42 protein-coding genes are annotated in these 57,671 nt (G+C 64.1%); 25 read left to right on the top strand and 17 right to left on the bottom strand.

Annotation, left to right across the window (positions count from 1 at the left end):
* Positions 1 to 97 precede the first annotated feature (97 nt).
* On the top strand, positions 98 to 1,066 hold the full coding sequence (trpS, locus tag AXK11_RS01345) for a tryptophan--tRNA ligase (protein ID WP_068628562.1): 969 nt from the start codon (positions 98 to 100) through the stop codon (positions 1,064 to 1,066).
* A gap of 371 nt (positions 1,067 to 1,437) precedes the next feature.
* On the opposite strand, the gene AXK11_RS01340 is transcribed toward trpS, so the two are convergent.
* From AXK11_RS01340 to AXK11_RS01320, 5 genes are all read right to left on the bottom strand, one after another.
* Positions 1,438 to 2,097 carry a lysophospholipid acyltransferase family protein gene (locus AXK11_RS01340; protein WP_231865713.1) on the bottom strand — a complete coding sequence of 220 codons (660 nt, stop codon included), beginning with the start codon at positions 2,095 to 2,097 and terminating at the stop codon, positions 1,438 to 1,440.
* A complete protein-coding gene (cmk, locus tag AXK11_RS01335) occupies positions 2,094 to 2,891 on the bottom strand; it encodes a (d)CMP kinase (RefSeq protein WP_068628561.1) in 798 nt (265 codons plus the stop codon). The genes AXK11_RS01340 and cmk overlap by 4 nt, the downstream gene beginning before the upstream one ends.
* 15 nt (positions 2,892 to 2,906) lie before the next feature.
* On the bottom strand, positions 2,907 to 4,268 hold the full coding sequence (aroA, locus tag AXK11_RS01330; protein WP_197456740.1) for a 3-phosphoshikimate 1-carboxyvinyltransferase: 1,362 nt from the start codon (positions 4,266 to 4,268) through the stop codon (positions 2,907 to 2,909).
* 148 nt (positions 4,269 to 4,416) lie between these two features.
* Positions 4,417 to 5,379 carry a prephenate dehydrogenase gene (locus tag AXK11_RS01325; RefSeq protein WP_068628557.1) on the bottom strand — a complete coding sequence of 321 codons (963 nt, stop codon included), beginning with the start codon at positions 5,377 to 5,379 and terminating at the stop codon, positions 4,417 to 4,419.
* A gap of 129 nt (positions 5,380 to 5,508) precedes the next feature.
* Positions 5,509 to 5,940 (bottom strand): EVE domain-containing protein, encoded by a 432-nt coding sequence (locus tag AXK11_RS01320; protein WP_068628684.1) that lies wholly within the window; start codon positions 5,938 to 5,940, stop codon positions 5,509 to 5,511.
* A 37-nt stretch (positions 5,941 to 5,977) separates the two neighbouring features.
* Here AXK11_RS01320 and AXK11_RS01315 point away from each other — a divergent pair, with 37 nt between their 5' ends.
* From AXK11_RS01315 to AXK11_RS01295, 5 genes are all read left to right on the top strand, one after another.
* Positions 5,978 to 6,199 carry a hypothetical protein gene (locus AXK11_RS01315; RefSeq protein WP_068628555.1) on the top strand — a complete coding sequence of 74 codons (222 nt, stop codon included), beginning with the start codon at positions 5,978 to 5,980 and terminating at the stop codon, positions 6,197 to 6,199.
* A gap of 102 nt (positions 6,200 to 6,301) precedes the next feature.
* Positions 6,302 to 6,595, top strand: coding sequence for a type II toxin-antitoxin system VapB family antitoxin (locus AXK11_RS01310; protein ID WP_068628553.1), 294 nt, complete (start codon positions 6,302 to 6,304; stop codon positions 6,593 to 6,595).
* 156 nt (positions 6,596 to 6,751) lie between these two features.
* Complete coding sequence (locus tag AXK11_RS01305; RefSeq protein WP_068628551.1) at positions 6,752 to 6,952, top strand: type II toxin-antitoxin system VapC family toxin; 201 nt, start codon at positions 6,752 to 6,754, stop codon at positions 6,950 to 6,952.
* Between the two features lie 83 nt (positions 6,953 to 7,035).
* Complete coding sequence (locus AXK11_RS01300) at positions 7,036 to 7,308, top strand: type II toxin-antitoxin system VapB family antitoxin (RefSeq protein WP_068628550.1); 273 nt, start codon at positions 7,036 to 7,038, stop codon at positions 7,306 to 7,308.
* Between the two features lie 493 nt (positions 7,309 to 7,801).
* On the top strand, positions 7,802 to 12,346 hold the full coding sequence (locus AXK11_RS01295) for an autotransporter domain-containing protein (RefSeq protein WP_156469128.1): 4,545 nt from the start codon (positions 7,802 to 7,804) through the stop codon (positions 12,344 to 12,346).
* 376 nt (positions 12,347 to 12,722) lie between these two features.
* On the opposite strand, the gene AXK11_RS01290 is transcribed toward AXK11_RS01295, so the two are convergent.
* The 4 genes from AXK11_RS01290 to AXK11_RS01275 form a co-directional block, all read right to left on the bottom strand.
* Complete coding sequence (locus AXK11_RS01290) at positions 12,723 to 12,950, bottom strand: hypothetical protein (protein ID WP_068628545.1); 228 nt, start codon at positions 12,948 to 12,950, stop codon at positions 12,723 to 12,725.
* 16 nt (positions 12,951 to 12,966) lie between these two features.
* On the bottom strand, positions 12,967 to 13,314 hold the full coding sequence (locus tag AXK11_RS09175; protein WP_197456739.1) for a PIN domain-containing protein: 348 nt from the start codon (positions 13,312 to 13,314) through the stop codon (positions 12,967 to 12,969).
* A gap of 16 nt (positions 13,315 to 13,330) precedes the next feature.
* Positions 13,331 to 13,615 carry a hypothetical protein gene (locus AXK11_RS09600; RefSeq protein ID WP_068628541.1) on the bottom strand — a complete coding sequence of 95 codons (285 nt, stop codon included), beginning with the start codon at positions 13,613 to 13,615 and terminating at the stop codon, positions 13,331 to 13,333.
* 72 nt (positions 13,616 to 13,687) lie between these two features.
* The gene (locus AXK11_RS01275; protein WP_068628539.1) at positions 13,688 to 14,713 is read right to left on the bottom strand and encodes a hydroxyacid dehydrogenase; all 1,026 of its coding nucleotides are present in this window, start codon (positions 14,711 to 14,713) and stop codon (positions 13,688 to 13,690) included.
* A 196-nt stretch (positions 14,714 to 14,909) separates the two neighbouring features.
* On the opposite strand from AXK11_RS01275, the gene AXK11_RS01270 reads away from it, so the two are divergent.
* The 3 genes from AXK11_RS01270 to AXK11_RS09170 are packed head-to-tail and all read left to right on the top strand — an operon-like array spanning position 14,910 to position 17,007.
* Positions 14,910 to 16,073: an MFS transporter gene (locus AXK11_RS01270; protein WP_068628682.1), complete on the top strand. Its 1,164-nt coding sequence runs from the start codon at positions 14,910 to 14,912 to the stop codon at positions 16,071 to 16,073.
* 48 nt (positions 16,074 to 16,121) lie between these two features.
* The gene (locus tag AXK11_RS01265) at positions 16,122 to 16,478 is read left to right on the top strand and encodes a hypothetical protein (RefSeq protein ID WP_197456738.1); all 357 of its coding nucleotides are present in this window, start codon (positions 16,122 to 16,124) and stop codon (positions 16,476 to 16,478) included.
* A complete protein-coding gene (locus tag AXK11_RS09170) occupies positions 16,450 to 17,007 on the top strand; it encodes a hypothetical protein (protein ID WP_156469127.1) in 558 nt (185 codons plus the stop codon). Before AXK11_RS01265 ends, AXK11_RS09170 begins: the two co-directional genes overlap by 29 nt.
* Before the next feature lie 179 nt (positions 17,008 to 17,186).
* Here AXK11_RS09170 and AXK11_RS01255 read toward each other — a convergent pair whose 3' ends face one another.
* Positions 17,187 to 18,884, bottom strand: coding sequence for a Na/Pi cotransporter family protein (locus AXK11_RS01255; protein WP_068628537.1), 1,698 nt, complete (start codon positions 18,882 to 18,884; stop codon positions 17,187 to 17,189).
* 146 nt (positions 18,885 to 19,030) lie between these two features.
* Here AXK11_RS01255 and AXK11_RS01250 point away from each other — a divergent pair, with 146 nt between their 5' ends.
* Complete coding sequence (locus AXK11_RS01250) at positions 19,031 to 20,053, top strand: DUF1684 domain-containing protein (RefSeq protein WP_082780736.1); 1,023 nt, start codon at positions 19,031 to 19,033, stop codon at positions 20,051 to 20,053.
* A gap of 665 nt (positions 20,054 to 20,718) precedes the next feature.
* Here the strand turns inward: AXK11_RS01250 and AXK11_RS10260 are convergent.
* Both AXK11_RS10260 and AXK11_RS01245 read right to left on the bottom strand, forming a co-directional pair.
* The gene (locus AXK11_RS10260; protein ID WP_269446587.1) at positions 20,719 to 20,853 is read right to left on the bottom strand and encodes a hypothetical protein; all 135 of its coding nucleotides are present in this window, start codon (positions 20,851 to 20,853) and stop codon (positions 20,719 to 20,721) included.
* 255 nt (positions 20,854 to 21,108) lie between these two features.
* Positions 21,109 to 21,852, bottom strand: coding sequence for a hypothetical protein (locus AXK11_RS01245; RefSeq protein ID WP_156469126.1), 744 nt, complete (start codon positions 21,850 to 21,852; stop codon positions 21,109 to 21,111).
* A 155-nt stretch (positions 21,853 to 22,007) separates the two neighbouring features.
* Here AXK11_RS01245 and AXK11_RS01240 point away from each other — a divergent pair, with 155 nt between their 5' ends.
* The 3 genes from AXK11_RS01240 (at position 22,008) to AXK11_RS01230 (ending at position 27,448) form a co-directional block, all read left to right on the top strand.
* A complete protein-coding gene (locus AXK11_RS01240; RefSeq protein ID WP_068628533.1) occupies positions 22,008 to 23,858 on the top strand; it encodes a DNA topoisomerase IV subunit B in 1,851 nt (616 codons plus the stop codon).
* 60 nt (positions 23,859 to 23,918) lie between these two features.
* Positions 23,919 to 26,096 carry a DNA gyrase/topoisomerase IV subunit A gene (locus tag AXK11_RS01235; protein ID WP_068628531.1) on the top strand — a complete coding sequence of 726 codons (2,178 nt, stop codon included), beginning with the start codon at positions 23,919 to 23,921 and terminating at the stop codon, positions 26,094 to 26,096.
* 455 nt (positions 26,097 to 26,551) lie between these two features.
* Positions 26,552 to 27,448 carry a phytanoyl-CoA dioxygenase family protein gene (locus tag AXK11_RS01230; RefSeq protein ID WP_082780735.1) on the top strand — a complete coding sequence of 299 codons (897 nt, stop codon included), beginning with the start codon at positions 26,552 to 26,554 and terminating at the stop codon, positions 27,446 to 27,448.
* 630 nt (positions 27,449 to 28,078) lie between these two features.
* On the opposite strand, the gene AXK11_RS01225 is transcribed toward AXK11_RS01230, so the two are convergent.
* Positions 28,079 to 28,273, bottom strand: a complete 195-nt coding sequence (locus tag AXK11_RS01225) for a hypothetical protein (RefSeq protein ID WP_068628529.1) — start codon at positions 28,271 to 28,273, stop codon at positions 28,079 to 28,081.
* A gap of 401 nt (positions 28,274 to 28,674) precedes the next feature.
* On the opposite strand from AXK11_RS01225, the gene kduI reads away from it, so the two are divergent.
* The 5 genes from kduI (at position 28,675) to AXK11_RS01200 (ending at position 38,573) form a co-directional block, all read left to right on the top strand.
* Positions 28,675 to 29,520 (top strand): 5-dehydro-4-deoxy-D-glucuronate isomerase, encoded by an 846-nt coding sequence (kduI, locus tag AXK11_RS01220; RefSeq protein WP_068628527.1) that lies wholly within the window; start codon positions 28,675 to 28,677, stop codon positions 29,518 to 29,520.
* A gap of 2 nt (positions 29,521 to 29,522) precedes the next feature.
* Positions 29,523 to 30,713 carry a DUF4861 family protein gene (locus AXK11_RS01215; protein ID WP_068628525.1) on the top strand — a complete coding sequence of 397 codons (1,191 nt, stop codon included), beginning with the start codon at positions 29,523 to 29,525 and terminating at the stop codon, positions 30,711 to 30,713.
* 79 nt (positions 30,714 to 30,792) lie between these two features.
* Positions 30,793 to 31,563 (top strand): SDR family oxidoreductase, encoded by a 771-nt coding sequence (locus AXK11_RS01210; RefSeq protein WP_068628523.1) that lies wholly within the window; start codon positions 30,793 to 30,795, stop codon positions 31,561 to 31,563.
* Positions 31,564 to 31,913: 350 nt separating this feature from the next.
* Positions 31,914 to 35,129 carry an alpha-mannosidase gene (locus tag AXK11_RS01205; RefSeq protein ID WP_197456737.1) on the top strand — a complete coding sequence of 1,072 codons (3,216 nt, stop codon included), beginning with the start codon at positions 31,914 to 31,916 and terminating at the stop codon, positions 35,127 to 35,129.
* Positions 35,130 to 35,390: 261 nt separating this feature from the next.
* Positions 35,391 to 38,573: an alpha-mannosidase gene (locus AXK11_RS01200; protein WP_068628518.1), complete on the top strand. Its 3,183-nt coding sequence runs from the start codon at positions 35,391 to 35,393 to the stop codon at positions 38,571 to 38,573.
* Positions 38,574 to 39,152: 579 nt separating this feature from the next.
* Here the strand turns inward: AXK11_RS01200 and AXK11_RS01195 are convergent.
* The gene (locus AXK11_RS01195; protein ID WP_082780733.1) at positions 39,153 to 40,199 is read right to left on the bottom strand and encodes a deoxyhypusine synthase family protein; all 1,047 of its coding nucleotides are present in this window, start codon (positions 40,197 to 40,199) and stop codon (positions 39,153 to 39,155) included.
* A gap of 100 nt (positions 40,200 to 40,299) precedes the next feature.
* On the opposite strand from AXK11_RS01195, the gene AXK11_RS01190 reads away from it, so the two are divergent.
* The 5 genes from AXK11_RS01190 to AXK11_RS01170 all read left to right on the top strand — a co-directional run bounded on the left by AXK11_RS01190 (position 40,300) and on the right by AXK11_RS01170 (position 47,519).
* Positions 40,300 to 42,198: an ABC-F family ATP-binding cassette domain-containing protein gene (locus AXK11_RS01190; protein ID WP_068628517.1), complete on the top strand. Its 1,899-nt coding sequence runs from the start codon at positions 40,300 to 40,302 to the stop codon at positions 42,196 to 42,198.
* 475 nt (positions 42,199 to 42,673) lie between these two features.
* Positions 42,674 to 43,561 (top strand): prepilin peptidase, encoded by an 888-nt coding sequence (locus tag AXK11_RS01185; protein ID WP_068628670.1) that lies wholly within the window; start codon positions 42,674 to 42,676, stop codon positions 43,559 to 43,561.
* 89 nt (positions 43,562 to 43,650) lie between these two features.
* On the top strand, positions 43,651 to 45,018 hold the full coding sequence (locus AXK11_RS01180; RefSeq protein ID WP_068628515.1) for an NAD-dependent succinate-semialdehyde dehydrogenase: 1,368 nt from the start codon (positions 43,651 to 43,653) through the stop codon (positions 45,016 to 45,018).
* Between the two features lie 219 nt (positions 45,019 to 45,237).
* Positions 45,238 to 46,230 carry a Gfo/Idh/MocA family protein gene (locus AXK11_RS01175; RefSeq protein ID WP_068628513.1) on the top strand — a complete coding sequence of 331 codons (993 nt, stop codon included), beginning with the start codon at positions 45,238 to 45,240 and terminating at the stop codon, positions 46,228 to 46,230.
* A 5-nt stretch (positions 46,231 to 46,235) separates the two neighbouring features.
* Entirely contained in the window at positions 46,236 to 47,519 is a 1,284-nt protein-coding gene (locus AXK11_RS01170; RefSeq protein WP_082780749.1) for a lipid-A-disaccharide synthase, read from the top strand.
* A 20-nt stretch (positions 47,520 to 47,539) separates the two neighbouring features.
* Here AXK11_RS01170 and hemA read toward each other — a convergent pair whose 3' ends face one another.
* Both hemA and AXK11_RS01160 read right to left on the bottom strand, forming a co-directional pair.
* Positions 47,540 to 48,829, bottom strand: coding sequence for a glutamyl-tRNA reductase (hemA, locus tag AXK11_RS01165; protein WP_082780732.1), 1,290 nt, complete (start codon positions 48,827 to 48,829; stop codon positions 47,540 to 47,542).
* Positions 48,826 to 49,752 (bottom strand): cytochrome C assembly family protein, encoded by a 927-nt coding sequence (locus tag AXK11_RS01160; protein ID WP_231865711.1) that lies wholly within the window; start codon positions 49,750 to 49,752, stop codon positions 48,826 to 48,828. The genes hemA and AXK11_RS01160 overlap by 4 nt, the downstream gene beginning before the upstream one ends.
* Positions 49,753 to 50,356: 604 nt before the next feature.
* Between AXK11_RS01160 and AXK11_RS01155 the strand changes: the two genes are divergently transcribed.
* Both AXK11_RS01155 and AXK11_RS01150 read left to right on the top strand, forming a co-directional pair.
* A complete protein-coding gene (locus AXK11_RS01155; RefSeq protein WP_082780731.1) occupies positions 50,357 to 53,197 on the top strand; it encodes a TonB-dependent receptor domain-containing protein in 2,841 nt (946 codons plus the stop codon).
* A 526-nt stretch (positions 53,198 to 53,723) separates the two neighbouring features.
* Entirely contained in the window at positions 53,724 to 56,132 is a 2,409-nt protein-coding gene (locus tag AXK11_RS01150; protein WP_156469125.1) for a hypothetical protein, read from the top strand.
* Between the two features lie 199 nt (positions 56,133 to 56,331).
* Here the strand turns inward: AXK11_RS01150 and AXK11_RS01145 are convergent, their stop codons facing one another.
* Entirely contained in the window at positions 56,332 to 57,480 is a 1,149-nt protein-coding gene (locus tag AXK11_RS01145; protein ID WP_068628502.1) for a Fic family protein, read from the bottom strand.
* Between the last annotated feature and the right edge of the window lie 191 nt (positions 57,481 to 57,671).

The raw sequence follows: 57,671 nt of genomic DNA, 5'->3' as shown, positions 1-57,671 counted from the left end.
CCCCAAGCCTCCCGACCATCCGCCGCCTCCCCTCGCCAAACCAACTGGGGAAAACGACACTACCCTCACACCGCCTTCCTTACACATTCTCCCCAACATGCGCACACTCACCGGCATCCAGCCCTCTGGCTCGCTCCACATCGGCAACTACTTCGGCGCGATCAAGCCCGCCCTCACCGCGCAGGCCGATGGCGACTGCTTCTTCTTCATCGCCGATTACCACTCGATGACCTCGCTCAGTGACGGCCCGCGCCGCCGAGCCAACACGCGCGAAGCCGCGCTCGACTGGCTCGCCTGCGGGATCGATCCCGCCAGGAGCGTGTTCTGGAAACAGAGCGACGTGCCCGAAGTCTGCGAGCTCATGTGGATCCTCGGCACGCTCGCTCCGATGGGCCTGCTGGAGCGCGCCCACAGTTATAAGGACAAGGTCGCGCGCGGCCTCTCCGCCTCCTTCGGCCTCTTCGCCTACCCCGTCCTCATGGCCGCGGACATCCTGCTCTTCGACGCCGAGCGCGTGCCCGTCGGCAAAGACCAGAAGCAGCACGTCGAGATGACCCGCGACCTCGCCATCAAGTTTAATCAAGCCTACGGCCAGACTTTCACCATCCCCGAGCACGAGGAGCGCTACGGCGTGGCGACCGTGCCCGGGCTTGACGGCCAAAAGATGAGCAAGAGCTACGGCAACACGCTCGAAATCTTCGGCGAAGAAAAAGCCCTGCGCCAAAAAATCATGTCCATCGTCATGGACAGCCGCAGCCGCGAAGAGCCCAAGTCCGACGCCGAGAAAAACACCGCAATCCAGCTGCTGCGGCTGGTCGCACCCGAGGATGTCGCCACCGACTGCGAAGCGCGGCTGCGCGCGGGCGGCCTCGGCTACGGCGACCTGAAGAAGGTGCTCTTCGAGCACTACTGGGAATTCTTCGCGCCCTTCCGCCAAAAGCGCGCCGAGCTCGCAGCAGATCCCGCCTATGTGGACGGCGTCCTCGCCGACGGTGCGGCCCGCGCCCGCGAAGTCGCCTCGGGCGTCCTCCAGCGCGTCCGCCAGGCCGCGGGCCTGAGCCGCTAAGACGGTCACTGACCCCTGCGCGGGGGGCGCGGTCTTCGACCGTTTTATTGTGCGGTGCACTCGTTGGTGCACCGTCTGGTGACCACTTCCATTTAATTTTCGATTTTGCGCGTGCGCTTTGCGCCCGGACAAAATCGAAAATTTACATGAAAATCCCCCGACCTCTGGTCGGGCAGGAGTTTAACCCGTAAACCAACGAGGGTCGCCCCAATGGGTTTACGCTCCATTCGGATTTTGGGCTTCATCCTCTGTCGCAACGCGACAGGGGATGGCTCGTTAAATTTGGGAATCGTGCTTCGTCGCGTAGCGACGGGGCCGATTCCCAAATTCAATGGCAAGTGGCGCCCCGCCACCGCCCCACGCGTAGTGGATCAAATGACTGGCCGCTGCGGCTCTTGCAGTGCGGCGATGCGTTCAAAGATCCGCTCGCTGGCGAGTGGGTAGCGGGCTTTGCCTGCGCGCGCGTCGTCGTATTCGCTCGGGAAAATCGGCGGCCCGAAGACGATGTTGACCGGCGTTCCCAGGCGCAGCGGCTGCCCCTTTCCCATCGCTTCGAAGGAGCCGAAGATCCGCGCGGGCACGACCGGTACTTGCGCGCGGCACGCGATGAGGCCCACGCCTGCCTTGGGCTCGCGCAACTGGCCGTCGGGCGAGCGTGTCCCCTCGGGGAACAGGATCAGGCCGCGCCCGCGCTTGAGTGCGCCGAGCACGCGCTTGATCGCGTTCACATCCTGGCCGCCGTCGCGGTCGACGGGGATCGTCCCCACCGTGTCGAGCCACCACGAGGCGAAGCCGCCGCGCCACAGCGTCTTGCGCGCGAAAAACGCGAGCTGGCGCGACACCTGCGCGCCGATCATCGGCGGGTCCAGAAAGCTCGCGTGGTTGGCCGCGATCAGGAAGCCGCCCTCCTGCGGGAGCTGTGCCTGCCCCTCGACCTCGCCGCGAAAAAACATCCCGTACGCACTGGTAAACAGGTAGTGGAACAAGCCGTACACCGGCTCCATCTCGACTTGGCGCAGCGGCAGGCTCATGTCGCGGAAGTGTCGCCTCGCGGCGCGTGCGTGGCGCGGTCGGGTTGCGTTGTGGTGGCTTCAAGCTCGGGGCGTTTTCGGGCGATGATCGCGGCTATCCGTTCAATGACCTCGGCGAGGCTGAGCTGCGTGGTATCGATGTCGATGGCGCCAGCGGGGCAGACCAGCGGCGCTTCCTTGCGCGAAGTGTCCAGCCGGTCGCGCTCGGCAATCGAGTCCTCGCGGCCCTCGGCGGCGCGGCGCGCGGCGCGTGCGCTCGCATCGGCATGCAGGAAGAAGCGAAACTCCGCCTCGGGGAAAATCACCGAGCCGATGTCGCGCCCCTCCATCACGACGCCGCGAAAGCCGTGCTCGTGCGCGACCTGGGCCTGCGCGCGCTGGTAGGCGAGCAGCGCGCGGCGCACTGCGGGCACGGCGGCGTAGTGCGAGACGCGCGCATTTACCGTGGCGCCGCGGATCTCGTCTCCGGCGGCGCGCCCCTCGATCAACATCTGTGCCGAGTAGCCTGCGACGCGCGTCGAGAAGCGCAGCGTGCGCAGCACCGCGTCGAGCGCGGGCTGCTCGTCCGCCGCCGCCCCGCGCGCGAGCAGCTCGGCGGTCAGGTGCCGATAAAACGAGCCCGTGTCCACATGCAGTAGCCCGAAGCGCGCAGCGAGCGAGCGCGCCGTGGAAGATTTTCCGGAGGCGGCCCCGCCATCGATGGCGACGATGATCGGCGCGTCGCGCTCGGCTGCGGCTGCGGATGCCGCAGCAGCAGCGGTGGCGGTTTGGGGACTGTGGGGCGAGGGCGGCATCGGTAAGAGTCCGTGTTAAGAGACAGCGGCAGTTTGGGCAGCGCTTTGGCGCAGGGAGTCGAGGACGTCGAAAAACTCGGGAAAGGTCTTCCCGCAGCAAGACGGGTCTTTGATCGAGAGCCAAGGCTGCCCGTCGCCGCGCAGATCGTGGCAGCCGAGGACGCCGAAGCTCATCGCGAAGCGGTGGTCGTGGTAAGTCTCGATCACCTGATCGGGCACGAGCGGGCGCGGGTGGATTTCGAGCGCGTCCTCCGTCTCGATCACGTGCTGGCCGAGCTTGCGCAGCTCGCGCGCCATGCCCGCGACCCGATCCGTTTCCTGATGCCGTGTGTGGGCGATGCCGGTGATGCGCGTGGGCCCCTTGAGCAGCGGCGCGATTGCGGCGAGCGTGAGAAACGTATCGGAGAAGGCGTTAAAATCGGCGTCGATGCCGTGGGGCGGCGCGTCCGCTGCGCTGCGCGAGATGCTGCGGCCCTCGTGGCGGATCAGCCCGCGCTCGGCGAGCAGCGCGATAAACGCCGTGTCGCCTTGCAGCGCGTCGGGCCCGAGCTTGAGCCCGCCGAGCGAGAGCTGGCCGCCGCCCGTCACGACCGGCAGCGCGGCGAAGTAGCTGGCGGCAGTCGCGTCGCCCTCGATTTCGTAGTCGAGTACCGCCGCGTCGGCGCCGCCGGCGGAGGCAGCCTCGGCTTCGGCTGTGCGCGCTGTGGCCGCCTGCGGGTTGGGCTTGTCGGCTGCTCGCGTGTGGGGCGCGAACCGCGCGGGGAAGTCGCTCACCATCCGCTCCGTCATCGTGACAAAGGGTTTTGAGACCGTGTCGCCGATCAGCTCGACCCGCAGCGGGGTGGCGGCCCTTGGTGCGACGAGCAGCAGCGCCGAGATCAGTTGCGAGCTGGCCGAGGCGTCGAGCCTTACGCGCCCGCCGGCCAGCCCCGCCGTGCGCAGCGTAAAGGGAAACTGCCGCGCGCTGGCCTCGGCGCCTTGCTGCGTGAGCGCATCCAGCAGCCCCGCAATCGGGCGGGCGCGCATGGCCGCGTCGCCATCGAAGTGGTACACGCCACCGCGCCGCAGGCAGACCAGCGCGGTGAGGAAACGCGCCGCCGTGCCCGCATTGCCCACATCGATTGTGGCCTCGCGGGCGGGGATTTCGCCGCCGCACCCGTGCACGGTGATCGTCAGCGCGGCCTCATCGGTCTCGACGCGAAAGCCCAGCTCGCGCAGTGCGGCGACCATGATCCGCGTGTCGCGGCTAAACAGTGCGCCGCGCAGCGTCACGGGCCGCTCGGCGAGCGCGGCGAGGACGAGCGCGCGGTTGGTGATGCTCTTCGAGCCCGGCAAGGTGAGCGCCCCGCGTACAGGCGCACCAGGGAAAATGGGCAAAGGATCAGCGAGCGGCTTTGGCATGGGAAACGAGAGCACAGCGTACCAACGGGCATGCCGCCAAACGAAAAGACCGGCGACCCTGCGCCAGCCTTGGCTCTGCCGGAGCTTATCGCCTGATAAGCACTGCCTTCTCCCCACTCGGTGGTTAAGCCAGCAGGTGGCGGCGGGTGTCTTGCCCCTTGGCGAGGGTGGCAGCCACGGCGGCGTAGTCGCGGCGGGCCAGCGCGTCGCGAAACTCGCGCAGCTCGGCGGCGTAGGTGTCGAGTGCGCGGAGGACGGCCTCGCGGTTTTGCTCGAAAATCGTGCGCCACAGTTGCGGGTCGCTCCCCGCGATCCGCGTCGTGTCGCGCAGCCCGGCTCCGGCGTATTGCGGCCAGTCCGGGTGCTGGCGCCCGAGCGCGGCGCACAGCGTCGAGGCGAGCGCCTGGGGCAGGTGGCTGATGTGCGCGACGATTTCGTCGTGCTCCTCGGGCGCGACGCGCACCACGCGGCTACCGAGCGCGCGCCAAAATTGCGCGACGGCCTCGTTCGCGTTTGCCACCGCCTCGCTCGTCGCCTCCGGGCCAGCCTCGGCCAGCGGGGTCACGAAGCAGGTGCGGCCTTCAAAGAGATCGGCCTGCCCGTGTTCCCAGCCGGTTTTCTCGGAGCCCGCCATCGGGTGTGCACCCACGAAATGTGCCCTCCCTTCCCTCTGGCCCCGCCCTCCTGCCGCTCCCGCTTCACCGCTCCCGCCGCCGGAGCTCGCCACCGCGAGTGCTTCGTGCGCGCCGCGGCAGATCTCCGCCTTTACGCTGCCGACGTCGGTCACGAGTGCGCCGGAGGGGAAGGGCGAGAGGGCGGGGCGGGGAGGGAGTGAGGGGGCGATTTCGCGCACGAGCGGCACGATTTGCGTGACCGGCGCGGCGATCACCACGAGAGCTGCCCCGCTCACGGCTTCGGCGCGGCTTGCGGGAGCAGCGTCGCACCACGCCTGGGCGGCGATCTGCTCGCGCACCTCGGCGCGGCGCGCCCAGATTACGATGCGCCGGGCGAGCCCGCGGGCGCGGGCGGCTTGGGCGACTGAGCTGCCGAGTAGCCCCGGGGCGATAACCGTGATCTGCGCAAACATGGGTGCTCCTTTTTCTCTCTCTATATATAAGTGTAGTGATTTCGGCTGCGGGCAGGCGGGATGGGCGGGGGAGAGGGGGGAGTCTGCGGCGGCGCTTCGCGCAGTTGTGCCCTTGTCCCTGGCGGCAAACTAGACCTTCGCTCCGCCGAGCTGTTCGATTTTCGCAAAATCGGCGGCCCCCAGCGGCATGACCGAGAGCCGGCTCTGCCGGATCAGCGCGATTTCGGCGAGGCTGGGCTCCGCCTTGATCTGCGCCAGCGTCACGAGCTGCGGCAGCGCGCGCAGTGCCCGCAGCTCGACGGCGATCCAGCCGCGCTGCGCGTCCGCACCGCTCGCGGTCGCATCGGGGAAGGCCGTGCGCGTGACCTCTGCCAGCCCGAGCACCGCCTTGGTGCTGACGCTCTCGTAGAAGAATACGAGGTCGCCCGCACGCATCGCGGCCAGGTGCGCGCGCGCCTGGTAGTTGCGCACGCCCGTCCAGTCAGTGCGTCCATCGCGGACGAGGTCGGCCCACGCGTAGGCACCCGGTTCGGATTTCACTAGCCAGTATTGTTTTGTCATGGCGCAGCCCGTGGGGCCTCGGCCAGTAAAGGCCGCCATGAACGCGCATGAAAAGCCCGAAACGCAGGCCGCCACGCAGCCCCCTCCCGCCCCTCCCGCTCCTCCGGCACACGACGAGCCGCCAGGCGGGAGGGGCGGGAGGGCGAGCGGCCCGCAAGGTAAACCGGCAGCCCGCGCCCGCCGCGCCATCCTGCTGCTCTACGGGCTGATGGCTCTGTTCATCGCCGTCCCTGTCGTGATCTTCCTCGCCCGCCGCTGAGCGGCGGGCGCCTGCGAGTGCCCGTCGGCGCCACCGCTCGGCGGGGCGGGAGGGGCGATACGGTTGCCATCCGAGCCCGCTGCGTTATCAGTCCCCACCGTCATGAAAATCACTGTCGAAGTCGATGATGCTCTCCTCGCCGAGGTGAAGGAGTTTACCGGCTGCAAAACCAATGAGGACACCATCCGCTACGCCCTCAAGGATACGACCGAGCACCCGTGGATGAAGGAGTACTACAGTAGCCCTTATCGTATTGATCCCGAGGATCTCGTCGATGCCCTCTATCCCGACTACGACCCCAAGGCCATCTGGGGGCGCCCGGCTCCACTTCCTCCCGCTGCTGCCAACCCCGAAGCTCCCTCTCCCCATGAAAACGCTGCTTCTGCCGGACAGTAGTTTCTACATCAGGGAGCTGCGGAAAAAGGAGAATCCTTTTACGACTCTGTCCAGGCGCTATGCTGGTTACGACTTGGCAACCTGCGGTGCTGTACGCGTCGAGGTGCTTCGAGGGATCCGCGCACCCAGGCTGGCGCACATGCAAATTTCGCTCGGATGCAGACGTTTCACACTCCCGAGTCCACTTGGGACCTCGTCCTCAAGATCGCCACAGAGCTGGAGCGTGCGGGCACCCGCGTCCTCCTTCCCGATCTGATCATTGCCGCCTGTGCCTTGGAAGCAGGAGCTACCGTCCTCACTCTCGACAGCGACTTCTCGCGCATCCCCGATCTCAAGGTCATCCACACACTGGAGTAAGGGCCACCCCTGAGAGGTACCTCTCCTCCTGCCTCGCCACACTTTGAGTTGCTCCACTCGCCACTTGTTATCCTCTCCATGCCATGAAAATCACTGTTGAAGTCGATGATGCGATCCTCGCCAGGGCGATGGACATCACCTGTGCCAAGAGCGAGGAAGAGGCCGTCCGCACTTCTCTGCATAGCCTCTCCAGCGACAAGTCCTTGCAAGAAGAGCAATACTATCTGGTCAGCGTCGAAGGGTTGAGGAAATACCTCGGCCCCGAGTCGCCAGAAGACCTCTCCCCCCGTGCCGCGCCCGAGCCTACATCCGCCGCAACTTCGCCTGCGGCTGAGCCCGCGTCAGCCAGCGCTTGAGCGGCGCGCCGCATTTCCGCCGCCCTCCGCGCTCCCACGATGAGCCGCCAAGCGGGAGGAGCGGGAGGGCGATCGGCTCGCAAAATAAACCAGTCGAAGACCGCGCCTGCCCCTGAGTCTTCGCCGGTGCTTGAGCCGCGCGCAGTTTTCTGGCTTCCGCGCCCCTCGTCGTTTCTGCTCCGCCGCGCGGCAAAGAAAACGGGCTGCGCTTCCCCTGCTGATCAGCCACCGCCCCCCTTGCTGATCAGCCGCCGCGCCCCTCCCGCACACGACGAGCCGCTCGGCTTTTTTTGCGCTCCAGAACTTTTTCTTCCCGCGCTGCAAGCTATAATCGCTACGCAATTCGTCTGAAAAAATATCGGAACTTACGCATGAATTGGTTTGACGGGCTGGAGCAGGCACCGCAAACCGACGCCCCAATAGGCGGCTTGTGGTCGCCGATTTTATTAACCCTCTCCCAAAAACGCACAACGAAATCATCCCCCCATCGGACATGACTAATAAATCCAAGGGCCGCTCCAACGCGACCATCAATAATCAGGGGGCCCAGTCGCTGGGCCTCTTCCGCAAGTCGGCCTTCGCGCTGGCTATCGCTGGTGCCCTCTCGGGCACGGCCTTTGCCGCTCCCCAAGACGCGGCAACCGAAGCCGACTACAACGCGCACGTCGCAGACGTGGCGGTTGAGACGGTCACTGTCACTGCGCCGATTACCTTTACGGGTGATGCGGCAGCGACGGCCCTGACCACGGGCGACTTCACCCTCCAGGGTGCTGCTTCGCTCAACCAGCCTGCCCTGATCGGCGCCCTCTCGACCAATCCCGCACTCGCGGTTGCTTCGGGGACCGATGTCGCCCTCATCAAGAACCTGCACTTCACCCAGTTCACCGCTGCTACGGGTAACGGGGCTGCGGTCAACGTAGCGGACAACGTGGCCGACATCGACGGCGTCCGCTTCTCCAATAACGAAGCGACCGCCGGCAGCGGTGGTGCCGTCTTCATCGGTGGCGACCTCACTGGCAGCCTCGCCAACGGCACCTTTACCCAAAACAAAGCCGGTGCCGCAGGCGGTGCAGTCCGTATCGACGGCGACGTCAAGGGCAACATCAGCGGCTCCACCTTCCAGGGGAACGACGCTGGGACTAACGGCGGCGCGCTCTCCATCGGGGGTGACGTCGAGGCCGACATCACTGGCTCCAGCTTTGTCGCCAACGTTTCGGGCGCCCAAGGTGGTGCGATCGACGTGAACGGCACCTTTGGTAACGCCACGACTGCCGCCAACATCAGCGGCTCGACCTTCCAGGGGAACACCGCCGCCACCGGCGCGGGCGCAGTCCGCTTTGGCGGCCTCGTGACCGGTGACATCACTGGCTCTACCTTCCAGGGGAACATCGCCACCACGGGTGACGCCGGTGCCGTCCTTGCCGCCGCTGGCTTCAAGGGCAACATCGACAGCACCACCTTTGATGGTAACCGCGCTATCGCGGGCGACGCCGGTGCGGTCAGCGTCGTCGGTGACTTCGAGGGTAACATCGCCAACGGCTCGACCTTCAAGAGCAACACCGCCGCTCTCAATGCGGGTGCCGTTCTCGTGAGCCAAGACTTCAAGGGTGATATTGCCGGCTCCTCCTTCGAGTCCAACAACGCCGCCGTCCACGCTGGTGCGGTTCTCGTTGGCCGTGACTTCGAGGGCAAGATCAGCTCCGACTTCTCCAACAACATCGCTGGAGTAAACGCGGGTGCCGTCCTCGTGGGCCGCGACTTCAAGGGCAACATCGAAGGCTCCAACTTCGACACTAACCGCGCTACCAATGGTGCAGGTGGTGCCGTCTCGGTTGGTAATGACTTCGGTGTCAACTCCGCTACGGGCCGGTCGAACATCAAGGACTCCTCCTTCACGGGTAACCGCGCGGGCACCGACGCTGGTGCAGTCGGCGTTACCCAAGACTTCTTCGGTGACATCGATAACGCTACCTTCGAGAACAACCGCGCCCTCCTCGGCGACGGTGGTGCGGTAGCCATCGGTCGCGACTTTGGTGCCGCAGGCACCACCGGCCAAAAGTCGAACATCCGCAACAAGTCCTCCTTCACCAAGAACCAGGCTGGTGGTAACGGTGGTGCGGTTGCCGTCGCTCGTGACTTCTTCGGCGATATCAACGACGTGGATTTCGCCGAAAACGTTGCTAACGGCTCCGGCGGTGCGGTCGTTGTTTTCGGTGACTACACCGGTAACATCATCGACTCCCGCTTTGTGGAGAACAAGGCCACGACTGGCCAAGGGGGTGCTGTTGGTGTCGGTGGTGATTTCACCGGTAATGTTCGCGGCTCGACCTTTTCGGGTAACGAGGCCGGTACAGATGCCGGTGCACTTGGTGTAGCGGGTAACTTCACCGGTGACATCGATGGCTCCACCTTCGAGAAGAACAAGGCCAACGGTACCGGTGGTGCAGTCGCCGTTAACGGTAACTTCGATGGAAACATCAAAGGCAGCACCTTCGATGGCAATGAGGCCGTCAATGGCTCCGGTGGTGCGGTTCGCGTTACCGGTACTTTCGGTACTGCCACCAACAAGGTGAGCATCGACGACTCGACCTTCAGCAACAACAAGGCCGGGACCAACGCCGGTGCCGTCTTCTTCAATGGTGCTATCTTCGCCGATATCAAAAACTCCACCTTCGAGAACAATAGTGCCACCAACGGCGGTGCGATTCAGCACCAGCAAAACTTCAATGGGGCGATTCAGGGCAGCGCCTTCATTGGTAACAAGGCTGCGAACCACGGTGGTGCTTTGAATGGTGCCCAACTCGTCGCCTCGCCTGATATCTCGGGCTCGACCTTCATCGGTAACCAGGTCGGTGGGGCTGCCGGTAACTTTGGTCGCGGTGGTGCAGTCGTTCTCAATGCCAACACGAATAAGAGTGCGCTCAAGCTGACCGACAATACCTTCCTCAACAACAAGGCGATTACGGATACAGCGGACGTGCGTAACGGCGTGGGTGGTGCGATCTATCACAACAGCCGTGCGGACGGTACGCTGACGATTGAGAGCTCGGGGGACAGCCGCACCCTCTTCTACGGCAACACCAACAATCCTGCCAACGGTGGGGTCGTCGAAAACGCCATCCACTTCGCCAACCGCGATGCTGCTGGCAACGACTACACGGTGACGGTTGACGTGACTGGCGCGGGTGACCTGCTCCTCCTTGATGGCGTTTCCAGCCAGGCGGCGGGCACCGCGGCTTGGGGTGATGTGACGGTCAACGTCAACAAGGCCGCTGCCAGCGACGGAGACTTCTACCTCGGTGGTCGCAGCAACCTCAACGACGACAGCACCTGGACCATTGATGGCGGTTCGCTCCTCCTCACCGATGTGGACTACGGCTCCGGCGTTGTCGGCGCGCAGCTCAACCTCAATGGTGCTACTGCCGCTCTGAATGTTGGCAAAGATGCGACCCTCGGCGGTAACGGCTCGATCAAGGCAGTCGCCAACGGCTTCGCCCTCGACGGTACGCTCGCTCCCGCCATCTACGAGAACACGGGCACCAAGGCCGATGCCATCACCAACGACATCTCCGCTGCGGACATCGCCGCCATCGGCGTGGCCAAGACCAGCGAGTACGGCAAGCTGACCCTCGAAGGCGACACCGCCCTTGGCGCGAACACCGTCTACGAAGTCAACGCCAGCCTGAACGGCACCGACGCGGATAACGTAACCATCACCGGCGCGGGCACCATCGCCAGCGGCGCAGAAGTCGCCATCACCATCGACCCGCGCGGCTGGACTGGCCCGATCGACTACACCATCCTCAGCGCCAGCGCTGGCTTGGGCGGTGGTCAGTTCACCACCCTCACGGGTACCGGTGAATACCTCTTCCTGAACGAGGAGTTGGTCTACGATTCGGAGGCTGCTCCTTCGACGACGCACAACGTGAAGCTGCGTCTCACCCGCAATGGCAACATGGGTACTGTCGGCAGCACCTTTAACCAGACCAGCACGGGCGTGGCGCTCCAAAACCACGCTGATGCCAATCCGGTGATCGGTGGGCTGATGGGGATCAAGACCGCTGCCGAAGCGCAAGCCGCCTTCGACAACCTCAGCGGCGAGATCTACAGCTCCACGGGTACCGCCCTCGTCCAGAACGCCAGCCACATCCGCAACGTCGTCAACGCCCGCCTCTTCGAGTCCGAAGACAGCGACCGCCAACGCGGCGTTTGGGGTAACGTTTACGGCTACAACGGTGAACTCAAGGGCGGCTCCAACACGGCCAAAGTCGACAACGAGAGCTTCGGCTTCGCGGTCGGTGCGGACATCCCGGTCGGCTCCAGCGCAAACATCGGCCTCTTGCTCGGCTACGAAACTGCTGATGTGGAAATCGGTGGCGGTCGCAACTCCAAGAGCGACGTCGACACCTTCAACATCGGTGTGTACTCCGGCGCCAGCTTCGGTGGCTTCCAGGTTCGTGCGGGTCTGACCCACAGCATCCACGACATCGACACCGCGCGCGACATCAATGCCGGCTTCATTTCGGGGCGTAACAACTCCAGCTACGATGCGACGTTGACGCAGCTCTTCGCCGAGCTCGCGTACCCCGTCAAAATCGGCGAGTCGTTTGAGCTCATCCCTTACGGTGGCCTCCAGCAGCACTGGCTCGATGTAGACGGCGCGCTTGAGAACGGCACGGTGGCAACCCTCCGCACGCAAGACTCCAGCATCGACGTCCTCGCCTCCGACCTCGGCCTCCGCTTCAAGACCGCCAGCCTCTCCCAGAGCAGCAAGGTGTTCCTCCACGGTGGCTTGGGCTGGAAGCACTACTTCGACAAGGAAGACGGCATCAGCAGCCGCCGCTTTGAGAACAGCGTTGGCTCCTCGGCTGACTTCCGGGTTCGCGGTGGTCGCCTCACCGAAGACCTGCTTGTGATCGACCTCGGCATCAGCGCCGCGATCACCGACAGCCAGGTGCTCGGTCTCGACTACAAAGGCGAGGTCAGCAGCCGTCAGAAGCAGCACGGTGGCCAGCTCCACTGGAGCCTGCGCTTCTAAGGCCTGACCTGTACAGCGCCTCGCCTCCTTCGGGGAGCGCGAGGCCTCACTCACGCCCGCCAAGGCTCCCCTTGGCGAGCGTTCCCACAAGACGGCGCACTGCCCCCCAGTGCGCCGTCTTTGTGTTTACACACGAGGCATTGCGCCGCGCCCGCGCCCCTGGTCGCCTGCTCGAACGGGGTTACCGGCGAGACTACTCCAATTTTGCAGAGCGAATGCAGACTTGGCTTTAGGTAGCCTCGCTTGGCAGTAAGCGGGGTTGGGGAAAGAAGTGGAGGCTATCTCCGCGCACAAAAAAACAGCCACTTGAGGTGGCTGCTTGTGACCGCGTCATGCTGGCGTGTTTCGTGCTCCTCGGCGGGCGTGCTGATTTCTCCTACCGCACTGCTGCTTCCGCCGCATGTGCCTCGCCTCCCTCGGTCGCGGCGGCATCCGCTGGCCTGACGAACTTGAAAAAGTAACCCTCGCGAAGGGCGTTCTCCCCAATTTTTTTAGACGAGAGATTCCGCAATGAAGTGCGAATGGCGTCTGCCTCGTTTCCCGCGCAGGTGATGTGGGTCACCTTATCCATGAGGCTGCGATCAATTTCCATTGTGAGTTTCATGGCGGTGGGGGGCTTTTCAGGCGAAGGAGTGAATGACTTTTAGGTCGGGTATCTGGTCAAAGTCTGAATCGTAGGTAAAGACCGTGGCATCGGCTGCTATGGCACAGCCCGCAATGATGAGGTCGGGCATGGCGGTGGGGAGTCCTGCACGCAGCAGCCCCGGCGAAGTTTTCTGGATGAGCTGCCACGTGGACTTGTCTGTCGGGAGGTAGATCATCTGCTCGAACTTTGACTCCAGATCCGTCAGGGCTTGGGGACTTCGTATGCCTTGGAGTACCTCCACCATGACGGCTCCACAGGTGGCGAAGTTGTAGCGATCTTGGTGTTGCGACAGGAAGTTAAAAGGATCTCCCCGAGCACGCAAAATCCGGATAAAGAAGCTACTGTCGAACAGGAGTAGTTCTTTCATGGGTGCGTGGAGGGGGCTGGTACGTGGGATCGGGCGGCGGCGGGTTGTCGAGGTAAGTATCCGGATCGTAACCGGGGATGAGGGCATCGGCCAGCTCGTCGGGGGTGCAGAGCGATCTGCTGTAGAAGTCCCTCATCCAGGGCATCGCCGCCATGTGGTTGAGAGCGTAGAGAATCGTCTCCTCATTTGTTTTGGAGCCGGTGTACTCCTTCATACTCGCGAGGAGCTCGTCATCGATCTCGAAGGTGACTCTCATAAGCCGAGAGGGATAGCGGAGATTGGCGCGGGAGCAAATCAAAGGCAGTGCGAGTGCGCGCTTTCAGCGCACTCAGGCCATTTGGGCGGCCCGGGCGGGCGTGAGCTCCCAGCGCAGAGGCTGGCCGTCGCGGTAGCGCTCAAACTCGTCGAGCATGGCCTGGCCCATGCGCTGGCACTCGGGGCCGATGGAGCCGGCGAGGTGCGGGGTGAGGATGACGTTGGGGAGCGTGTGGAGCGGGGAGTCGGGCGCGGGTGGCTCGGGGTGAGTGACGTCGAGGACGGCGCTGAGGTCGGGGCGGCGTTGCAGGACGTCGATCAGGGCGGCTTCGTCGACGATCTGGCCGCGCGCGGTGTTGAGGAAGAAGGCTCCGGGGCGCATTGCCTCTAAATGAGGCTTACGGATCAGGCCTTCGGTCTCGGGGAGGTGCGGAGTGTGGAGCGAGATGGCGTCGGCAGTGGCGAAGAGTTCGTCGAGGCTGTCGGCCTTGCGCATGTCGTCCTGGGCGGCGTCGGCGGCGCTGAGGAAGGGATCGTAGACGAGGACTTGCAGGTCGTAGCTGCGGAGGCGCTCGCGGACGAGGCGCGCAATCGCGCCGTAGGAGATGAGGCCGATGGTCGAGCGATAGGCTGTGGCAGGCGCGGGGAGCTGGGCTCGGGTGCTGTGCATGGCGCGGCCTGCGCGCGAGTAGTGCCAGACGTGCTTCAGGCCGAGGATGAGGGCGGCGGTGGCGTATTCGGCGACGGGGATGGCGTTCATCGCGGCGGCATTGGCGAGGCGTATGCCGCGCCGCCAAAATTCTTCGGTGACGAAGCTGCGCACGGAGCCTGCGGCGTAAAAAACGGCGCGCAGGTTTGGGGTAGCATCGAGAAACTCGGCGTCCATGAGTGGGGCTTCCCAGCCGGAGAAGATGACTTCGGCGCAGGCCAGCGCGTCGCGGTGTTCGCGCCAGGTCTCTGCGGGGGTGATGGTCGCCGTGAGCTTGGTCAGCGCGCGGAGCCGCTCAAGGCCATCAGGGCCGTAGGCGGCGTCGAGTGCGTGGGCGGAGAGGGCGAGTACGGCTTGGGTGGGTGAGGAGTTTTTGAGGGACGGGTTCATGACAGGGTTTGGGAGGCGTGTTTTTTACGATTTGGCGGGGCGGGTTTGGGCGTAGTGGCTTTGTTAATCCCGCCGTTTATCGGTGGTGGGCTGGTGCAGTGCGAGTGCGCGCGCGGCGGTGTTTTCTGCGGGGGGGATGGCCGGGTTTTCGGGAGTTGCTTTTGTGAGGGGTGGGGCTTCGCTGCGCGCCTTTTTTATGAAAGTCGCTCCCCGCCTGCTTACCGGCCTCTGCTATGGGGCAATGATGTGCCTGTCGATCGGGCTGAACTTGCTGCCGGTGTTCTTGACGTCGCTGGGCGCGGCGTATGGGGGCGAGAGCGGCTCGCTGACGCAGGAGCAGTTGGGGCGGTTGACGGCGAGTCCGTTTGGCGGCGTGGTGCTGGGGATCTTGCTGGCGGGGCCGCTGGTGGATCGCTGGGGGCCGAAGCTGTTTGCGCAGTTGGGGAATGGGTTGATGGCGGGCGGCTTGTTGTGGGCGGCGTTTGCGCCGAGCTATCTGTCGCTGGCGGTGGCGTTGTTCTGGATGGGGCTGGGCGCGGGGATTCTGGACATGGTGCTCAGCCCGGTGGTGGCGGCGCTGAATCCGGAGCGGCGCGCGGTGGCGATGAATTGGCTGCACTCGTTTTACTGTGTCGGGGCGGTGGTCACGATCTTGATCGGGACGGTCGCACTGGAGTCGGGCCTGGGCTGGCGCGGCGGTTGCCTGGTGCTGCTGGTGCTGCCGCTGGCGCTGACCTTGAGCTTCGCGCCGATGCGGTTTCCGGCCTTGGTGCCGGAGGGGGCCGGGGTGCTACCGGTGCGGCGTTTGTTGCGCCAGTGGTGGTTCTGGGGGGCGATGCTGGCGATCGCATTTGGCGGGGCGACGGAGCTGGGGATCGCCCAATGGTTGCCTGCGTACACGGAGCGTTCGCTGGGCTACTCGCCGTGGATTGGCGGGGTGGCGCTGCTGCTGTTTTCGGTGGCGATGGTGCTGGGCCGCATGGTGGTGGGCGTGGCCGGGGCGAAGTGGGATATGTTTCGCGTGATGGCGTGGGGCTGCGGCGCCTCGGTCGTGTTTTTCGTCGCGGGTTCGTTTTTGCCGATCCCGTGGATGGCGCTGACGGCGTGCATCGTGGTCGGGTTTACGGGGAGCTGCCTGTGGCCGACGATGCTGGGGGTGACGGCCAATCGCTATCCGACGGGCGGGGCGAGCATGTACGGGCTGCTGGCTGCTGCGGGAAATGTGGGCGGGGTCTTCATGCCGTGGGCGGTGGGCGTGGTGGCCGACCACAGTAACATGCACTGGGGCTTGGTGATCTCTGCGCTGGCTCCGGCCTTGATGCTGCCGCTGGTGCTGGCGCTCGGTCGGCGTGCGGGTTGACTCCGCCGCGCATCAGGTGCAGTTGTTCGTCGAACCCCTCTTTGACTTATGGAAACGATGGCAACTCTCGATGCACCCACAGTGGCAGAGCCTGCGATGACTGGAGCTCCGACTCCGAAGAGCTATTTATCCGAAGCGGAAAGGGCGGAGATCCTGGCGGAGGGAGAAGTGGAGGATCTCTATCTTGAAGAGTCTAGCGCGGCCAGAGATGCGGGAGACATGGATGCATGTTGGGCGTGGCTGGCTCGTGCGGAGCATCCGGCGCATAGCTTGGTGCGACTTAAGCGTCGCCATGGAGCGTCGTTCATCCGGAAGTGGGGTTTTAACGACACGCTCGCGCGGGCGAAGTATGGAGACGATTGGCTGGAGAAAGAGTATGACCTCTACGGGCAAATTACTGGCTGATCTCGATAACCTTTTGATCGCCGAGGAGGGCTCCGTACTTCGGGCGAGACAGACTCGTGCCTTTCGGAAGATCGTTGGCGAGCGGAAGAAGATTCTCGTGCTGCTGCGCGAGGCGCGGGATAGCCGGAACATCGATCTGATCATCGCGGCGGAGAAGATGCTGATCGAGGGAGACCTGCTGCGCTACACCAACAGTCGGGAGATGCGGGCGAGCCTGACTTCGGCCTTCCACGAAATGGTCGCCATAGAGCTGCACCTGGAGTTGCTCAAGGAGCCCGAGAAATACCGCTTCGTGGATCGCCTGCACGGCACGCCGAAAACCCGCGAGGGCGACTACCCGCTGGATACGGCGCGGCTCGCCCTCAACAGCCACGTGGCGCGGCTCAAGAATCTGGATCGCTCGCGGCTGGATGAAACGGAGAAGGAGCTGATCGAGCTTAGAAAGGAGTACATGATCTTCGCTCGCGATCTCTACATCGCGCGCCAGGCCGAGACGCTGGTGGGCGCGGAGAAACCCGCAGGCATGTGAAGGGGAGGGAGGGCCTGGCGGCGCGACTGCGCGCGGGGTTTGGCGCACCGCTTAAACCTGGCGTGTGGCGCAGAAGTGAGGGGGCTGTGGGTTGCTGCGTGCTGCCGATTTTTTACGGGGCGGTGCATCGTGTCTGTGCTCGCAGGGTACTTGCGAGCTGGAGAGGGAATAGGGCTCCGCTAGTCCTTCGCCGCAGTGCGGGCGGTGGCCTCGGCCTTGCCCGGGTGGCCTTTGCTCGCGGTCGTGCCTTCCTTGACGGGATCGGCTGCGAGGCCGAGGTGGTAGGCCGTGCGCCAGAGGTGGTAGGCGGAGGTGTCCATCCAGCGCACGGCGTCGAGCAGCTCATCGGCCTTGGCAGGGGAGAGGGCAGCCTCGGCGGTTTCGCGCAGCAGCGCGTGGCGGCCCGAGCGGCGAAGCTGGGCCAGCGCGTGCGAGAGCTGCTCGACCTCAGCCAGCGCAGCGTCAGCGGCTGCCGACTTGCTGCCGACTTCTTCGCTAGCCCCTTCTCTGGCCGGCTGCTCTCCAGTGCCGATGAGGCTCCGCTCCAGAGCCGCAAAGAGCGCGGCGAGTTTCTGACTGGCCTGCTCAAGCCGCCCCGATGGATCCCCATCGGGAAAGGAGTGCACGCCGCTGAGCACGCCGACGATTTGGTCGAGGTGATCCAGCGCGTGGATGAGCGAGAGGCGCGGGTTGGCCGCCTCGTCTTTGGTGACGATGGTGGCGGGGATCTTTGTGAGAAAGGCATAGCACTGCGCGAGGCTCTCCTTCACGCCTTCGAGCGGCAGCGCGGGCTCGGGGAAGCGTGCGTCGCTGCGGTGCTTGATCCACGCGGTGAGCGTCAGCGTGCACTCCACAAGTGCGCGCCGCAGAGCCTCGACCGCGACCTCGGGCACTTGGGCGAGGCTGTCGTCGAGGTGGCTTGTGGGGGCGGGTTTGCGCTCGGGGATCAAGCGCGTGATGACCTTGGAAAACGCATTTCCGCCGGGCAGCACGATCCCTGCGCCGATGACGTGGAAGAGCGTATGAAAGACTGCAATCGACCACGCGCCGGGCGGGCTGCCATCGGCCATCACATGCGTGAGCAACCACACATAGAGCGGCAGCAGCCCAAAGCCGATTGTCGCCGAGAAACTGTTGAACAGCACGTGCACCAGCGCCGTGCGCCGGGCGGATACGCTGGCACCGATGGCGGCCAGCCCCGCGGTGAGCGTCGTGCCGATGCTCGCGCCGATGACGATTGAGAGCGCCTGCGTAATATCGAGCGTGCCGGAGTGGTAGGCCGTGATCGCTGTCGCGACCGCCGCACTCGACGCCTGCATGATCACCGTGAGCACGATCCCGATTGCCACGAGTATGAGCCGCCCCGAAAAGCTGGGCTCGGGAAACGACTCGGGCTGCACGTGAGCGGCCAGCCCGTTCATGCCGTGTTGCAGCGTATCGATGCCGATAAAAATCAGCCCGAAGCCCGCGATGGCGAAGCCCACCGAGGCGATCCGCCCCTTGAGCATCAGCCGCATCAGCGCGCCGATGCCGACCAGCGGCATGGCGATTGTAAACAGGCTCAGCTTCAGCCCCAGCAGCGAGACGATCCAGCCCGTCGTCGTCGTGCCCACACTGCTGCCGATGATTACCCCGATTGACTGCGAAAACGTGATCAAGCCCGCGCTCACGAAACCGATCGTCGCCAGCGTCGTCGCGCTCGAAGACTGGACCATCGCCGTGATCGTCAGCCCCGAGAGAAACGCCGAGGAGCTACGCTCCGTAAACTGAGAGAGGATGCGCTTGAGCGCCTGCCCTGCCGCCGTGCGCAACCCATCGGTCAACAGCAAGATGCCGAGCAGGAAGAGGCCGATACCACCTAGGAGTTGAGCGATCATTACGTGCAGTGCATTTGTCGGGAAGGGCGGAGCGGGTTTGCGCGAGGAAGGCCGCTGTGCTGAGCGACTTCAAGGCCCAAGGGGTAGGTGATCTCTCCCTGTAAAAAGGGTCGATGACGCAGACCGGGGAGCTGTAGTGAAGACGGATGGGATATACGAAAGCGTTCGCGATCGGCTTGCTGGCGGGGTTGTGGAGCTCGCCGCTCATCGGAGCGGGGAGTGCAGCGGAGCCTGTGGCCGAGAGCGCAGCGACTGCCACGCCGCCCGCCGCCTCCCCCGGTAAACAGGAGGCACTCCCCGCGCACCTGCCGCAGGCTGCGGCTTTGCCCGCTTCGCCGGAGTATGCGGCGGAGCTGGCCGAGTGGCGGGCGCAGCGGCTGGCGCGGCTGACTGCGCCGGATGGGTGGTTGTCGCTCATCGGGCTGCATTTCCTGCGTGCCGGAGAACAGCGGGTCGGGTCGGCTCCCGATAACGATATTGTGCTCGCTGCCGGGCCGCCGAGCCTTGGCGTGATTGAGCAGCAGCCGAGTGGGCGCGTGATGCTGCGGGTGACGCCCGGGGCCGCGGTGCAGGTCGACGGGCGCGAGGTGCTTTCGGCAGAGTTGGTTCCGCAGGGCCGCGGCCCGCGCGGCCAGATGTCTACGGTGTCGAGCGGCACGATGCGTTTTTACGTGATCGTGCGCGGGGAGCAGATGGCCCTGCGCGTGCAGGACAGTGCTGCGCCGCGCCGTACCGAGTTTGCGGGGATCAAGACTTTCCCGATTGATGAGAGCTGGCGGGTCGAGGCGCAGTGGCTGACTTTTGCGAGGCCGCGCGAGGTCGTGATCACCAACACGCTGGGCCAGGAGTCGGTGGCGTTGGTACTGGGGAAGGCGGTCTTCGAGCGCGCGGGGCAGCGGTTTGAGCTGCTGCCGCTGCAAGAGACTTTTGGCGAGCCGCTCTTTTTCATCATCGCTGATGAGACGAGCGGCTGCGAGACCTACGGGGCGGCGCGCTTTGTGTACGCGGACCCGCCAGCGGAGGAGCGGGCGGGGGCGGGCGGCCGCATCGTGATCGACTTCAACAAGGCGATCAATCCGCCGTGCGCCTTTACGCCGTTTGCGACTTGCCCGCTGCCGCCTGCCGAGAACGTGCTCCCTGTCGCCATCCGCGCGGGCGAGCGGATCTGAGGCCCCTACGTGGGCGGCCTTCAGCAGGTTAGACCGCGTCCGAACTGCGTTTAACTGTTAACCAACGGAAATCGCCCAAATGGTTTTTTGCTCTATTCGCATGCCTCGTGTCCTGTCGTAACGCGACAGGGGGAGGCTCCTTAAGTTTGCGATTTTGTCTGGGTGCGGAGCACACGGGCAAAATCGCAAACTAAATGGAAGTGGCGACCCGCCACCGCCCTCACGCGCAGTGAGGAGAGAGGAGGTCGGGGCGCGGGTTGGTGATCAGAAAATCGTGGGAGCCTGAGCAGGGCATTGCGGGGAGTTGCCGCTTCGCCGAGTTGCCTGCTCTACGTGCGGCATTTCGCGCGTTCGCGGATGGTGATTCACGGGCTGCGCGCCGAGATGCGCCCGTTCGCGACTTCGGTTGCGCGCTGGAGCGGGCCGCGGCCAAGGCGGGCCTGCTATCCATTTCAGGCGCGTCTGCGCGCGCGGGGCGCACTGGTGGTGTGTCGCGCGGCTGCGGCGCTTGCGACCAGAGCTGGGTGAAGGGCGTGGTGGCGGTGGCGGGATGCATGGGTGGTTGGTTTTTGTGCCACTCCTGTCGCCAGCCGGTTTGGGGAAACGAAAAACCCTCCGGCTTTTGACCGGAGGGGCGGATTGTTTTTCGGAACTCGTGAATTCGATCAAACCCCTCGCGGCGCGTAGCTAGCGACGACGACGACAGCGGCGGAGGCGACGAGTACCACGGCGGCGTTTTGGGCCGGGGTGCTGCGGCGGCTGCGCAGGGCGTTCGGTTTGCTGCTGGTGGAGAGGTTCATCGTGCGGGTGCTGGGTGGCAAAACAGGGGCGGCTCGTGCGCGCTGTCAATACTGCGCTGTATCAGCAGCGAGGTTCTTTGTGTGGCGTACGCTCCGTACAGCACAGTCACTCGCACATCTGAAAATGCCCGCTCTCCGGCTGGTCAGTCGGAGAGAGGGTTAACCCGCTTGGGCAATTTCTGGGGTTAACGAGTAGCGGCGGCTCGGGACGCGGCCCAGCGAGGCCGCGCAAAATGAACCGGTCGAAGACCGCGCCTATTTTTTACTGCTGCCGCCGAAGAGTTTTTTAAGGCCGCCGCCGATTGCTTCGCCCGTGCCTCTGCCCGCAGCCGCGCCTGCGTTGATCGGTGCGGTGCCCGCCGCGCGCACGATTGAGGCGAGCACTTGGGCGAGGACTTCGCCGGAGAGCTCCGCGGGCGTGGCCCCGCCTTTATCGAGTCCCAGGTTGTTGAGCTCCAGCGCGGGGAGTGGCACGGGGAGCGCGGCCGGGCCGACGCCGAGCGTGGCCTTGGCCTCGCTGAGGCGGAACTTCCGCACGATGAATTTTCGCGGCTTGGACGGGGGGGCGTTGGCGGGTGGCGTGCCGCTGCCGCTGGGGCCGGTGAAGCTCTCGATGTTTTTGAGCAGGGCTTTGAGGTTACTGTTTACGAGGCGGGTTTCGTAGATGAACTCGGGCTGCTCGATCACGATTTCCTCGATCTCGATCACATCGCCGCGCAGCGAGCGCAGGTTTACCTTGATGTCGATTTTCCCGAGGGTGAAGGCGTGGTCGGCGCTCCACCCGGGCGGGTTGCCCACGACGAGGCCGGTGAGCGTGCCGCGTCCGCTGAAGGGCGACAGGCGCGCGGCGGCGAGCTCGACGTGGGTTTGCGTGACCTGGGGGCCGAGGTTGTTGACGCCGATCATGACGCCCGAGCTGAGCGCGGGGCCGAGGCCGAAGTAGAGGCCCGCCGCGCCGAGGGCGAGGAGGGCGGCGAGGATGAGGGTGAGCTTTTTCATGAGTGCGGGAAAAGTGGCGTGCTGCGGGGCGAGCGTGGAATGGGGGAAGTTTAGTAGGGCGTGGGCGAAAGTCGGCAGGCTGGGCGAGCGGCGCAGGCGGGGCAATTTCGCTTGTCATGCCGCGAAGGCTACCCGTGCCTTAACCCTTTTTTCACATGGCCCAAGCCTACACCGAAGCGAGCATCAAGACCCTGTCCTCCACCGAGCATATCCGGCTGCGCCCCGGGATGTATATCGGGCGCTTGGGCAACGGGGCGCACGCCGAGGACGGCATCTACGTGCTGCTCAAGGAGACGATCGATAACTCGGTGGACGAGTTTGCGATGGGTAACGGCAAGCGCATCGAGATCGAAATCGCCGAGCGCGAAGTGCGCGTGCGCGACTACGGCCGCGGGATCCCGCTGGGCAAGCTCGTCGACTGCGTGTCGGTGATCAACACGGGCGCGAAGTACGACAGCCAGACTTTTCAGAAATCGGTCGGCCTCAACGGCGTCGGCCAAAAGGCGGTAAACGCGCTCTCGCTGCACTACACCGCGCAATCGTTTCGCGACGGGCAGACAAAGATCGTGGAGTTTGCGCAGGGCCGCCTCGTCAAGGAGCACCGCGTCGCGCACAGCGCGGAGCGCAGCGGCACGCTGATCCGCTTCGTGCCCGATGAGGTGCTCTTCGGCGCCGACTGGCGCTTCCGCCCCGAGTTCATCGAGGACATGTTGTGGAACTACGCCTTCCTCAACCGCGGCCTCACCCTCACGCTAAATGGCCGCGCCTTTCGCTCCGCGGGCGGCCTCAAGGACCTGCTCGAGAAGAAACTCACCGGCGAGACGCTCTACCCGATCATCCACCTGGAGGGCGAAGACATCGAGATCGCGATGTCCCACGGCGCGCACTACGGCGAGGAGTACTTCTCCTTCGTCAACGGCCAGCACACCACGATGGGCGGCACGCACCAGCTCGCCTTTCGCGAGGCCGTGGTGAACACCGTGCGCAACTTTTATAAAAAGGACTTCGACGCGGCGGACATCCGCCAGTCCATCGTCGCCGCCGTCTCCGTGCGCGTGCAGGAGCCCGTCTTTGAGTCGCAGACGAAGACCAAGCTCGGCTCCACCGAGGTCGGCCCCTCCGGCCCGACGATCAAGGAGTTTATCGGTAAATTCGTGCAGCAGACGCTCGACGTCTACCTGCACAAAAACAAAACCGCTGCGGACGCGATCCTCGCAAAAATCCAGGAGAGCGAGCGCGAGCGCAAAGACCTCGCCGGCATCCGCAACCTCGCCCGCCAGCGCGCGAAAAAAGCCTCCCTGCACAACCGCAAGCTGCGCGACTGCCGCCAGCACCTCGGCGAGCGAGGCACGCGCACCGAGGAGAGCACGCTCTTCATCGTCGAGGGCGACTCTGCCGCCGGCTCGCTCACCTCCTGTCGCGACGTGCAGACGCAGGCCGTCTTCGCCCTCAAGGGGAAGCCGCTCAACACCTACGGCCTCTCCAAAAAAGTGATCTACGAGAACGAGGAGTTCCACCTCCTCCAGTCCGCGCTCAACATCGAGGACGGCCTCGACGGCTTGCGCTACAACCGCGTCGTCATCGCCACCGATGCCGATGTCGATGGCATGCACATCCGGCTGCTGCTGATCTCGTTTTTCCTGCAATTTTTCCCCGACCTGATCACCAGCGGCCACCTCTACATCCTGGAGACGCCGCTGTTCCGCGTGCGCAACAAACGCCGCACCCTCTACTGCTACAGCGAAGCCGAGAAGCAGGCTGCGATCACCACGCTCGGCGCGGGCCACGAGATCACCCGCTTCAAGGGCCTCGGCGAGATCTCCGCCAGCGAGTTCAAGGACTTCATCGGCGAAGACATCCGCCTGGAGCCCGTGACGCTCGCCCACCTGCACGACAGCGCCGAGCTCCTCGGCTTCTACATGGGGAAAAACACACCCAGCCGCCAGGAGTTCATCATCGAAAACCTGCGCGTCGAAAAAGACCTCGTCGAAACCACCCGCGCGTAGCTCCGCCCGGCCCTCCCGCCGCCTTTTGCCCGCTCGCCCTCCTCCCGCCTGCCCACGATAATGGCCAAGAAGAATTCCAGGAAAACCGATCAAGCCGAACTCAGCTTTAACCAGGCCCTCCCGCCGCCGTCCGCCGCTCCCAAGCCCGCGCGCGCTGCTGCGGACGCCGTGCCCCCAGCCGCGCCGAAGGGCGGGCCTTCCGTTCCGGCGAGTGATTCGGTTGACGACTTTGGCGACGAGTCGCGCACCGCGCAGCTCCCGTCCGCGGAAAGCGACGGCCCGGGCGGTGCGGATGCGCCGCTGCGCCAGCACTACCGCGAGTGGTTTCTCGAATACGCCAGCTACGTGATCCTCGACCGCGCGGTGCCGCATCTGGACGACGGGCTGAAGCCCGTGCAACGCCGCGTCCTGCACACGCTGTGGGATATGGATGACGGCCGCTTCCACAAAGTCGCCAACGTCGTCGGAGCGACCATGCGGCTGCACCCTCATGGCGATGCCTCGATCGGTGCCGCGCTCGTGAGCATCGCGCAGCGCGGCTGGCTCATCGAGCCGCAGGGCAACTTCGGCAACACGCTCACGGGCGACGATGCCGCTGCCCCGCGCTACATCGAAGCGCGGCTGACGCCCTTTGCGCGCGAAGTGCTCTTTAACCCGAAAACGACGACCTGGCAGCTCAGCTACGATGGCCGCGCCAAAGAGCCCGTTTCGCTGCCTGCCAAGTTTCCGATCACGCTGCTCGAAGGCGCCGAGGGCATCGCCGTCGGCCTCTCGACGAAGATCCTGCCGCACAACTTTAACGACCTGTGCCGTGCGGCGATCAACCACTTGCAGGGAAAGTCGTTTCGCATCTATCCCGATTTCCCGACCGGCGGCATCGCCGATTTTGCGGATTACAACGACGGAGAGCGCGGCGGCAAAGTCCGCGTCCGCGCCAAGATCGAGCCGCGCAGCAAGTACCTGCTCGCGATCACCGAGCTGCCCTACGGCACGACCACCGTTTCGCTCATCGAGTCGATCGTCACCGCCAACACCAAGGGCAAAATCAAGATCAAGCACGTAGACGACAACACGGCCGACCGCGTCGAAATCCTCGTGCACCTGCCGCCCGGCAGCGACCCCGAGCAAGTCACCCAGCAGCTCTACGTCTTTACCCAGGCGCAGGTCAGCCTCTCGCCCTCGGCCTGCGTGATCGTGCGCGATCCCGAGACGGGCGAAGACAAGCCACAGTTTATCGGCGTGCGCGAGATCTTGCGCCGCAGCGTCGATCACACCGTCGCGCTGCTGCGCAGCGAGCTGGAGATCCGGCTCGGCGAGCTCGATCAACAATGGCACTGGGACTCGTTGGAGCGGATTTTCATCGAAGAGCGCATCTACCGGCGCATCGAAAAATCGCAGACTTGGGACGACGTGCTCGCCGAGATCCGCGCGGGGCTGGCGCCCTTTGTCGCCGCGCTGCGCCGCGAGGTCACGCAAGAGGACATCGTGCGCCTCACCGAGATTCGCATCAAACGCATCTCCGCCTACAACCGCTTCCAGGCCGATGAGCGCATCAAGAAAATCGAGGCCGAGATCGAAACCGTGAAGCACGACCTCGCACACCTCACCGACTACGCGATCCGCTGGTTCGAGGGCTTGCAGGAGAAGTTTGGCAAGGGGCACAAACGCCGCACTACCTACGACGAGATTGAGCAGATCAGCGCGGCCGAAGTCGCCTCCGCCAATCAGCGCCTCTACGTGAATCGCGAGGAGGGCTTCATCGGGCTGAATTGGCGGCAGCACGAGTTCGTGAAGGAGTGCACCATCCTCGACAGCGTGCTCTGCCTCATGGCCGACGGCTCGCTCAAGGTGTCAAAGGTCGCCGACAAGGTCTTCATGGGCCGCCATATCTTGCACATCGACATCTGGCCCAAGGACGGCGACGCGCATTTTTACACGATGGTCTACCAGGACGGCGAGTCGGGTAAGGCCTACGCCAAGCGCTTCCAGATCGGCGGCCTCTCGCGCGACAAGCTCTACTCGCTGGTCAAGGGCGAAGGCTCGCGCGTGCTCTACCTCGACGTCGCCGGGAGCGAGGCGGCGATGCCGCAAGCCCTGCACATCTCGATTGACGGCCGCAGCGGCGCTCGCGTGCGCGAGCTCGACTTCGACCTCACAAAAGTCCCGCTCTCGACCCGCTCCGCCAAAGGGCTGACCGTCGCCAAGTGGCCGATCAAAAGCGTGAAGCGCACCCGCTAACGGCACTGGCTTCTCTCGGCGAGTTTATGCGCGCGCGGCGCATCGAAGGCCGTGCTCGTTTCACGGTGGCGGCGTGGTGACGAAGCGCCGCCACGGGTAAACACGTCTGAGCTGCGCCTGTGCGAACATGAAGTACACGATGTGTGCCCTATCCCGGAGTAGGGGCCGGGGCGGGCGCAGGAATATTTGGCTGGAGAATGCTTAAGGGGGGCTCGGCGACGCGAAAAGAGAGGGGCGAAATAGAACTTGCACTCCAGTTAATAGGCTACATTGGCTGCGCGCAGTTTCCCCAACTGCTTTCGCCCTGCACCCGATGCCCCTCGTTTTGACAACTCTGCTGAGTCGTTTTTACTCGCGTGGAGCTTTCCTCCCGTGCGTGGCCGTGCGCTTGCCCCGTCTCCCCGGGCGGCTGATTCCGTCAGGAGCAATCTTAACCTCTTAACTCATCCCCTATCATGACTACCCTGGAAAAAAACTCTGTAAATACACCTTCCGCAGGCAGTGATTCCTTTAGCGCGGATTCTCCGGATTGGGCTGCGCTGCTTGAGCAATACCACCGCGACGGCTACGTGATCGTGCGCCAGTTTTATAAGCCCGAAGAGGTCGCCGAAATTCGCGAGCTTTTCGACAAAATGCATGCCGATGGTGGCGTGCCCGGGCACTACGAGGTGGGAAAGCTTCCCGGTGCCGAAGGCGATGCGGGCATCCCAAACGATCCCCTCGCCGCATATCCGCGCGTGACGCACCCGCACCGTTTCAACGCCCGGGCGCGTTACTACCTGATCCACCCGAGGGTGCGCATGTACCTAGAGAAACTCTTTGGCGGCAAGGAGCCTGTGGCCACGCAGAGCATGTACTTCTTCAAGGCCCCCGGTTCGCGAGGGCAGGGGATGCATCAAGATAACTACTACCTGTTGGTCGAGCCGGGAACGTGTATGGGGGCTTGGGCGGCGATTGATGATTCCGACGCGGAAAATGGCGGCCTGATGGTCGTGCCCAACACGCAAAAATTGGAGCTTATTTGCCCGGACAAGGCCGACAGGAAAGAGAGCTTTACGGGGCAAAAGATTCCGATGCAAAAGGGGATGATGCGCCCGATCTACGCGGAGATGAAGGCGGGCGATATGCTGTTTTTTAATGGCAATGTAATTCACGGCTCGGGCCCGAATCGCTCGAAGACCCGCTTCCGCCGCTCCTGGATCTGCCATTACGCGGAGGGCGACTTAAGGAAAATCTCCCAAGGCTATAACCCGCTGGTGCGGATGGATGGCACCGACTTTGAGGTCGAGGGGCAGGCGTCGGGCACCGGCCCCTGCGGCAGCGAGTCGGGCTGGCTCGGTGCAGTCCATTGAGCTGTGGGCAAACTGCCTGCCCTGTTTTACGGAATGAACAGGGCAGGCGAGTTTGTACCTTTCTATCAAGCAGAATGTTCTGCTTTTACTCCACATGCGGCGCAGCGTGTGACGCTGTGCCAGTCGTGTGGCCTCCGCGACCGTCCTTCAGAGGGCTTGTTATTCGGAGATCAATAAGGGGGGGCAGTCCGATTGGCGTATTTGGAGAAGGGGCTTGTTTGGTCGCTTTCCGATAAAGGCGAGAAGGCTGCTTAACATCCGTAAGAGTAGTAGTAAATTCCCCTATAGGTAAACAGGTATGCCTTGGGTGGCATGTTTCCGAATGCTACTGATAGGAGTATTGATAGCGGCTAAGAAATACAAGCTATCGCTTTTGTTTTCATAAGAATGAGCAGCTGAGCCTTTATGGCTGTCTATGAAAATTTTTTCAAAAATTCTGCCATTTTTTGTTTTTGGGCTTGCACTATCTAAAGCTGATATTACCCCGCCTCCTTTTAATCTGTTTAACACAGATAGAGTTAGTGATTTATGATAATGGAAATCTGAAGGTGGGAGTAGATCTTGTGCGAGGAGACCAGGGAAGGGGGGATTTGGTTGGCAGGGGATCAGTCGAATATCTTCACGGGAGATTTAAATCTCAAAGGTGTCGTGAGGGTAAATCTTTCCAATGTTTTGGGCTTTGGCGGAGGAGATAAGGAGGGATATAGGCACGGGATCCGGAAGTTGATCCTGGACGATCTTGAAATCCTTGACGGGGGGCATCTCGTTATCGCTGGCTGGGCAAATCAGCGGGACTTTCTTCTCGTGCGAAAAGATAGTAAACACCTGCAGGATGCACTGAAGAAGCTCAGCTTTTCGGGGCAGCCAAACCGTATCCACCTCGTAGACTATAATAAAGACTACTGGGAAATCTCAAATGCACCCGAGCCCGCGGTTTATGGTGTAGTCATCGGTGCTCTGGGAGCGTGCTTGGCTACCCGAAAGCGCAAACGGTCGTTTGTGTCCGCCTGATACAAAACCGCTGCCAGACCGCCTCTGCTTGGTCTCGCGGGGCAGTGGTGATGAACGTCGTCTTGCTGTTTTCATAACCGACATGGTTCGCGTTCATCGCGTTCGCCCTCCTTCTTTCTCAGGGGATAGGTTGGGTCATTATTTGATGGACGTGCTCCGTTTGCGTACTTTACGTAGTTTCGGGAGTTCAACTGGATGAACGTCATTTTACCCCTATGAAATCAACTTTTGAGAGTCGTTACGCGATTGGGCCGGTGGAGGCCAGGCAGCTCGATACGGCCGGGCTGCGGGAGAACTTTTTGATCAAGCAGCTTTTTTGGGCGGATCGCGTTCATTTCGTTCACACGCACTACGACCGCTACATGGTGGGCGGGGCGATGCCGGTTGTCGAAAAGCTGAAGCTGGAAAGCATCGCTGGACTGCTCAAGGAGCCGTACTTCCTTTCGCGGCGGGAGCTGGGGGCGATCAACGTGGGGGGCGCGGGTATCGTAGAAGTGGACGGGGAGGCCTTTGCGTTGGGGCACAAGGAGGCGATCTACATCGGCCGTGGGGCAAAGGAGGTGTATTTCTCCAGTGTGGATGGGAAGAGGCCGGCCAGGTTTTACATGAACTCGGCCCCCGCGCACCGGAGCTGCCCCACGAGGCGGATTACCAAGGCCGAGGCCAACAGGATCGAGCTCGGCTCGCCCGAGACAGCAAACCACCGCGTCATTTACCAGATGCTGCTCCACACGGTCATCGAGACTTGCCAGCTCCAGATGGGAATGACCGAGCTGCAGGCAGGCTCGGTGTGGAACACCATGCCCGCTCACACGCATGACCGCCGGATGGAGGCTTATTTCTATTTTGACCTGCCCGAGGGCCAGGCCGTGGCCCACTTTATGGGGACGGCGGGTGAAACTCGCCACCTGTGGTTGGGCAATGAGCAGGCCGTCGTGTCGCCTCCGTGGTCCATCCACTCCGGTGTCGGCACAGGCAGCTATACATTCATCTGGGGCATGGCGGGCGAGAATATGGACTACGACGACATGGATAAACACCCGATCAACTCGCTGAGATAAATATGAAAAAAAATATCATTGCCGCTCTTTTCGCACTATTGGGGCTGCTGCCTTTCGCAAACGGGCAGGGGGCCCCCGCCGGGGCGGGAGCTGCCCGGGGGCGCATCCTTGTCACGCTTTCCGGGGGCCAGAGCTGGTCGGGGCTGGTCAGTATCCCGTACGCGGATTTCGCGCAGCGGTTTGGCGTGGGGGCTGCCTTTCATGTCGTGGATGATAAGGGCCGCGCAGTTTCCCACCAGTTGGAGCGGCTCGGGATGGAGGCTCCCCAGAATGTGCTGTTGCAAGTCCAGCTAAACCAGCGGCGGAAGCTGGAGTTGCTGGTCTTCGCGGGAGAGAAAGCGCCGCTTCCTCCCAAAACTTTTGCCCGGTACGTGCCCGAGCGGTTCGACGATTTTGCCTGGGAGAACGACCGGGTGGCCTTTCGCCTCTATGGCGAGGCGCTGGAGGGTAAGCCGGGGGATGCCCAGGGAATGGACTTTTGGGCGAAGCGGACCGACCAGCTCATCATCGACAAGTGGTACAAGAACGGGGACTACCACCGCGACCACGGCGATGGGCTGGATTACTACTCCGTAGGGCAGACTCTCGGCGCGGGGGATGTGGCTCTCTACTTCGGCGACGAGGTGCACTACACCAGACACTACCGGCAGTACGAGGTCTTGGACAACGGGCCGCTGCGAACGACCTTCCGACTCACGTACCCTCCCGAAGTCATCAACGGGCAACGCATCGGCCTCCGCAAAACCATATCGCTGGATGCGGGCTCTCACTTCAACAAGATCACTCTTGAGGTCGAGAACCGGAGTGCCCGCGAAACGCCCATCGTCATCGGCGTCGCAAAAAGGTCGGTCGCCGAGGTCGCGGATGTGGAGTTCTTGTGGGAGGGCGATCACACCCTCCCTTGGGAGACGTTCAGCTACTGGGAGCCCGAGATTGCCGACCACGGGCGCACCGGCGTTGCGCTCATCCTTCCCCAAGGGACGACGACGTTTGTGCCCGATGAGGCCAAGCAGTTTTTATTCCGCGCCGTGGTGCGAAATGGTGAGCCCTACACCTACTACAACGGCGCGGCGTGGAACAAAGCCGGCGCAGTGACAAATTTGCCGAAATGGTACGGAGTCGTGCGGGAAAAGGCCGACTCCCTGCGAGCAACACCTGAGGTGACTCTGGAGGGAAGCTCTCCCCGCCGTTGAGCAGGCCCCCGCCCGGTGCGGGGAACTCTGGAGCGGCTCCGCACACTTTTTTTAGCCCCGAAAGGAAAACCGCAAAGCGATGTCCATACTGCATTCATTTAGCCTGATCGGGAAAACAGCCTTGGTGACGGGTTGCCAGCGGGGCATCGGCAGGGCTTTGGCCGAAGGCCTCGCCGAGGCCGGAGCGGATGTGATCGGCGTGTCCCGATCCTTGGTGCCGGGGGCCTCGGAGGTAGAGCGAGCAGTCACCGCACTGGGGCGGAAGTTCTGGCCCTATGCCTGCGACTTTTCCGACCGGAAAGCACTTTACCAATTCATCGAGCGGGTGAAGGGCGACCACCCGACCATCGACATCCTCTTCAACAACGCCGGACACATCTTGCGCAAACCTGCCGCCGAGCACCCGGACGAGTACTGGGACCAGATCGTGGAGATCAATCAAAACGCCCAGTTCATCCTGACCCGGGAGATCGGCAGGGACATGCTGGCCCGAGCGAGCGGGAAGATCGTCTTCACGGCCTCGCTGCTCTCCTTTCAGGGCGGCATCAACGTACCCGGGTACGCGGCCTCCAAAGGCGCGGTGGCCTCCCTCGTTAAAGCCTTTGCCAACGAATGGGCGGGCCGCGGAGTGAACGTCAACGCCATCGCTCCGGGCTACATCGCTACGGACAACACCGAGGCGCTGCGCAACGATCCGGAGCGCTCTGCTTCGATCCTGGGGCGCATCCCGGCGGGTCGCTGGGGCGAGCCACAGGACTTCAAGGGGCCTGCCGTGTTTCTGGCCTCCGCCGCTTCCGATTATGTCCACGGCACCATCCTCACCGTGGATGGCGGATGGATGGGGCGCTAGGGCCGCAGCGTGCGAGTGGTGCGAGGGCGTAGCGGCACAGGCATGCGGCCTGCGGAGTAGGGGAGGCGATACGTTTGGTGTGCGGGCGCGAGCTGCCGCATATGTTGCGCCGCTCCTCGCGTGCGGCGGCGGATAACTCACTTCCTGCCATCGGGGGGATGGACGCCTGTGTTTCCTCTAAAAAGAAGGACGAGCGTGTGGCGCTTGCGAGCCTTGCCAAGGTGGATGGACGCTCTATGTGTCGCGCGCTGTTCTTTTTCGTGTGGAGTGCGCACGATTGCAAAGATCGCGCAGCCGCTGGCTGTGCGCCCATTACCCCTGTCTTGGTTAACCCCCACCTCGTTTCCCCCATGCTTCCCCCGAATCCTTTTTTGGAGTTTGTCCCCAATCGTGTTGAGGCGTTGCTGCGTTGGTTGCGCGAGCGGTTGTGGCTTGAGCGGCGTTCGTTGAGTGTTACGGCAACTGTACCGACTGCGGCGCATCGGCCTTTCGAGGCGGTGCGCAATGAGCCGCGCACGAGCGTGAAGGCAGGTGAGACTTGGGGCATGCTCTACGATCAGCGCTGGTTTCACGTCGAAATCCCAAGTGCGGCCGGCGGCGGTGATGCGCCTTCGCGCCGCCGTGCGCAAAGGCCACTCACGCTGGAGTGGCGGGATCAGGGCGAGGCCACGCTCTATGTGGATGGCGTGCCGTACTACGGTTTCGATCCGGCGCATCGCTATGTGGCGCTGCCTGCCGGTACGCGCGAGGTGTGGATCGAGGGTTACTGCTGCCAGTCGGGGATTTGGTGTCCAGGGGCGACAGGGCTTTCACCGGAGGGCAGTCTTTTTGGCGGGGCCTTCGTGCAGTATCGCGACGATTTGATTTGGGACTGCGTGCAAGAGCTGGGCGTTTTGTTCGACCTGATGATGGCGCTGCGCTCGCAGCTCAGCCCGCGCCCTGCGTCTTTTCTTAACAGTGCGGGCTTCCAGGCAAAGGTGCACGATGCGAGTCCGGTTTATCGCAGGCTGCTGCGCCTTCTGAACTGCGCGTGCACGGCCTACGAGCGCGCTGGGCCAGTCGCCCTGCGCGAGGCTTTGGTCGCTGCGCGTGCCGAGTTGAAAAACGACCGCCCCGTGTTGAGCGGCATCATCACGGGACATGCGCATATCGACCTCGTGTGGATCTGGCCGGAGCGGATGGGCGAGGCCAAGGCGGTGCACACGTTTGCGACAGTGAACCGGCTGATGTCACAGTATCCGGAGTTTCGCTTCGCGTACAGCCAGCCTGCGAGCTACCGGGCGGTGGAGCGGCGTGCGCCAAAGCTGGCTGCGCTGGTGAAGCAGCAAATCGCGCGCGGCACCTGGGAGGCGACTGGCGGCATGGATGTGGAGAGCGATACGCTGCTGCCTTGTGGCGAGGCGCTCGCTCGGAGCCTCATGCTGGGGCAGGCAGATTTCGCGCGTTTGCGTGGCGCGGCGGCACGGCAGGGCACAGCGTCCGCCAAGAAAGACAGCGCGGCGAGCGCGGGAGACCGCTCGCGGCTGGTGTGGCTGCCCGATGTTTTCGGTTACAGCGTGTGCTTGCCGCAGCTTATGCGGCTGACGGGGATCGACTGTTTTTTTACAACGAAGCTCACTTGGTGCGGCGTAAACCGCTTCCCCTACAGCAGCTTTGTTTGGCGTGGAAACGATGGCAGCGAGGTCGTCTCGCACGTTACTCAGAATGTCGGTTATACGAACCAGACTCAGATCCCGGAGATCGAGGCCAACGCGCGCGGCCACTCCCAGTCGCACTTGCACCGCGAGTTCTTGCACCCGACCGGCTATGGTGATGGTGGCGGCGGACCGACGGAAGAGCACATCGAGCGCGTGCGCCGTTTGAGCGGGTTGTGCGACCTGCCTGAGCTGCGCTGGGATCATCCGGAAAACTTCTTCGCTCGGCTTTCCAAACTGCGCGACCAGCTCCCCGTCCACCAAGGCGAGTGCTACCTCGAATACCACCGTGGGGTCTACACGACACATGGGGATTTTAAGGCGGCGTTTCGCGGTACGGAGCGGGCCCTGCAAGTGCGTGAAGCGGTGGCGGCAGCCATAGGGGAAGTGCCCGATCTCGTCGCGCCGTGGCGGCGACTGATCATGACGCAGTTTCACGACTTCATCCCGGGCAGTTCGATTGCGGAGGTTTACGCGGAGGGGAAGGCCGAGCTTTCGCAGATCATCAACGAGCAACTGGAGGCGGCGCGCGCGCGGTTGGCGGCGAGTGCAGCAACCTCGGCGACAGCAAGTCGCCCGTCCTCGAAAACGGTGTCGAAAAAAACAGCGTCAACGAAGCCTGGTGCATCTACGCAGCATTGGTTTAACCCGCTCGCATTGCCTTGGCGTGGCTGGCTGGAGGGGCGCTGGTACGAGCTGCCACCGCTAGCGAGTGTGCCAGTCACGGAGGGAGTGCCCGCCCGCGTTGCATCCGATCAGCAGGCCACGGCTTCAGTCGCGAAACAGGGAGTGGCCACTTTGCGCAGCGACCGCGTGCAGGTGTGGCTTACGCGCGACGGGCGTCTCGCGGAGCTCGTGATTGATGGGCGCGAGATCGCATTTAGCGCGCCCGCTGCGGTGCCAGTTTTGTATCCGGATAATCCGGCGAACTACGATGCTTGGGACATCGACCGCGATACGCTTGACATGGGCGAAGCCGTTTCGGGCGCTGCGACGATCACAGTGGAGGCGGCGGGCGATTCGCCGGAGCAAGCGGCGATCTTCGTGCGCCAAAAACTGGGGGAGGCGAGCGAGATTACGCTGCGCTACGAAGTGCGGCTCGGAGAGCCGTTTTTGCGGCTCAGTGCCGAAGTCGATTGGCACGAGACGCACAAGCTCTTACGGCTGCACTTCCCGACCGAGTATCGCGGACGCTACGCGCGCTTTGCCGCGCCCTACGGCAGCGTGCTGCGCGGGCAGCAGCCGGGCGAGCCGATTACCGAGGCGCAGTGGGAAGTGCCCGGCAGTCGCTGGGCGGCGGTGAGCCTCGACAGCGAGCGCGAGGGGCTGGCTCTTGTCACCGAAGCGAAGTATGGCTTCTCGGCCCGCGATGGCGAGCTCGCCGTTTCGCTGCTGCGCGCGGCCTCGATTACCGCAGCCGAGGGCAGCCCTTTCATGCACGCGGCACCGCCCCATCTCAGCCGCTATCAGCCGCCTTCCCCGTTTTCCGATCAAGGCCACCACACGATCTCGCTGGCACTGACGAGCTACTCGGCAGATCTGCCGCAGGAGCAGCATCCGGCCGCGCTGGCGGATATGCTGTTTACGCTGCCGGTCGCGTATCGCGGCGCGCCGGTTTCTGCGGGACTGCGCGGCGTGCACGATGCGCCGACTCTCGTTCCCGCTTGGGCTATGCCGGTGGCAAAAGATGCATGGGTGCTGCGCTTGCACGAAGTCGGCGGCGCGCGCGGCACGGCGCGGCTCGATCTCGCTGAGGGCTTCGTGGCCTGCCCGACCTCGATTGAGGGCGAGCCCGAAGGGCCGCCTCTCAAAAAAGGTCGCCTCGACTATGCGCCCTACAAAATCCTCAGCGTGCGCATATCGAGAGCGTAGGCCGTGCGTTGGTGTCGTGCGTTCTTTGCCCAATCGGGCAGGGCAGAGCGGCGTGCGGCGCAGGTTTGCCCTTCTGTTTAGTGCGCAGTGCGGAGGCCTGTATGGCGTGTTGGCGATGGCTGTGTCGTCGCTCCGTTTCAGGCGTTTTTTGCAGCCGTTTAGAAATGTCGCGCGAGGCTTGGTGTAGCCTTGCTAAGGCAAAGTGCGCTCCTAGCGTCCCGCCCCGCTTAACCCTCCCGCTCACCCAAGCCCCCATCAGTCATGGCGACACCCAATCCGTTTTTGCAGTTTGCGCCGAACCGCGCGAAGCGAGTCCACATTCGCTTGAACGAGAGCCTCTGGCTGGAGAGCCAGTCGCTTGCGGTTACGGCGGCTCGGCCCACGGCCGGGCACCGCCCTCTCGAAGTCGCCAAAAAGGAGCGGCGCAGCCCGATCAAGTCGGGCGAGGCGTGGGGCAAGCTCTACGATCAGCGCTGGTTTCACATCGAAATCCCCGCGCCGCCAAAGGGAAAGGCGAAGGTGCCGCGCTTCCTGGAGTGGAGCCATCAGGGCGAGTCCACGCTCTACGTCGATGGCGTGCCGTACTACGGTTTCGACGATCCGCACCGCGCGGTCGTCCTCCCTCCCGGCGTGCGCGAGGTGTGGATCGAGGGCTACTGCTGCAACACGTTTAGCCACCCGTCGGTTTCGCCCAACGGCAGCATTTTTAATGGAGCGTCCCTGAAATATCGCGACGAGACAGTCTGGGACTGCCTGCAAGAGATGAACGTCATGTTCGACGTGATGATGGCCCTGCGCTCGCGACAGGAGCCGAAGCCTGCGCCCTTCGTCCCGATGGTCGGACTGCGCCCCAAGGTGGACGATGCGAGCCCGATTTATCGCAAGGTGCTGCACATCATCGAGCGCGCTTGTGACGCCTACGAACTGGACGGGCCCGCTGCGATGAGCCGCATCCTGGTCGAAGGCCGCGCGGAGCTGAAGAGCGAGCGCCCGCTGCTCACGGGCATCCTGCATGGGCACGCGCACATCGACCTCGTGTGGCTGTGGCCGGAGCGGATGGGCGAGGCCAAGGCGGTGCACACGTTCTCGACCATGAACCGGTTGATGGAGCGGTACCCCGAGTTTCGCTTTTCCTACAGCCAGCCCGCGAGCTATCGCGCGGTGGAGCGGCGCGCCCCGCAGCTCGCCGCACAGGTGAAGCAACACATCGCGCGCGGCGCCTGGGAGGCCACGGGCGCGCTCGATGTGGAGAGCGATACACTGCTCGCGTGTGGCGAGGCGCTCGCGCGCAGCTTCATGCTCGGGCAGGCCGAGTTTGCGCGGCTGCGCGGTGCGCGCGGGCCGGCGCAGCTCGTCTGGCTGCCCGATGTGTTTGGCTACAGCGCCTGCTTGCCGCAGCTCATGCGGCTGGTCGGAGTCGAGCAGTTTTTCACAACCAAGCTGACCTGGAACACGATCAACCGTTTCCCCTACAGCAGTTTTGTCTGGCGTGGGAATGACGGCAGCGAGGTCGTCTCGCACGTCACCCAAAACGTCGGCTACAACAACGGCGTGGGCTGGAGCGAGGTAGAGAGCAACGCGCGCGGCCACTCCCAGTCGCACCTGCACCGCGAGTTCCTGCACCCGACCGGCTTCGGCGATGGCGGCGGCGGCACGACGGAGGAGCAGCTCGAGCGCGCGCGTCGCCTGAGCGGGCTGTGCGACCTGCCCGAGCTGCGCTGGGACTTGCCGGAAAACTTTTTCGAGCGGCTCGCCAAGCTGCGCGCCCAACTGCCCGTCCACCAAGGCGAGTGCTACCTCGAGCACCACCGCGGCATCTACACCACGCATGGCGATTTCAAGGCGATCTTCCGCGGCACCGAGCGCGCGCTCCAGGTGCGCGAGGCCGTGGCGGCGGCCACTGGCGAAGTGCCCGATCTCGTAGCTCCTTGGCGGCGGCTGGTCTTCGCGCAGTTTCACGACTTCGTCCCGGGCAGCGCGATTGCCGAGGTTTACGCGGAGGGCCGCGCCGAGCTCTCCCGAATCACCAGCGAGCAACTGGAGGCGGCGCGCAATCGCCTCTCGACGAGTGGGCTTGCGGTGGCGAAGGCGAAAAAATCGGCTGCGGCGAAATCGTCCGCCGCCGCAGAGGAGCAGCTCTTTAATCCGCTCGCGCTGCCTTGGCGCGGCTGGGTGGGCGAGCGTTGGTATGAGCTGCCACCGCTCGCGAGTGTGCCCGCCGAGGTCGGCGCGACCGCGGGTGACGAGGCGCAGGCCACCGCCTCGATTGCGAAAAACGGCGCGGCCTCCCTGCGCAGTGATCGCGTGCAAGCGCGGGTCACGCGCGATGGCCGACTGGCCGAGCTGGTGATCGATGGCCGCCCGATTACCTTTAGCGAAACGGCTGCGACGGCGGTGCTCTATCCCGACAATCCGGGCCACCACGACGCGTGGGACATCGACCGGCACTCGCTTGAGCTCGGTAAACCCGTCACTACGCCAGTCACGATCACGGTTGAACACGGGCTCTCCGAACCACCCACAAAGGCGTCGGCAAAATCCGCGGCGAAATCCAGGGACACTTCGACGGCGGTTGCCTCAGCCTCCGCTCCCGCGCATGCCGCTGCGATCTGCGTGCGGCGCAAGCTGGGCAAGGCGAGCGAGCTCGTGCTCCGCTACGAAGTGCGCGCGGGCGAGCCGGTCTTGCGCCTCACCGCAGATGTCGATTGGCACGAGACGCGCACGCTTCTGCGCCTGCATTTCCCGACCGAGTATCGCGGGCGTTTTGCGCGCTTCGGCGGGCCCTTTGGCAGCGTGCTGCGCGGGCAACAGCCCGGGGAGCCGATCACCGAGGCGCAGTGGGAGGTGCCCGGCAGTCGCTGGGCCACTGTGAGCCTCGACAGCGAGCGCGAGGGACTGGCCCTCATCACCGAAGCGAAGTACGGCTTCTCGGCTCGCGATGGTGAGCTCACCGTCTCGCTGCTGCGCGGCGCGGAGACGACCTGCGCCATCGGCGAATACGGCGGCGCAGCGCCGCCGCATCTCAGCCGCTACCAACCCGAGTCTCCCTTCACCGACCAAGGCCGCCACACCATCGCACTGGCGCTGACGAGCTACTCGGCAGATCTGCCGCAGGAGCAGCATCCGGCGGTGCTCGCCGATACGCTCTTCACGCCGCCAGTCGCGTATCGCGGGGCGCCCGCTTCGGCGGGGCTGCTCGGCGTGCACGATGCGCCGACTCTCGTTCCCGCTTGGGCAATGCCTGTGGCAAAGGACGCATGGGTGCTGCGCTTGCACGAAGTCGGCGGCGCGCGCGGCACGGCGCGGATCGATCTCGCCGAAGGCTTCGTCGCCTGTCCGGCCACGCTTCACGGCGACGCGCAGGGCAAGCCGCTCAAGGACGGCGCACTCGATTACGCACCTTACAAAATCCTCAGCATGCGGATCGAGCGCACGAAGAAGTAGCGCGCCCGTGCGTTTTCACTACGCGTGAAAAGGAACGACGCTGCGGTTCATAAAACCGGTCGAAGCTGACGAGGCTCCAACGAGGGCCTCGCAAAATGAACCGGTCGAAGACCGCACTGCGCGTGGGGCGGTGGCGTGGCGCCACGTGCCATTTAATTTTCGATTTTGCTCGTGCGCTGCGCGCCCAAACAAAATCGCAAATTTACATGACCTTCCCCCTGTCGCGCTGCGCTGCGACAGGGGGAAGGAGCTTGCGAATGAAGCGGGAAACCCGTTCGGGCGCGGTCTTCGACCGTCTTATTTTGCGGCGCACTCGTTGGTGCGCCGTCTTGTTCCCTCGTCCCGCGTACGATCTTCAAACTTGACTGAACATTACCGACCGGAGGTCGGGCATTTCCAACTGTGCGGTTCATGTATCGCGCGGGACGCGCGATACATGAACCGCACAGTAAATGGCAGGGGACACCGTCCCCCGCTGCCCGCGTAGGGCACTGCCTGCCGCTCCACGCGTAGTGCGGTCTTCGACCGTTCTATTTGGTGCGCCGCTCGCTGGCGGCGCACCAATCAATTACGCACGTTTCAGGCTCCGAGTACCCAGTTGAAGATCAGCGGGGCGACGATGGTGGCGTCGCTCTCGACGATGAATTTCGGGGTCGAGGCGGCGAGCTTGCCCCAGGTGATTTTCTCGTTGGGGACGGCGCCGGAGTAGCTGCCGTAGCTCGTGGTGGAGTCGCTGATCTGGCAGAAGTAGCCCCACAGCGGGATGCCTGTGCGCTGTAAGTCCTGGTGGAGCATGGGGACGACGCAGATCGGGAAGTCGCCGGCGATGCCGCCCGCGATCTGGAAAAAGCCGATCGAGCCTTCGCCGTTTTTGAGTGTGCGCGCGTTCTTGGTGTACCACTCCGCGAGCCAGGTCATGTACTCGATGCCGGTGCGCACGGTGTGCACGTTTTTCACTTCGCCGGTGATGACGTGGCTGGCGTACATGTTGCCCAGTGTGGAGTCCTCCCAGCCGGGGACGATGATCGGCAGGTCGGCCTCGCAGGCGGCGAGCATCCAGGAGTTTTTCGGGTCGATCTGGTACGCCTTCTTCAGTTTCCCCGAGCGCAGGATTTTGTAGAGAAACTCGTGCGGGAAGAACTGCTCGCCCGCGCGGTCGGCAGCCATCCACTCGGCGAGGATGAGTTTTTCGATGCGGCGCATAGCCTCCATTTCGGGGATGCAGGTGTCGGTCACGCGGTTCATGTGGCGGGCGAGGAGGGCTTCCTCCTCGGCGGCGCTCAGGTTGCGGTACTCGGGGACGCGCTCGTAGTAGTCGTGCGCGACGAGGTTAAAGATGTCTTCCTCCAGGTTCGCGCCGGTGCAGACGATGGCGTGGATCTTCCCTTGGCGGATCATCTCGGCCAGCGAGATGCCGAGCTCGGCGGTGGACATGGCGCCGGCGATTGTCACGAGCATCTTGCCGCCGGCCTTGAGGTGGGCCTCGTAGCCTTTGGCGGCGTCGACGAGTGAGGCCGCGTTAAAGTGGCGGTAGTGCTGCGCAATAAATCGGGAGATGGGGCCCTTCTTTGCGGCGAGCTTGGCGTTCACGTCTTCGGGGCGGACTTTGGCTTTTTGGGCTTTCATAAGGCGGGGCAGTTGAGCGGGGAGCGGCGCGCGCTTCGAGGTATTTGTTTGACGGGGCGTTTGACTGAAAACGGCGCCCCGCTTGGAGTCGCGCCCTTTTATGCTCACGCTGGCCGATGTCTCCAAATCCTATGGAACCCGCGAACTCTTCGCGCAGGTCTCCCTCTTCGTCGCGCGCAGCGATCGCTTCGGCCTGGTCGGGGCCAACGGTGCGGGAAAGACCACGCTGTTCAACCTGATCCTGGGCGAGGAGCAGCCGGACTCGGGTGTGATCGAGTGGGAGCGCGGCGCGGACTTCGGCTTCCTGCCGCAGGAGAGCGCGCCCGTCGGTGAGGAGACGATCCTCAGCATCGCGACCGGTGGCGCCAAGCTCGACCTCGAAGGCGACGACGATGAGGACTACGACATCGATTGGACGCTGGAGCCGCGCGCGCGAAAAATCCTCGCGGGCCTCGGCTTCAAGGATGCCGACATGACGCTGCCCGCGCGCAGTTTTTCGGGCGGCTGGATCATGCGCGCGCACATGGCGCGGCTCCTGGTCGCCGAGCCCGCGCTGCTGCTCCTCGACGAGCCGACCAACCACCTCGACCTGGAGGCGCTGCTGTGGTTTCAAGACTACCTCACGCGCTACCCGGGCGGCCTCGTCATCATCTCGCACGACCGCGCTTTTCTCAACGCGCTGTGCACGGGCATACTGGAGCTGCGCGGCCAGCGGCTCCATCGCTACCACGGAAATTATGACGACTACCTGGAGGAGAAAGAGGCGCGCAAAGAGCAGCAGTCCGCCCTGTTTAAAAACCAGCAGCGCGAGATCGCCCACTTGCAGAAGTTCGTCGATCGCTTCGGCGCCAAGGCCTCGCTCGCCAGCCGCGCCAAGTCGCGCGAGAAGCAGATCGCCCGCCTGAAGGAGGTCGCCATCGAGGAGCCGGACGACGAGCTGCGGCGGATCAACTTCCGCTTCCCGCAGCCGCCGCGCTCGGGGCTCAAGGTGATCGAGCTCAAGGCCGTCGAGCAGGCTTACGGCGAGCACGTCGTTTACCGCGACCTGAACTTCGCTGCCGAGCGCGGGCAAAAGCTCGTCCTCGTCGGCCCCAACGGCGCGGGAAAATCCACGCTGCTAAAAATCCTCGGCGGTGTGATCCCGATCCGCAGCGGCACGCGCGAGCTGGGCGCCAATGTGACGGCCGGCTACTTCACGCAAAACCGCGGCGAGAACCTCAACCTCGGGGCCACCGTTCTGGACAACATGCTGGAGCTGCGCACCGCGGCGAATGGATTGACCGAGCAGCAATCGCGCGCGCTTCTCGGTGCCTTTCTCTTTCGCAAAGACGACGTGTTTAAAAAAGCGGGCGTGCTCTCGGGCGGCGAAAAATCGCGCCTCGCGCTCGCACGGCTCCTCGTCGATCCGCCCAACCTGCTGCTGATGGATGAGCCGACGACCCACCTGGACATCGCCTCCATCGACGCGCTGATCCGCGCGCTGCGCGACTTCACGGGCACCTTCATTTTCATCAGCCACGACGTGCACTTCATTCGCCAGCTCGACGCGCATGTGCTCCACGTGCACAGCGGGCGGCTCACGGCCTACGCGGGGAATTACGATTACTATCTGGAGAAATCCCGCGCGAGTGACGCGCGCGCCGCGCTCACCGCAGGCTTCACCGATGGTCGCCCTGTGCAAAATGCCGCGCAGGCAGCGGCAGGCCCGGCCGCTTTTGCGGCGCAGCAAACCAGGTCGCCCGCTGCTGGCCCTGCACCCACGCCCAACGCACTGCGCAAAAAACGCGACGCACTCGGCGCATTGGAAAAACGCGTTAGCGAGCTCGAAGCCTCCCAGGCCGAGCTCACCGCCGCGCTCGAAGATCCGGCGACTTATCAACAACCCGGCAAGGCACAGCACCTCAACCGCGAGCTCAGCGCAATCGTTGACCAGATCACCGCCGCCACCGCCGAGTGGGAGGCCGCCGCCCGAGAGCTGGCGCAATGGGAAAACGCCTAGCGATTTCCCCTCGCCCTGACGGCGAGGCAACGACTCGCCGCCCATAAAACGAGTCGAAGACTCCCACTGCGCGCGGAGCGGCCCTACGCGGGCGGCGGCAGGCGGTGCCTGCACCCATTTACTGTGCGGCTTGCTGTCGGGCGTACCGCCCGACGAACAAGCCGCACAGTAGAAAGGGCCCGATCATTAGTCGGTGATTCACCGGCAAATCGTTTCATCTCGCCCAAATGGGTACGCGCTCCATCCGCATTTGAAGCCTCACTCCCAGTCGCAACGCGACTGGGGGATGTTCCGTTAAATTTGGGAATCGTGCTTCGTCGCGCAGCGACGGGGCCGATTCCCAAATTGAATGGCACGTGGCGCCCCGCCACCGCTGCCCGCGTAGGGCACTGCCTCTCGCTCCCCAAGCGTAGTGGGTAGAAAAACTCTGGTTTGCGGGGGACGGGTGGCTCACGACTTATTTGCTGCGCTGCCGATGTGTCCTGTTTCTGAAATTCTGTGCTCTTGGTTGTTCCCGATTGGGGCCTTTGTGTTGGGCGCGTGCGTGGGGAGTTTTTTAAACGTGGTCATCTTGCGAACCCCGCGTGGCGAGTCGGTGGTGCGCCCGGGCTCGCGCTGTGCTGCTTGTGGCGAGCCGCTCCGTGCGCACGATAATCTGCCGCTTGTTGGCTGGCTGCTCCGGTTTGGGCGGGCGCGTTGCTGCGGGGCGCGGATTTCGCCGCGCTACCCTTTCGTCGAGCTGCTCACCGCGCTGCTGTTCCTCGCTGTATGGTTGAGCTTTTCGCCAACCAAGGCGGGCGTGGGCATGCTCTTCCTGTCGCTGCTGATTGTTGCGGGCTTCATCGACCTCGATCACGGCATCATCCCCGATTGGTTGACGATTGGTGGCGCGTGCTTGGGGCTCGTTCTATCGCTGCTCGTGCCCGAGCTGCATGGGCTGGTAGGAGAGGCCGGAGCCTTTGGTGGAGCGGGAGAGGCGTTTTTTTTCTCGGCTGACCATGTGCGTGGGTTTCTTGGCGGTGCTCAAGGGCTGCTTATCGGCTCGGGTGTGCTGCTGTGGATCGCGCTCGTGGCGGAGCTGTGTTTGAAGAAGGAGGCGATGGGCTTTGGAGACGTGAAGTTTGTCGGGATGATCGGTGCATTCTGTGGTTGGGAAGGGGCGGTGTTTTCGATTTTCGCCGGAGCGATTCTCGGGACGCTGGGGATCGGGCTACTGCCCATCTTCAAAGGGCGCGCTGCGCTGCTTCCACAGGCTGTGCCTTTTGGGCCGATGCTCGCCGCGGCGGCGACCCTCTATTTCTTATGGGCCGAGTCGTGGGTGAAGCGTATGCTGGCTGGCTTTGCCGAAGCGCTGGGGGCGTAGCCGCCCCGGCTTGTGCGGCGCGGCTGGGTGACAGGGTGTAGCGCCATTTTCATTTGTCGCTCACTGGGGGCAGGCTTACCGTGCCGCGCATGTCCCTGATCTCAATCAACCCTGCTACAGGGCAGCGCATCCACATCTACGGCGTGCACAGTTCGGTGCAGATTGAGGCGGCGTTGAAGCAGGCTCGCGCAGCCTTCCTGGGGTGGCGAGAGCTGGCGGCTGAGGCGCGCGCCGCTGCGCCGCGCAAGCTCGCCCACAGCTTGCGCAAACAGGGAGATGATCTCGCCGCGCTGATCACCGCCGAGATGGGAAAGCCGATCACGCAGGCCCGCGCCGAGATCGAGAAATGCGCCCGCGTGTGCGACTACTATGCGCGCCACGGGGCCGGCTATCTGGCTGACGAACACCCGAGTGGTGCGCCGCGCCAAGCCAGGGTCGTGTACGAGCCCCTGGGCCCGATCCTCGCCATCATGCCGTGGAATTTTCCTTTTTGGCAGGTCTTCCGCACGGCGGCTCCGGCACTCATGGCGGGCAACACCGTGCTGCTCAAACACGCGCCAAATACATCGGGCTGTGCGCTGGCGGTGGAGCAGGTGTTTGAGGACGCGGGGCTGCCACGCGGTGTGCTGCAAACGCTGCTCATCTCCAGCGAGACACTTACCGGCCTGATCGGCGATCCGCGGGTGGCGGCGGTTTCGCTCACGGGGAGTACCGAGGTGGGGCGGGCTGTGGCGGCAGCGGCGGGCGCGGCACTCAAGCCTTGCGTGCTGGAGCTCGGCGGCAGCGATCCCTACCTCGTGCTCGAAGACGCCGACCTCGATCACGCGGCGCAGGTTTGCGCGCGGGCGCGGCTCATCAATGGCGGGCAGAGCTGCATCAGCGCGAAGCGCTTCATCGTGCACGAAAAAGTGCGTGCGGATTTTCAGCGTCGCCTGGTCAAATACGTGCGCGCGCATCGGGTGGGCGATCCGCTGGATCCGCAAACCCAGGTGGGGCCGCTGGCGCGCGGCGATTTGCGCGAGCGATTGCACGCGCAGGTCACGCGCAGTGTGGCGATGGGCGCGCGGTGCTTGCTCGGTGGCGAGTCGCTGTCGGGGCCGGGCTTCTTTTACGCGCCGAGTGTGCTCACCGATGTAGTGAAGGGGATGCCGGCCTTTGACGAAGAGCTCTTCGGGCCGGTCGCGGTGGTCATCGCAGCTCGCAGCGCGGAGGAGGCGGTCGCGCTGGCCAACGCCACGCCTTATGGGCTGGGCGCGGCGATTTTTACGGGTGAGCGAGCTCGCGCGCGCGACATCGTGCCGCTCCTGGAGGAAGGCATGGTTTTCATAAACGAGGCCGTGCACTCGGATCCTGCGCTGCCCTTTGGCGGGGTGAAGCAGAGCGGCTTCGGCCGCGAGCTGGGGCGGCCGGGCATTCATGCTTTCGTTAACACCAAGTGCGTGTGGGAAGCGCGGTGAGTCTCTGTACTTTGGTACTCACGCTCGCGCGACTTGGCGGACGGTAGGGCAAGCTCCTTTGGAAAAGGCGGGGGCCGCCGTTTTTTCTGATCGTTGTCGGTTTTTTAAAGGGCTCTCAAACGGCGCGCCAATGAGTCCTCGGGGAGTAAAACGAGTCGGGTATCCGTGCCTTCGTTGTGCGTTGCGTAGGTGGGGCGCGGTCACTGCACTCGGCCGATTATGACACTTTTACCGAGCAAACGGATTCGCTGCGGGGTGGCGGGGGTGGGCTCCCTGGGGCAGCATCACGCGCGGATTTATGCGGAGCTGCCGGATGCGGAGTTGGTGGGGATTTACGAGAGCAGCGACGCGCGCGCGGCGGAGATCTGCGCGAAGTACGGCTGCCGCCGTTTCGAGAGTCTCGATGCGTTGGGCGCGGCGTGCGAGGCCGTTTCGGTCGTCGTCCCCACGGATCGCCATGCGGAAGTCGCGCTGCCGCTGCTCGCGCAGGGTGCGCATTTGTTGATCGAGAAACCGCTCTGCGCGACCCTCGACGAGGCGCAGCGCGTGCTCGCCGCCGCGCAGCGGGGTGGCTGCCTCGTACAGGTGGGGCATGTGGAGCACTTTAACCCCGTGATGGAGTTTCTGGAAAAGCAGGTGAGCCACCCGCAGTACATCACGGCCGAGCGGCTCGCGCCGTATCAGCCGCGCGGGACGGAGGTCGGCGTCGTGCTCGACCTGATGATTCACGATATCGGGATCGTGCTGGCGCTGGTGAAGTCGCCCGTGCGGAGGATCGATAGCGTGGGCGTGACCGTGCTCTCGAAAAAAGAAGACATCGCGAACGCGCGGATCGAGTTTGAGAACGGCTGTGTCGCCAATCTGAGCGCGAGTCGGCTGAGCACGAAGCGCCAGCGCGAGATTCGGCTATTCCAGTCCGACGCCTACCTGTCGCTCGATTTCATGAACCAGGAGGGGCACCTCTTGGAGAAGCGCGACCTGCTCGCCTACGGGGCAAAGGTGAAGCTCGGCTTGGTAAAGGCAGGCGAGCTCGGAGAGATCCCCGTGAAGCAAATCCCGATTGAGAAGGGCGAGCCGCTCGCGCTCGAAATCGCGCACTTCGTGGAGAGTGTGCGGCGCGCCCGGGAGCCCAAGGTCGGTGCGGTGCTTGGCACGCATGCGCTGGAGGTGGCGATCGAGATTACCGAGCAAATCCAAAAAGCGGGAGGGTGACGCGCGTGGCCTCGTCAAAAAAAACACTGCCTTTCCGGCTGCCTCCTCCTGAAAACTTTTCTGCGGGCGGTGCGGGCGGCCACGGTTGCGATTTGCTGGTCATGGCGGGCGAGCACTCGGGTGACGAACACGCCGCGCGCGCCGTCGCGGCCTTGCGCGCGAGGCAGCCGGGCCTGCGCATTTGCGCGCTCGGCGGGCCGCAGCTCGCGGCGGCAGGGGCGCAGCTTTTGCACGACTTGACGGCCAGCTCCGTCGTCGGCTTTGTCGAAGTGCTGCGCAGTTATTCGTTTTTCAAAACACTGTTTGAAGAAGTGTTGCGCTGGATCGCCGAGTACCGTCCGCGCGCGGTGTGTTTCGTCGATTACCCCGGGCTGCACCTGCGGCTTGCCGCTGCGCTGCGCGAGCGCGGTCTGTCGCACAAAGGCGGCGGCCCGGTGCGGCTGCTCTACTACATTTCCCCGCAAATCTGGGCCTGGAAACCGAAGCGCCGTTTCGCAATGGCGCGCGACCTCGATGCGCTGGCGGTGATCTTCCCCTTTGAAGTCGAGTGTTACGCGGATACCGATTTGCCGGTCGAGTTTGTCGGGCACCCCTTCCTGAGCGAAGGCTACGCGGCGCCAGTCGCCTACGATCCTGAGGCGCCGATCTTGCTGCTCCCCGGGAGTCGGCGGCAGGCCGTGGCGCGGATTTTGCCCGTGCTGCTACGCGGGCTGGCCGCATATGAGGCGCGGCTCGGTAAGCAGAGCGCGGAACGGGGAGCAGTGGGGGAGGGAGAACGCGCCGCCGTGGAGGCGACGATTCTTTATCCGAGCGGAGCGGTGCTGGCGGAAATCCGCGCGGCTGGACTTCCGGAGCACATCCGCTGCGTGCCAACAGGTGGCGGCGCACTACACGCGAGTGCTGTTCTCACCAGCTCCGGCACGATGTCGCTTCACTGCGCGCTGGCGGGCATCCCTGGGGCGATTGCTTACCGGACGAACCCGCTCACCTACCTGCTCGCGCGCTATTGGGTGCGGCTCGACTACATCGGCATCGCCAACCTGCTGCTGCGCGAGCCCATGTATCCCGAGTTTATCCAAGGTGCCGCTAAACCCGCCGCGCTCGCCGAGCAATTATACGCCTGCCGCAACGATCCGGCCCGCCGAGAAAAAACCGCCGAGCAAGCGGCCCGCCTCCGCACCTTGCTCAACCAACCCGCCAACGGCGCCAACCCAACCGCTGCGGGCGCCACCACCACCACACCCGCGAGCAACACCGTAGCCGACTGGCTCGCCCGCTGGCTCACCTGAGCCGGTGCCCGTAGGGGCAGTCATACTCGAAGGGGCTGTCCTAGTTGTTTCGTCTCGCGGATTATTGGGCTGGTTTTGTGAGTTAGTCGTGGGTGGAGGGTTGCCCATAGACTGACCGCTCGGGTGTGGAGGAGTTCACGGCAATGGGTGATTTCGGCTTCGCGGGCGTTGCGGTTTTCTTCGGCGATGCGGGCGAGGTCGTCGAGGTTGTACAGGTAAACGTTGGGCAGGTCGCCGACGCGGGGCTCAACGTCGCGCGGGAGCGCGAGGTCGAGCAGCAGCAGCGGACGGGCGGCGCGCCGGTGCATGGCGGTGTCAATCATGTCGGCTGCGATCACGCTCGCCGGAGCGGCGGTAGCGCAGACGACGATGTCGAACTGGGCCAGTTTGGTGGGCGCGAGCCAGAAGGGTAGCGCGAAGGCGCCGAGCTCGCTGGCGAGCGCCATGGCGCGGTCGAGGCGGCGGCTGGCGACGGAGAGCGCGGTGGTGCCGCGGCTCTGGAAGGCGCGCGCGGTTTTCTCGCCGATTTCGCCCGCGCCGAGCAGCAGGACGCGCGTGGAGCCGAGGGGGCCGAAGATGTCGCGCGCGAGCTCGACGGCGACGTTGGCGACGCTGACCTGGCCTTCGGTGATGGCGGTGTGGGTGCGCACGTACTTGGCCGCCTGAAAGGCTTTTTGAAACAGGCGGTTGAGGATGGGGCCGGTGCTGTGGCGCGCCTGCGCGGCGGCGTAGGCGTCCTTGAGCTGGCCAAAGATCTCGGTCTCGCCGACGAGTTGGGAGTCCAGCCCGGTGGCGACTTCAAAGAGGTGTTGGAGGACTTGTGGGCCCTGAAGCTGGATGGCGTAGGGGGCAAATTGGGTTTCGGCAAATTGCTGCCGCGTGCAAAACGCGCGTTGAAGCTGCGCCAGCGCTTCGGGCCGCGAAGCCACGCCGTAAAACTCGGTGCGGTTGCAGGTGCTCAACGGGGCGAATTCTTCCAGGCCTTCGATCTGGTTGAGCTCGGCGTGCAACGCGGCGAGCGAGTCGGGAGGCAGGGCGAGTTTTTCGCGCACCTCGATCGGGGTGCGGTGGTGGGTGGCGCCGAGAACGAAGAGCGTGCGTTGCGCGGGCTGCGGCGGCTGCGGTGCCGATTGGGGCGAATGCGGTATTTGCCGTGAGAGGGGGGGCGAGTGACCCTCGCTCAGATTTGGAGGGGCTACGTGATTGGTGTAAGCTGCCGGCGTAGGCGCGGTGCCAAGCGATGGCGGCCTCGTATAGGCGGTGGTGGACGCTGTTTGTGGCTCGGAGCTGCGCGTTGCCGCAAAGGTCATAGCGTGCCTCCTTTCGCTGGCGTCGTCTTAAGCGCAGGTGCGAGAGGCGCCTCCCGGGCCTGTGGTGTCGCCGGTGCCGCCGGAGCTTTGGTCGGCGGAGGCAGGGCGTGCCGGCTGGAGTCGACCGGGCCCAGCGCGAGCAGCGCGAGCGCGAACACGGCGATACACACCCACGCGAAGCGGCGCGAGATGAGCCGCTCTTTCGCGCGCAGCCCGAGGGTTACTGAATACGCGGCCCACACGCCGAGGGTCGCCATGAGTTTGGCGAGGTTGACGGTCTCCGGCGCGCTCACCCAGTAGACCGTGCCGACGAGCAGCGAGGCCGTCATGATCGCGGTGCCTGTGCCGAGCAGCCGCCGGCTGATCTGGTCGAGCTCGATCAGCGAAGGAAGAAAGGAGAACCAGCCGCCGAGGTGTTTGTGCTTTAGCGAGTGGTCGCGCAGGAGCAGCATCAGCGCCGTGAGCGTGAGCAGCGCAAAGGCGCCGTAGCTGAAAATCGCGAGCGCGGCGTGAAACTCGATCCAGGGGTTTCCGCCGAAGAGGTTGGCCCGCCGCACTGCGTCCCAGGCGGGAATCGCCAGCGAGCTGAGCGTGAGCACGGCGGAGAGGCAGGCGGTGAAGTAGCCCAGGATGCTGGAGCGAAAACTCACGCCGACGACGAGGTAAAAAGTCGTCGCCGACCACGCGGTAAACTGGAACAGCTCGAAGGTGTTTCCCAGCGGGCAACCGCCGACGGCCCGCCCGCGCAAGTACAGCCCGAGCAGTTGCAGCAAGTAGCCCGCGGCGATGATGCCGTAGACCAGCGCTGTGGATGGGCGCCCTCCCTCCCGCCCCGCCCCTCGGCGGAATAGCGACCAGGTGCCCAGTGCAAAGCCGACGAGGTAGCACTCGCCTGCGATCCACAGCCACTCGCGGTCACTCATTTGCGCGAACATAAGGAGCGGCAACTTGGCGGTGAGGCGCGGAGGCTTCGAGTGTTTTCCGTGGCAGGGGGTCGCAGCCCCTTTTTTTTGGGGGGCTTCACGCAGCGGCAACGACGCTGCGGCCAAATAAAAGAGCCCGCGGCTCCCACTGCGCGTGGTGCGGGGGGCGCAGCCCCGTTTATTTTGCGAGCCGCCCGCCCTCCCGCCTGGCGGCTCGTCGGTGTCGCCACTTCCATTTAGTTTGCACTTTTTGTCCATGCGCTTCGCGCCCGACCAAAATCGTAAATTTCGCGCCCCGCTGTCACGCTGCGCAGCAACAGGAGTGGGCGCTCAAAACGCGAATGGAGCGGAAACCCGTTGGGGCGAGTTGAAACAATTCACCGGTAAACCCCTGCCCGATTGGAGATCGGGCAATGGCAGTTGGCCTTCGTACTGCGGCCCGGTCGGACATCAACGAATGACACACTTTTAAATTTTTTTGGGGGATTTTGAAACCGGTTTGGTGGAGGCGCGTCTACGGCCGGTCTGTAAATATTAGGACTTATTCTCATAATTAAGTTGACGCTGAGACCTGGGTTGTAGGGTTTCAGCGCTTTCTGCTTTTATGAACAAGAGTCCTCAAAAATCTGCCCTGCGGCCTTCGAGCTGTGTGCTCCGCCCTGCGGCCGAAGGCTCGCGACGCCTCGCGCTGGCGTCGTTGATCGCGGCCCTAACGGCCGCCCCCGGGTTGGCCCAGCGAGTGAGTTGGGATGCGGCGCTCGACGCCGCAGTCGATGACGACCAGGTCAGCACCCTGGAGCGGCTGGAGGTTCAGGGCGACAAGCTTGAGCGGCATATCTACGAGGGGAACCTGGACTTGGTGCGCACGGAAAACGACGCGCAGCCCTACAACATCATCGGTCGCGATCTGATCCAGCGCTCGGGGGCGACGACGGTCGAGGACTTGCTGCGCCAGCAGTTGACGATGACCACCCAGTTTGAGTCCAGCGACAACAGCCCGGGCGGTTGGACGGGGAGCAGCAGCCGCTTCAGCCTGCGCGGGATGGGGGCGGCCCAGACGCTGGTGCTCGTCAACGGTCGGCGTGTGGCCGGTGTGGGCAGCCGCGGCACGGCGGAGGGTAGCGACCAAGCTGACCTCAACGGCATCCCGCTTTCGGCGATTGAGCGGATCGAGGTGCTGCCCGCTTCGGCATCGGCCATCTACGGCAGCGGTGCGCTGGGCGGCGTCATCAACGTGGTGCTGCGCCGTGGCTACAGCGGCCACGAGGCCAACGCGCGCTACGAGACGACCGACGACGGGCACGCTGCGATCAGCACGTATAACCTGACCTCCAGTTTCCAGCTTGAGCAGGGCCGCACCCAGGTCCTGCTTTCGACGCAGTTTCAGGACACCGAGCCGCTGTACGGTCACCAGCGCAATTTTCAGGTGCGTGGTCGCGAGCGGCAGCTCGCCAATAATCGGGAAGCGATTTATGTGCCCGAGGGCATCACGGGTGATCCCCCGGCGGGTGCCTTGGTCAACATCCGCAGTGCCAATGGCAGCCCGCTTTTTGGCCCCGGCTCGTCGCACTTCACGCACATTCCCGTGGGCTACCGCGGCTGGAAGCTCGATGGCTTGCAGCCGCTGATCGACAATCAGGGCACCTACAACCTCGACCTCGCGCGCGGCGCGCTCAACAGCTTTAGCGGCGACATCGTGTTGATCGGCCGGGTGCGCGCGAAGTCGCTGAACTTCGGCGTGAGCCGCGACATGACCGAGAAGTTCCGCCTGTTCCTGGATTCGGGCTGGTCGGAGTCGGTGCAAAAAGACGTCAGCACTTACTACACCGCGCGGGTCGCGACTCTGGCGGCGAGCTCGCCTAACAACCCCTTCGGGCAAGACGTGCGGATCACCTATCCGGCGCGCCACATCGACCGCGAGACGTCGCCGACCTCATACTCTACCAACCGCCAAAAGCGCGCGGCGCTGGGCTTCGAGTGGGAGCTCCCGCGTGATTGGCGGCTCGTGGGCGACTACTCGTGGAGCTACTCCTTCGTCGACCGCACTTACCGCCGCCAGTACGGGACGCCTACCTTTGCCCAAGCGGTCAATGCGGGGATCGTCGACCTGCTGCGCGACACGACCTCCTTTGAGACGCTGATTGATCCGTACTCCAACCTGCCGCACACGACGACCAAGGCCTGGCAATCGGAGTCCACCGTGCGCGCCGCCGGTCCGGTGGCGACCTGGTACGCGGGCGACATCACGCTCGCCAGCGGCGCAGAACACCGCGAGCTGCGCAGCGCGGGTTTCCCCGACTACACGACGCCGCGCCCGCCGCCGACCTATCGCCGCCAGCAGATCGACAGCCTCTACGTGGAAACGACGGTGCCGCTGGTCGCGCCCGAGCAAGGAATCCCCGTCCTGCACGCCTTTGATGTCCAGATGGCCTGGCGGCATGAGCGCTTCGATGTGGAGACCGCGGGCAACAAGTTTGACACGACGGTGCCGACCTTCGGCCTGCGCTGGCTGCCCGTGCGCGGGCTGATGCTGCGCTCCTCGTATGGAAAAGGCTTTCGCGTGCCCACCTATTCGCAGCTTGCCGACCCGACCCTTTCGACGACGACCAGCCAGGTAAACGACCCGCGCCGTGGCGGCGAGGTCTCGGATATTTACACGCTGAGCGGCGGCAACCCCGGGCTGAGCCCCGAGACCTCGCGCAACTTTAATGTGGGCATCGTGTGGACCCCCGAAGCGCTGTCGGGGCTGCGCCTGTCGGTCGATTGGTACAAGATCGAGAAGAAGAACAACCTGACCACGCTCGGCGCGCAGGCGATCCTCGATCAGGAGGCGATTTTCCCCGACCGCGTGATTCGCGATCCAGCCGCGGCCGGCGATCCGTACGGCGTGGGCCCCATCACGCAGATCAACACCTACGCGATGAACATGCTCAAAATGGAGACGGCGGGCATCGACATCGGCGCGCGTTACCTGTGGCAGGCTGGCGGCGCGGGTGACTTCGACCTGGCGGTAAACGCGACCCTCACCGACTACTATCGCAACCAGACTACCCTTAACGCCCCGCTTATCGATTGGGTCGGGGTGCCCTCCAACGACGGGCCTCTCGACAGCCGCATCAACAGCACCCTGAACTGGCATCGCAAGCAATGGAGCGCGGGCTGGTCGGCGCAGTACTACGATAGCTACGACATCAACCCGACCAGCACGGCGGCGATTCTCAGCCAAGGTGGGATACGCGTCGCCAGCCAGACCTACCACGACGCCTTCGTGCGCTACCGGCTGCCCCAGCGCCACGGGATTTTGGCAGGGGTAGAGCTGACCCTCGGTGCGAAAAACGTCTTCGATAAAGCCCCACCCGTAGACATGTCCCGCAGCCGCTACTACAGCACCTTTGGTGACCCGCGGATGCGCCGCTTCTACGTTAACGTGAAGAAGACCTTCTGAGCGGTTTTCCGGCTCGCCTCCTGACGCATTTCACACGACGGCCCGGCCCTCCTGAAGGCCGGGCTGTTTTTTTTTTGCGTCACTTCGCCCAACGGACGTGGAGGGGCGGGCCGCTGCGCCCCGCTCTCCCACGCTTCATTCGCTGTCGCTGCCAGCGAGCGCCTCACCGACGAGGCCCCAGCGAGGGCCTCGCAAAAAAAAGAGAGTCGAAGACTCCGAGCCCGCAGAGCGGTCGCACTCCGAAAGCGTTTTTCCCAAGCGTTGGCCCCTGCGCGAGCAGGGAGAGGGCCTTGCGTGCCTCCAGGTCGCACGAGCGGGGCCGCAGCCCATCATTATTGGCAAGGGGCGCCTCGCCCCTCCGTAGGTCCCGCAGGGGATGCGTAAAACGTGTTAGTCGTTTTGGCACGAAAACTGCGGTGATGGCGGATGCGGTGGCGGTGTGATTCGTTACTTATTGCGTCTACGTTGTTTCCCGCGAGCTGCGGCGCTGCTTGCGCTGATCGCTTTGGGGGCGGGGCTGCCGCTTGTGCGCGCACAGACCGTCGTCGGTGAGGTCGGGGCCGCCGTGGTGGAGCTCACACAGAGCGAGTTTGTGGCGAGCCTGGGCTCGGCGCCCGACCAGGTCCGCTGGGCAGGCTCGGGCGGTTTCGCGCGGCTGGCCGGTGAGACCAAGGTCACCCTCAACGACATGGAGTGGCTCATCTGGGGCCAGGGCAGCTTCGTGCCCGATGGCCGCGAGCTCGTCTTTGGCCGCGAGGATGCGGCGGGCACGATCAACTGGAACTCGCGGATCGACCTCGGCGGCAGCACTAAAAAGACCCCGCGGCGGATCCGGCTCGTGCGCGGTCAAGTGGGCGAGCGCGCCAATGTCGAGCTGCTGCTGCGCGATGCCTTTCGCTCGACCATTCTTGAGCGGCGCAAGCCGAACTGGCGGCTCGATTTCGTGGGCGATGGCCGCTTCGACGTGCTCGCCGCCCAGCCCAACCTCACACGCGGCGACATCCATATTTACCGCGCCGAGCTGCGGCTCGCCGCCTCCGGCCAGCTCAACCACGTGCGCAAGTTTGAGCTCTCGCAGGGCGCCACCTTTGCCGTCGACGAGCGCAGCGCCGATCTCGACCGCCTCGGCGCAAAGGCCGACCTCAAGCTCGGTACGGGCACATTTCGCTACTGGGGCGGCGGGGTCGAGGTCGCCGATTCCGGTGAGCACCTGGGCGGCGTCCTCTTGCTCGGCGGCGTGAACGCGATCGACGTGTTTAACTACAGCGAGGGCCGCAGCAGCGTGTTTCTCAAGTCGCTGGCTCGCGCCGGTACGGGCGAGGCCCCGCGCGGGGTTTTCGAGATGCACACGAAGGGCCAGTTCGTCTTGAGCAGCGAGCAGGTGAACCCCGACTTCGAGAGTTACGGCGGCATCCTGCCTTGGGCGACGATCAATGGCGCCGACTGGATCGCTCGCTCGGGTAAGGACTGGGTGCAGATCAACAGCTACTACACGTCGAGCGAGCTGAGCTGGGAGCCCGGGCACAACGTTACGGTACAGGAAACCCAGCTCCTGACCGCGGATCGCGAGATCAACTCGCTGCGGGCCAAGGGCGGCAGCCTGAACCTCGGCGGCCACACGCTGGTGCTCCGCGCGGGCGCCCTCCTCGCCGTCGGGCCCGATTTCACCTTTGGCAGCACCGATGCCAGCGGGGATTACTACCGGCCCAGCATCATCACGACCGGCAAGTCGAAGCGTCCGCTCTACGCGCACATCCACACCGATCACGTCTGGGTGCAGGCCACCTTTACCGGCGGCATGGACCTGGTAAAGGCGGGCCGCGGCGCACTGCACCTCATGCACGGCTATGTGGGCGAGCTGGGCGCGGTTTACATCCACGAAGGGCGGGTCGAGCTCGCGCCGAAACCCAATGGCGCGCTCAAAACGGGTGACATCTACGTGGGCGACGGCGGGCGGTACGCGGTGCTCAAGCTGATCGGCCGCGAGCGCCTCAACAGCCGTCCGCGCCTCACCCTGCGCGGCAGTGTGCACACCCGGGCAGGCTCGGGCGTGCTGGAGCTCAGCGGCCACACGCAGCAGAGCTTCGGCCAGCTCTACGTGGAAAACGCGGCGGTGATCGACTGCGTCGATGGGGCCGTAGGCACGGAAAACGTGCTCATCCTCGACGAACTCACATTTAACAGCGAGGCCGCACGGCTCGTCGTGCGCCATTGGGTGAAAAACGAAGATCGCTTGCTCGTGAAACGAAGCGCCAACCTGAGCGCGCGCGGCATCAGCCAGATCGAGTTCGAGGGCTGGGGGAATGCGCGTCTCGTCGATTACGACAAGGAGCATTGGGAAATCGTCTCCGGCCCCCTGAGCGGCCCTGCACCTGCAGTCTTGCCCGGCTCCAGCTTGCCCGAGCCGGAGTACTATCCTCCGCTTTCTCCCGCTGGCGCTGAGTCCGGGTACTATCCGGCATCTGCGGTGCCAGCGCTCTCGCCTTATTCGCCCGCGGCCAGTGTGGAGCCCCCGCCTTACACGCCTTCGTATCCGATGCCCGCTGTGCGCGAATCGGTGACTTATCCGGCGCCCACGCTCAGTGAGCCGGTGAGTTATTCAGCTCCTGCGGTGCACGATTCGGCGAGCTACAGCGTGCCCGTTTCGGGCGAGCCCGTGCACTCCTACGGCGTGCCCGGCACCCCGGGCGAGTCTTCACTCTACGAGCTGGCGCCCGCCTCCGTTTCTCCAGTCGCTCCCGCAGCTCCAGTTACACCAGTTGCCCCTGTTTTGCCGACCACTCCCGCGCCCGTTTATTCCAACCCGGGCTACGAGCAGAGGGCTTGGTCGCAAAACCGCGACGCGAGGGAAACCGCCCCGCTGCCGCCGTCCAGCCCTTCCGCTTCCTCCGCCGAAGACGAAATCAAACGCATCCTCTACGGCAGCACCAACTAACGACGCGCGCCGCGGCGGAGAGGAGTGTGCCGAGACCTTCTCCCGCTCCCCCACGCGCGCCTTAATGTCCCATTTTGTGAAGTCTAAACCCTGTTTCAGACTTCACAAAAAAATTTACTGAGTCTGGAGACTTCACAAATTCCTGAGGCCCCACGCGTAGGGCCGCCCTCCCGCCTCCACGCGCAGTGGCTGGAAACGCCTACCTGCGGGACGGCAGGGGAGGGCTCGCGGGGGCGGGACTGTCGGGCCCTCCCTCGTTGAGCGCCAGCAGGCGCGGGAAGCTCAGGATCGTGGGGCGGCTTCCACGGCCGGGCCGCTGGATTTCGAGAATGCCCGCTTCCCTGAGCTGCCTGAGGAGCCCGGGCGTGGTTTGCTTGTGAATCCCGATTCTCGCCAGCTCTCTGGCCAGGTCGGTACTGCTGAAGATCGGCCTCACAAAAATCGCATCCAGCAGGTTGGCCGAGTATTGGGAGTGTGTCGCCTCCTGGATCGCGCCTTTCATCTCCTCATAGAGGGCCTGGATTTGCCTGACGCGCTGGCTGTTGTGTGTGGATTGTTGCTCGACGGCGCGCAGGAAAAACGCGATCCAGCCGTCCCAGTCGCCCTCGGCCGAGATCGCCCGCAGCCGCTGGTAGTACTCCGTGCGATGCGTTTCGAGGTACTGGGAGAGATAAAACATGGGCTGCGAGAGTGCCCCCTTTTGGTAGAGAAAAAGCGGGATCAGGAGCCGCCCGATCCGCCCATTACCGTCCTTGAACGGGTGCAGCAGCTCAAACTGCGCGTGGACGAGTGCGGTTTGGATCAGTGGGTCGATGTCGTCGCTGCCGAGGTAGCTTTCCCAGTCGCGCAAGTAATCGGGGAGGGCGAGTGGGCTTGGCGGCACGAAGCTGGCACCCTCAAGCGTAGCGCCCGGGCGGCCGATCCAGTTTTGATCGAGGCGAAACTCGCCCGGCGTTTTGTCCTCCCCGCGCACACCATCCATCAAGATGCTGTGCAACTGCCGCACGAAACCCAGCCGGATCGGGTAATCACGCAAATACTCCCGGGCCGCGTAGAGCGCCTTGCGGTAGTTGGAGACTTCCTGAATGTCGCCCTCTTTCTCCCCGGTTTCGAGCGGGCTGGCGTCATGCTCAAGGATTTCGTCCACCGTGACTTGCGTCCCCTCGATTTTGGAGGAAAGCACCGCCTCCTCCAAGGTGAGCGGAGAGAGTAGCAGCGCTGGGTTGATGAGCCCCTGTAGCAGCCCATCGTAGCGGGCGAGGGCAGCATTGGCCCGCCCTGTGGCAGGGAGCAGCCGCCGAAAGTCCAGATCGGCCAGCGGAAGTTTTTCGGGAACGTAGGGCTTCATCACGAGAAAGGGAATTTGGGCCGATATTTTGACAAAACCCAATTTTGTGAAGTCTAAATCCAGTTTTATACTTCACAAAAAGCATTACTGAGTCTGGAGACTTCACAAATCCCTACGGCCCTGCGCGTGGGGCGGGGGCTATTTTGCGGCGCACTTGTTGGTGCGCCGTCCTGTTCCCTCGTCCCGCGTAC

The sequence above is a fragment of the Cephaloticoccus primus genome, from assembly GCF_001580015.1.
Taxonomy (GTDB): domain Bacteria; phylum Verrucomicrobiota; class Verrucomicrobiia; order Opitutales; family Opitutaceae; genus Cephaloticoccus; species Cephaloticoccus primus.
This window is presented reverse-complemented; position numbering and strand designations above follow the sequence as displayed.

What these genes read in the sequence shown, in the direction of transcription:
- trpS (WP_068628562.1), top strand. Translation starts at nt 98, where the DNA reads ATGCGCACACTCACCGGCATCCAGCCCTCTGGCTCGCTCCACATCGGC.
- AXK11_RS01340 (WP_231865713.1), bottom strand. Translation starts at nt 2,097, where the DNA reads ATGAGCCTGCCGCTGCGCCAAGTCGAGATGGAGCCGGTGTACGGCTTG.
- cmk (WP_068628561.1), bottom strand. Translation starts at nt 2,891, where the DNA reads ATGCCGCCCTCGCCCCACAGTCCCCAAACCGCCACCGCTGCTGCTGCG.
- AXK11_RS01325 (WP_068628557.1), bottom strand. Translation starts at nt 5,379, where the DNA reads ATGTTTGCGCAGATCACGGTTATCGCCCCGGGGCTACTCGGCAGCTCA.
- AXK11_RS01320 (WP_068628684.1), bottom strand. Translation starts at nt 5,940, where the DNA reads ATGACAAAACAATACTGGCTAGTGAAATCCGAACCGGGTGCCTACGCG.
- AXK11_RS01315 (WP_068628555.1), top strand. Translation starts at nt 5,978, where the DNA reads ATGAACGCGCATGAAAAGCCCGAAACGCAGGCCGCCACGCAGCCCCCT.
- AXK11_RS01310 (WP_068628553.1), top strand. Translation starts at nt 6,302, where the DNA reads ATGAAAATCACTGTCGAAGTCGATGATGCTCTCCTCGCCGAGGTGAAG.
- AXK11_RS01305 (WP_068628551.1), top strand. Translation starts at nt 6,752, where the DNA reads ATGCAGACGTTTCACACTCCCGAGTCCACTTGGGACCTCGTCCTCAAG.
- AXK11_RS01300 (WP_068628550.1), top strand. Translation starts at nt 7,036, where the DNA reads ATGAAAATCACTGTTGAAGTCGATGATGCGATCCTCGCCAGGGCGATG.
- AXK11_RS01295 (WP_156469128.1), top strand. Translation starts at nt 7,802, where the DNA reads ATGACTAATAAATCCAAGGGCCGCTCCAACGCGACCATCAATAATCAG.
- AXK11_RS01290 (WP_068628545.1), bottom strand. Translation starts at nt 12,950, where the DNA reads ATGAAACTCACAATGGAAATTGATCGCAGCCTCATGGATAAGGTGACC.
- AXK11_RS09600 (WP_068628541.1), bottom strand. Translation starts at nt 13,615, where the DNA reads ATGAGAGTCACCTTCGAGATCGATGACGAGCTCCTCGCGAGTATGAAG.
- AXK11_RS01275 (WP_068628539.1), bottom strand. Translation starts at nt 14,713, where the DNA reads ATGAACCCGTCCCTCAAAAACTCCTCACCCACCCAAGCCGTACTCGCC.
- AXK11_RS01270 (WP_068628682.1), top strand. Translation starts at nt 14,910, where the DNA reads ATGAAAGTCGCTCCCCGCCTGCTTACCGGCCTCTGCTATGGGGCAATG.
- AXK11_RS01265 (WP_197456738.1), top strand. Translation starts at nt 16,122, where the DNA reads ATGGAAACGATGGCAACTCTCGATGCACCCACAGTGGCAGAGCCTGCG.
- AXK11_RS09170 (WP_156469127.1), top strand. Translation starts at nt 16,450, where the DNA reads ATGACCTCTACGGGCAAATTACTGGCTGATCTCGATAACCTTTTGATC.
- AXK11_RS01255 (WP_068628537.1), bottom strand. Translation starts at nt 18,884, where the DNA reads ATGATCGCTCAACTCCTAGGTGGTATCGGCCTCTTCCTGCTCGGCATC.
- AXK11_RS01250 (WP_082780736.1), top strand. Translation starts at nt 19,031, where the DNA reads ATGGGATATACGAAAGCGTTCGCGATCGGCTTGCTGGCGGGGTTGTGG.
- AXK11_RS10260 (WP_269446587.1), bottom strand. Translation starts at nt 20,853, where the DNA reads ATGAACCTCTCCACCAGCAGCAAACCGAACGCCCTGCGCAGCCGCCGC.
- AXK11_RS01245 (WP_156469126.1), bottom strand. Translation starts at nt 21,852, where the DNA reads ATGAAAAAGCTCACCCTCATCCTCGCCGCCCTCCTCGCCCTCGGCGCG.
- AXK11_RS01240 (WP_068628533.1), top strand. Translation starts at nt 22,008, where the DNA reads ATGGCCCAAGCCTACACCGAAGCGAGCATCAAGACCCTGTCCTCCACC.
- AXK11_RS01235 (WP_068628531.1), top strand. Translation starts at nt 23,919, where the DNA reads ATGGCCAAGAAGAATTCCAGGAAAACCGATCAAGCCGAACTCAGCTTT.
- AXK11_RS01230 (WP_082780735.1), top strand. Translation starts at nt 26,552, where the DNA reads ATGACTACCCTGGAAAAAAACTCTGTAAATACACCTTCCGCAGGCAGT.
- kduI (WP_068628527.1), top strand. Translation starts at nt 28,675, where the DNA reads ATGAAATCAACTTTTGAGAGTCGTTACGCGATTGGGCCGGTGGAGGCC.
- AXK11_RS01215 (WP_068628525.1), top strand. Translation starts at nt 29,523, where the DNA reads ATGAAAAAAAATATCATTGCCGCTCTTTTCGCACTATTGGGGCTGCTG.
- AXK11_RS01210 (WP_068628523.1), top strand. Translation starts at nt 30,793, where the DNA reads ATGTCCATACTGCATTCATTTAGCCTGATCGGGAAAACAGCCTTGGTG.
- AXK11_RS01205 (WP_197456737.1), top strand. Translation starts at nt 31,914, where the DNA reads ATGCTTCCCCCGAATCCTTTTTTGGAGTTTGTCCCCAATCGTGTTGAG.
- AXK11_RS01200 (WP_068628518.1), top strand. Translation starts at nt 35,391, where the DNA reads ATGGCGACACCCAATCCGTTTTTGCAGTTTGCGCCGAACCGCGCGAAG.
- AXK11_RS01195 (WP_082780733.1), bottom strand. Translation starts at nt 40,199, where the DNA reads ATGAAAGCCCAAAAAGCCAAAGTCCGCCCCGAAGACGTGAACGCCAAG.
- AXK11_RS01190 (WP_068628517.1), top strand. Translation starts at nt 40,300, where the DNA reads ATGCTCACGCTGGCCGATGTCTCCAAATCCTATGGAACCCGCGAACTC.
- AXK11_RS01185 (WP_068628670.1), top strand. Translation starts at nt 42,674, where the DNA reads ATGTGTCCTGTTTCTGAAATTCTGTGCTCTTGGTTGTTCCCGATTGGG.
- AXK11_RS01180 (WP_068628515.1), top strand. Translation starts at nt 43,651, where the DNA reads ATGTCCCTGATCTCAATCAACCCTGCTACAGGGCAGCGCATCCACATC.
- AXK11_RS01175 (WP_068628513.1), top strand. Translation starts at nt 45,238, where the DNA reads ATGACACTTTTACCGAGCAAACGGATTCGCTGCGGGGTGGCGGGGGTG.
- hemA (WP_082780732.1), bottom strand. Translation starts at nt 48,829, where the DNA reads ATGACCTTTGCGGCAACGCGCAGCTCCGAGCCACAAACAGCGTCCACC.
- AXK11_RS01160 (WP_231865711.1), bottom strand. Translation starts at nt 49,752, where the DNA reads ATGAGTGACCGCGAGTGGCTGTGGATCGCAGGCGAGTGCTACCTCGTC.
- AXK11_RS01155 (WP_082780731.1), top strand. Translation starts at nt 50,357, where the DNA reads ATGAACAAGAGTCCTCAAAAATCTGCCCTGCGGCCTTCGAGCTGTGTG.
- AXK11_RS01145 (WP_068628502.1), bottom strand. Translation starts at nt 57,480, where the DNA reads ATGAAGCCCTACGTTCCCGAAAAACTTCCGCTGGCCGATCTGGACTTT.